The 56,911-nt window shown below is 71.1% G+C and carries 52 protein-coding genes and 1 riboswitch (1 of these 53 cut by a window edge); of the genes, 24 read left to right on the top strand and 28 right to left on the bottom strand.

The genetic code is table 11. From position 1 onward, the window contains the following. From ACFWBD_RS30225 to ACFWBD_RS30205, 5 genes are all read right to left on the bottom strand, one after another. Positions 1-748: the 5' portion of a hypothetical protein gene (locus ACFWBD_RS30225; RefSeq protein ID WP_385673546.1), read on the bottom strand. The gene continues 455 nt to the left of window position 1, outside the view; only the first 748 of its 1,203 coding nucleotides appear in the window; the start codon lies at positions 746-748; the stop codon falls past the left edge of the window. A 39-nt stretch (positions 749-787) separates the two neighbouring features. Then, positions 788-1,810 carry an NlpC/P60 family protein gene (locus tag ACFWBD_RS30220; RefSeq protein ID WP_385673543.1) on the bottom strand — a complete coding sequence of 341 codons (1,023 nt, stop codon included), beginning with the start codon at positions 1,808-1,810 and terminating at the stop codon, positions 788-790. Positions 1,811-2,009: 199 nt separating this feature from the next. Continuing rightward, complete coding sequence (locus tag ACFWBD_RS30215) at positions 2,010-3,044, bottom strand: NlpC/P60 family protein (RefSeq protein WP_385673540.1); 1,035 nt, start codon at positions 3,042-3,044, stop codon at positions 2,010-2,012. A gap of 211 nt (positions 3,045-3,255) precedes the next feature. Next, a complete protein-coding gene (locus tag ACFWBD_RS30210; RefSeq protein ID WP_385673538.1) occupies positions 3,256-4,599 on the bottom strand; it encodes an NYN domain-containing protein in 1,344 nt (447 codons plus the stop codon). 69 nt (positions 4,600-4,668) lie between these two features. After that, complete coding sequence (locus ACFWBD_RS30205) at positions 4,669-4,908, bottom strand: hypothetical protein (RefSeq protein WP_020129990.1); 240 nt, start codon at positions 4,906-4,908, stop codon at positions 4,669-4,671. Positions 4,909-5,081: 173 nt separating this feature from the next. Between ACFWBD_RS30205 and ACFWBD_RS30200 the strand changes: the two genes are divergently transcribed. Further along, a complete protein-coding gene (locus tag ACFWBD_RS30200; RefSeq protein ID WP_385673535.1) occupies positions 5,082-5,798 on the top strand; it encodes a rhomboid family intramembrane serine protease in 717 nt (238 codons plus the stop codon). An 84-nt stretch (positions 5,799-5,882) separates the two neighbouring features. On the opposite strand, the gene ACFWBD_RS30195 is transcribed toward ACFWBD_RS30200, so the two are convergent. Further along, positions 5,883-7,034: an acyl-CoA dehydrogenase family protein gene (locus tag ACFWBD_RS30195; RefSeq protein ID WP_385673533.1), complete on the bottom strand. Its 1,152-nt coding sequence runs from the start codon at positions 7,032-7,034 to the stop codon at positions 5,883-5,885. A gap of 238 nt (positions 7,035-7,272) precedes the next feature. On the opposite strand from ACFWBD_RS30195, the gene ACFWBD_RS30190 reads away from it, so the two are divergent. The 5 genes from ACFWBD_RS30190 to ACFWBD_RS30170 all read left to right on the top strand — a co-directional run bounded on the left by ACFWBD_RS30190 (position 7,273) and on the right by ACFWBD_RS30170 (position 13,390). Beyond that, positions 7,273-8,448 carry a cytochrome P450 gene (locus tag ACFWBD_RS30190; protein ID WP_385673530.1) on the top strand — a complete coding sequence of 392 codons (1,176 nt, stop codon included), beginning with the start codon at positions 7,273-7,275 and terminating at the stop codon, positions 8,446-8,448. 129 nt (positions 8,449-8,577) lie between these two features. Further along, entirely contained in the window at positions 8,578-9,645 is a 1,068-nt protein-coding gene (locus ACFWBD_RS30185) for a polyprenyl synthetase family protein (RefSeq protein ID WP_385673527.1), read from the top strand. Continuing rightward, positions 9,642-10,559, top strand: a complete 918-nt coding sequence (locus ACFWBD_RS30180) for a hypothetical protein (RefSeq protein WP_385673524.1) — start codon at positions 9,642-9,644, stop codon at positions 10,557-10,559. Before ACFWBD_RS30185 ends, ACFWBD_RS30180 begins: the two co-directional genes overlap by 4 nt. A gap of 9 nt (positions 10,560-10,568) precedes the next feature. Further along, a complete protein-coding gene (locus ACFWBD_RS30175) occupies positions 10,569-11,927 on the top strand; it encodes a cytochrome P450 (RefSeq protein WP_385673521.1) in 1,359 nt (452 codons plus the stop codon). Positions 11,928-12,031: 104 nt separating this feature from the next. Continuing rightward, the gene (locus ACFWBD_RS30170; protein ID WP_385673518.1) at positions 12,032-13,390 is read left to right on the top strand and encodes a cytochrome P450; all 1,359 of its coding nucleotides are present in this window, start codon (positions 12,032-12,034) and stop codon (positions 13,388-13,390) included. Here the strand turns inward: ACFWBD_RS30170 and ACFWBD_RS30165 are convergent. After that, positions 13,387-14,568 (bottom strand): cytochrome P450, encoded by a 1,182-nt coding sequence (locus ACFWBD_RS30165; protein WP_385673515.1) that lies wholly within the window; start codon positions 14,566-14,568, stop codon positions 13,387-13,389. The two genes, ACFWBD_RS30170 and ACFWBD_RS30165, sit on opposite strands and share 4 nt — an antisense overlap. A gap of 126 nt (positions 14,569-14,694) precedes the next feature. Here ACFWBD_RS30165 and ACFWBD_RS30160 point away from each other — a divergent pair, with 126 nt between their 5' ends. The 3 genes from ACFWBD_RS30160 to ACFWBD_RS30150 all read left to right on the top strand — a co-directional run bounded on the left by ACFWBD_RS30160 (position 14,695) and on the right by ACFWBD_RS30150 (position 17,066). Beyond that, the gene (locus ACFWBD_RS30160; protein WP_385673512.1) at positions 14,695-15,399 is read left to right on the top strand and encodes a TetR/AcrR family transcriptional regulator; all 705 of its coding nucleotides are present in this window, start codon (positions 14,695-14,697) and stop codon (positions 15,397-15,399) included. Continuing rightward, positions 15,396-16,679, top strand: coding sequence for a hypothetical protein (locus ACFWBD_RS30155; protein WP_385673509.1), 1,284 nt, complete (start codon positions 15,396-15,398; stop codon positions 16,677-16,679). The genes ACFWBD_RS30160 and ACFWBD_RS30155 overlap by 4 nt, the downstream gene beginning before the upstream one ends. Positions 16,680-16,784: 105 nt before the next feature. Continuing rightward, on the top strand, positions 16,785-17,066 hold the full coding sequence (locus ACFWBD_RS30150) for an Lrp/AsnC family transcriptional regulator (protein WP_020129992.1): 282 nt from the start codon (positions 16,785-16,787) through the stop codon (positions 17,064-17,066). A gap of 32 nt (positions 17,067-17,098) precedes the next feature. On the opposite strand, the gene ACFWBD_RS30145 is transcribed toward ACFWBD_RS30150, so the two are convergent. The 6 genes from ACFWBD_RS30145 to ACFWBD_RS30120 form a co-directional block, all read right to left on the bottom strand. After that, positions 17,099-18,460, bottom strand: a complete 1,362-nt coding sequence (locus ACFWBD_RS30145; RefSeq protein WP_385673506.1) for an aminotransferase class V-fold PLP-dependent enzyme — start codon at positions 18,458-18,460, stop codon at positions 17,099-17,101. Between the two features lie 179 nt (positions 18,461-18,639). Next, positions 18,640-18,756: riboswitch (SAM riboswitch) on the bottom strand. A 180-nt stretch (positions 18,757-18,936) separates the two neighbouring features. Continuing rightward, a complete protein-coding gene (gene trpD / locus ACFWBD_RS30140; protein ID WP_385673504.1) occupies positions 18,937-20,001 on the bottom strand; it encodes an anthranilate phosphoribosyltransferase in 1,065 nt (354 codons plus the stop codon). Between the two features lie 144 nt (positions 20,002-20,145). Then, positions 20,146-21,792: a cytochrome bc complex cytochrome b subunit gene (locus ACFWBD_RS30135; RefSeq protein WP_385673501.1), complete on the bottom strand. Its 1,647-nt coding sequence runs from the start codon at positions 21,790-21,792 to the stop codon at positions 20,146-20,148. Continuing rightward, the gene (locus tag ACFWBD_RS30130; protein WP_385673497.1) at positions 21,789-22,850 is read right to left on the bottom strand and encodes a Rieske 2Fe-2S domain-containing protein; all 1,062 of its coding nucleotides are present in this window, start codon (positions 22,848-22,850) and stop codon (positions 21,789-21,791) included. Before ACFWBD_RS30130 ends, ACFWBD_RS30135 begins: the two co-directional genes overlap by 4 nt. Further along, entirely contained in the window at positions 22,847-23,659 is an 813-nt protein-coding gene (locus tag ACFWBD_RS30125) for a c-type cytochrome (RefSeq protein ID WP_385673494.1), read from the bottom strand. Before ACFWBD_RS30125 ends, ACFWBD_RS30130 begins: the two co-directional genes overlap by 4 nt. Positions 23,660-23,724: 65 nt before the next feature. Then, positions 23,725-24,345 (bottom strand): heme-copper oxidase subunit III, encoded by a 621-nt coding sequence (locus ACFWBD_RS30120; RefSeq protein WP_020129998.1) that lies wholly within the window; start codon positions 24,343-24,345, stop codon positions 23,725-23,727. A gap of 178 nt (positions 24,346-24,523) precedes the next feature. On the opposite strand from ACFWBD_RS30120, the gene ACFWBD_RS30115 reads away from it, so the two are divergent. Beyond that, positions 24,524-24,928 (top strand): two-component system response regulator, encoded by a 405-nt coding sequence (locus ACFWBD_RS30115; RefSeq protein WP_385673491.1) that lies wholly within the window; start codon positions 24,524-24,526, stop codon positions 24,926-24,928. Positions 24,929-24,974: 46 nt separating this feature from the next. Here ACFWBD_RS30115 and ACFWBD_RS30110 read toward each other — a convergent pair whose 3' ends face one another. The 4 genes from ACFWBD_RS30110 to coxB all read right to left on the bottom strand — a co-directional run bounded on the left by ACFWBD_RS30110 (position 24,975) and on the right by coxB (position 29,447). Then, positions 24,975-26,228, bottom strand: a complete 1,254-nt coding sequence (locus ACFWBD_RS30110; protein WP_385673488.1) for an Ig-like domain-containing protein — start codon at positions 26,226-26,228, stop codon at positions 24,975-24,977. Positions 26,229-26,359: 131 nt separating this feature from the next. After that, positions 26,360-26,758: a cytochrome c oxidase subunit 4 gene (locus ACFWBD_RS30105; RefSeq protein ID WP_020130001.1), complete on the bottom strand. Its 399-nt coding sequence runs from the start codon at positions 26,756-26,758 to the stop codon at positions 26,360-26,362. Beyond that, complete coding sequence (gene ctaD / locus ACFWBD_RS30100; RefSeq protein ID WP_351752747.1) at positions 26,755-28,491, bottom strand: cytochrome c oxidase subunit I; 1,737 nt, start codon at positions 28,489-28,491, stop codon at positions 26,755-26,757. Before ctaD ends, ACFWBD_RS30105 begins: the two co-directional genes overlap by 4 nt. Continuing rightward, entirely contained in the window at positions 28,488-29,447 is a 960-nt protein-coding gene (gene coxB, locus ACFWBD_RS30095) for a cytochrome c oxidase subunit II (protein ID WP_171396787.1), read from the bottom strand. The genes ctaD and coxB overlap by 4 nt, the downstream gene beginning before the upstream one ends. Before the next feature lie 284 nt (positions 29,448-29,731). On the opposite strand from coxB, the gene ACFWBD_RS30090 reads away from it, so the two are divergent. After that, positions 29,732-31,114 carry a cysteine desulfurase/sulfurtransferase TusA family protein gene (locus tag ACFWBD_RS30090; protein WP_385673483.1) on the top strand — a complete coding sequence of 461 codons (1,383 nt, stop codon included), beginning with the start codon at positions 29,732-29,734 and terminating at the stop codon, positions 31,112-31,114. A 1-nt stretch (position 31,115) separates the two neighbouring features. Here ACFWBD_RS30090 and ACFWBD_RS30085 read toward each other — a convergent pair whose 3' ends face one another. Then, complete coding sequence (locus ACFWBD_RS30085; RefSeq protein WP_385566960.1) at positions 31,116-32,090, bottom strand: carbohydrate kinase family protein; 975 nt, start codon at positions 32,088-32,090, stop codon at positions 31,116-31,118. Between the two features lie 130 nt (positions 32,091-32,220). Between ACFWBD_RS30085 and ACFWBD_RS30080 the strand changes: the two genes are divergently transcribed. Continuing rightward, positions 32,221-32,430 carry a hypothetical protein gene (locus tag ACFWBD_RS30080; protein ID WP_385673480.1) on the top strand — a complete coding sequence of 70 codons (210 nt, stop codon included), beginning with the start codon at positions 32,221-32,223 and terminating at the stop codon, positions 32,428-32,430. Positions 32,431-32,559: 129 nt separating this feature from the next. Next, a complete protein-coding gene (locus ACFWBD_RS30075; RefSeq protein ID WP_385673477.1) occupies positions 32,560-34,395 on the top strand; it encodes a hypothetical protein in 1,836 nt (611 codons plus the stop codon). A 99-nt stretch (positions 34,396-34,494) separates the two neighbouring features. On the opposite strand, the gene erpA is transcribed toward ACFWBD_RS30075, so the two are convergent. Further along, positions 34,495-34,851: an iron-sulfur cluster insertion protein ErpA gene (erpA, locus tag ACFWBD_RS30070; protein ID WP_057599620.1), complete on the bottom strand. Its 357-nt coding sequence runs from the start codon at positions 34,849-34,851 to the stop codon at positions 34,495-34,497. A 277-nt stretch (positions 34,852-35,128) separates the two neighbouring features. On the opposite strand from erpA, the gene nadA reads away from it, so the two are divergent. Continuing rightward, positions 35,129-36,313 (top strand): quinolinate synthase NadA, encoded by a 1,185-nt coding sequence (gene nadA / locus ACFWBD_RS30065; protein ID WP_385673474.1) that lies wholly within the window; start codon positions 35,129-35,131, stop codon positions 36,311-36,313. A gap of 21 nt (positions 36,314-36,334) precedes the next feature. On the opposite strand, the gene ACFWBD_RS30060 is transcribed toward nadA, so the two are convergent. The 5 genes from ACFWBD_RS30060 to ACFWBD_RS30040 all read right to left on the bottom strand — a co-directional run bounded on the left by ACFWBD_RS30060 (position 36,335) and on the right by ACFWBD_RS30040 (position 41,882). Next, positions 36,335-38,575, bottom strand: coding sequence for a protein kinase (locus ACFWBD_RS30060; protein WP_385673471.1), 2,241 nt, complete (start codon positions 38,573-38,575; stop codon positions 36,335-36,337). 187 nt (positions 38,576-38,762) lie between these two features. Next, a complete protein-coding gene (locus ACFWBD_RS30055) occupies positions 38,763-39,446 on the bottom strand; it encodes a response regulator (protein ID WP_385673468.1) in 684 nt (227 codons plus the stop codon). Beyond that, positions 39,443-40,666 carry a sensor histidine kinase gene (locus ACFWBD_RS30050; RefSeq protein ID WP_385673465.1) on the bottom strand — a complete coding sequence of 408 codons (1,224 nt, stop codon included), beginning with the start codon at positions 40,664-40,666 and terminating at the stop codon, positions 39,443-39,445. Before ACFWBD_RS30050 ends, ACFWBD_RS30055 begins: the two co-directional genes overlap by 4 nt. 126 nt (positions 40,667-40,792) lie before the next feature. Continuing rightward, positions 40,793-41,071 carry a hypothetical protein gene (locus ACFWBD_RS30045; protein WP_385673462.1) on the bottom strand — a complete coding sequence of 93 codons (279 nt, stop codon included), beginning with the start codon at positions 41,069-41,071 and terminating at the stop codon, positions 40,793-40,795. A gap of 34 nt (positions 41,072-41,105) precedes the next feature. After that, the gene (locus ACFWBD_RS30040; RefSeq protein WP_385673602.1) at positions 41,106-41,882 is read right to left on the bottom strand and encodes a PspA/IM30 family protein; all 777 of its coding nucleotides are present in this window, start codon (positions 41,880-41,882) and stop codon (positions 41,106-41,108) included. Between the two features lie 318 nt (positions 41,883-42,200). Between ACFWBD_RS30040 and ACFWBD_RS30035 the strand changes: the two genes are divergently transcribed. Then, positions 42,201-42,797, top strand: coding sequence for a DUF3043 domain-containing protein (locus ACFWBD_RS30035; RefSeq protein WP_385673459.1), 597 nt, complete (start codon positions 42,201-42,203; stop codon positions 42,795-42,797). A gap of 83 nt (positions 42,798-42,880) precedes the next feature. After that, positions 42,881-43,591 carry a class I SAM-dependent methyltransferase gene (locus ACFWBD_RS30030; RefSeq protein WP_385673456.1) on the top strand — a complete coding sequence of 237 codons (711 nt, stop codon included), beginning with the start codon at positions 42,881-42,883 and terminating at the stop codon, positions 43,589-43,591. A gap of 75 nt (positions 43,592-43,666) precedes the next feature. Here the strand turns inward: ACFWBD_RS30030 and ACFWBD_RS30025 are convergent, their stop codons facing one another. Further along, the gene (locus ACFWBD_RS30025; protein WP_351752783.1) at positions 43,667-43,879 is read right to left on the bottom strand and encodes a hypothetical protein; all 213 of its coding nucleotides are present in this window, start codon (positions 43,877-43,879) and stop codon (positions 43,667-43,669) included. A 114-nt stretch (positions 43,880-43,993) separates the two neighbouring features. Here ACFWBD_RS30025 and ACFWBD_RS30020 point away from each other — a divergent pair, with 114 nt between their 5' ends. Beyond that, positions 43,994-45,217 (top strand): bifunctional adenosylcobinamide kinase/adenosylcobinamide-phosphate guanylyltransferase, encoded by a 1,224-nt coding sequence (locus tag ACFWBD_RS30020; protein WP_385673452.1) that lies wholly within the window; start codon positions 43,994-43,996, stop codon positions 45,215-45,217. 3 nt (positions 45,218-45,220) lie between these two features. Here the strand turns inward: ACFWBD_RS30020 and ACFWBD_RS30015 are convergent, their stop codons facing one another. Continuing rightward, positions 45,221-46,120, bottom strand: a complete 900-nt coding sequence (locus tag ACFWBD_RS30015; RefSeq protein WP_385673449.1) for a class I SAM-dependent methyltransferase — start codon at positions 46,118-46,120, stop codon at positions 45,221-45,223. 149 nt (positions 46,121-46,269) lie between these two features. Here ACFWBD_RS30015 and cobT point away from each other — a divergent pair, with 149 nt between their 5' ends. From cobT to ACFWBD_RS30000, 3 genes are all read left to right on the top strand, one after another. Beyond that, entirely contained in the window at positions 46,270-47,436 is a 1,167-nt protein-coding gene (cobT, locus tag ACFWBD_RS30010) for a nicotinate-nucleotide--dimethylbenzimidazole phosphoribosyltransferase (RefSeq protein ID WP_385673446.1), read from the top strand. A gap of 72 nt (positions 47,437-47,508) precedes the next feature. Then, positions 47,509-49,299, top strand: coding sequence for a phosphatidylglycerol lysyltransferase domain-containing protein (locus tag ACFWBD_RS30005; RefSeq protein WP_385673444.1), 1,791 nt, complete (start codon positions 47,509-47,511; stop codon positions 49,297-49,299). Further along, positions 49,296-50,132, top strand: coding sequence for a hypothetical protein (locus ACFWBD_RS30000; protein ID WP_385673441.1), 837 nt, complete (start codon positions 49,296-49,298; stop codon positions 50,130-50,132). The genes ACFWBD_RS30005 and ACFWBD_RS30000 overlap by 4 nt, the downstream gene beginning before the upstream one ends. Here the strand turns inward: ACFWBD_RS30000 and ACFWBD_RS29995 are convergent. Continuing rightward, positions 50,111-50,875, bottom strand: a complete 765-nt coding sequence (locus tag ACFWBD_RS29995; protein ID WP_385673438.1) for a hypothetical protein — start codon at positions 50,873-50,875, stop codon at positions 50,111-50,113. The two genes, ACFWBD_RS30000 and ACFWBD_RS29995, sit on opposite strands and share 22 nt — an antisense overlap. Before the next feature lie 67 nt (positions 50,876-50,942). On the opposite strand from ACFWBD_RS29995, the gene ACFWBD_RS29990 reads away from it, so the two are divergent. Continuing rightward, positions 50,943-51,788 carry an adenosylcobinamide-GDP ribazoletransferase gene (locus tag ACFWBD_RS29990; RefSeq protein WP_385673435.1) on the top strand — a complete coding sequence of 282 codons (846 nt, stop codon included), beginning with the start codon at positions 50,943-50,945 and terminating at the stop codon, positions 51,786-51,788. Positions 51,789-51,792: 4 nt separating this feature from the next. Here the strand turns inward: ACFWBD_RS29990 and ACFWBD_RS29985 are convergent, their stop codons facing one another. Then, complete coding sequence (locus tag ACFWBD_RS29985) at positions 51,793-52,611, bottom strand: endo alpha-1,4 polygalactosaminidase (RefSeq protein ID WP_385673432.1); 819 nt, start codon at positions 52,609-52,611, stop codon at positions 51,793-51,795. Between the two features lie 338 nt (positions 52,612-52,949). Between ACFWBD_RS29985 and ACFWBD_RS29980 the strand changes: the two genes are divergently transcribed. The 3 genes from ACFWBD_RS29980 to ACFWBD_RS29970 all read left to right on the top strand — a co-directional run. Then, positions 52,950-54,476: a leucyl aminopeptidase gene (locus tag ACFWBD_RS29980; RefSeq protein ID WP_385673428.1), complete on the top strand. Its 1,527-nt coding sequence runs from the start codon at positions 52,950-52,952 to the stop codon at positions 54,474-54,476. A gap of 304 nt (positions 54,477-54,780) precedes the next feature. Beyond that, positions 54,781-56,169 (top strand): dihydrolipoyl dehydrogenase, encoded by a 1,389-nt coding sequence (gene lpdA, locus ACFWBD_RS29975; protein ID WP_385673425.1) that lies wholly within the window; start codon positions 54,781-54,783, stop codon positions 56,167-56,169. 59 nt (positions 56,170-56,228) lie between these two features. After that, a partial coding sequence (locus tag ACFWBD_RS29970; RefSeq protein WP_385673422.1) for a biotin/lipoyl-containing protein occupies positions 56,229-56,911 on the top strand: 683 nt, incomplete at its 3' end.

Raw genomic sequence — 56,911 nt, 5'->3', positions numbered from 1 at the left:
GCATGCCGTACGAGTCCGGGTTGACGATGATCCGGTCCGCGGGCGTCCTGGCCCCGCCGCCGGTCTCACCCGTGGTGACCGCGGCGATCCCCCGGTAGGAGGAGGCGGGCGAGCCGAGCAGCCCCGCCATGCCCTCCAGCGACTTCGGTACGAGGACGACGAGGTGTCCCGCCCAGTCGGTGCCCCAGGCCGCCGAGACCTCGGGGACGGCGTCGTCGGCCAGCTCGGCGAAGGACCGCAGCCGCGCCTCGGACTGCCCGACCCCCAGCACGAGACTGTGCGCGCCCCGTACGACGCTCACCGCGCCCTGGTCCCACAGCTGCTCGCCGGCCTTCGTCGCGGGCTTGTCGGAGGTCACCGACCACCGGCCGGCCCCGTCACGGGTCAGGCCCAGGACGCGGGCCGTGGTCACCGGGGCCATGTCGTAGCCGTCGACGCGGTAGCTCAGTTCGGCGTCGGCGGTGGCGGTGTCCCCGCTGCGGTGGAGGGCCGTCACGCGGTAGGACCAGGCCGCCAGCGGAACGGCCCGCACCGCGGAGTACCCGGTGGCGGCGCCGGTGGCCGCGTAGGCGCCCTGGTCGTGACCGAGGACCGCGGCGGCCCGCCGGTCGAGGACCCGCTGCACATCGGCCTTCGCGTCGTCCGCCGTGGCCCGCCCGCCGCAGCCGACCAGCCAGCCCAGCAGTGCGACGAGCAGCAGACAGAGCCCCAGCACCCCGGGTCCGCGCGCCCGCCCTCGACCAGCCATCGTCCCGATCCTACGGCGGCGGCCCCGCGCGGGCTCCGCTCAAGGCCTGGTGACGGACGAGACCGGCATCATCCCGACCGGGTCGTAACGCACCGGCGCACCCGGATAGGGAGCGTGGACGACCTGTCCGTTGCCGACGTACATGCCGACATGGCTGGCGTCGGAGCGGTAGGTGACGATGTCACCGGGCTGGGCCTGGGAGAGCGGCACCCGCCGGCCCGCGTGCGCCTGGGCCTGCGAGGTCCGCGGCAGCGAGATCCCGGCCTGCGCGTACGACCACTGCACGAGGCCCGAACAGTCGAAGCCGGTGGGCCCGTTGGCGCCCCAGACGTACGGCTTGCCGAGCGCGGAGCGCACGGCGGCCACGGCGGCGCCCGCGCGGCCGGAGGCCGGCACGGCACCCGAGAGGCCGGTCATGGCGTCGCGGCCGGAGCGGGAGGCCCGGTCGAAGGCGGCGCGCTCGGCGGACGGCAGGGCGTTGAGCAGCTGCCGCGCCCTGGCGAGCTTCTCCTCCACGGTCCGCTTGTGCCGCATCACGGCCTTGCGGCTCTTCTCCAGCTCGGCGAGCTTGCCCGCGGCCTCGGCGCGCTCCTGGCTGAGTTCCCGCATGGCGCTCTGGAGCTCCCTCAGCTCACCTGCCTGGTGGGCGGTGATCCGGTCGAGGACGGACGCCTTGGCGAGGTAGTCCTCCGGGTCGTCGGAGAACAGCAGCGCCAGGGAGGGGTCGAGGCCGCCGGAGCGGTACTGGGCGCCGGCCAGCGAACCGAGCTGCCCGCGCAGCCCGTTGATGCGCTCCTGCTGCCGGGCCATGTGGTCCTGGGCCACGCCGACCTGCCCCCTCAGGGTGTCGGCGCGCTCGTCGGCCGTGTTGTAGGCCTCGGTGGCCTTCTCCGCCTCCGCGTAGAGACGGTCCACCTCGGCGCGGGTGTCGTCGTGCGGAGCGGCTGTGGCCGGCAGGGCGGACACGGCGCCGAGTGCGGCGGCCGCGACGGACAGCACGCTCAGGGCGCTGCCGGCGCCCCGGTCGAACCCGGACTGTGCAAGGCGGCGATGGGACCCCACGGGAAGCCGCGCTCCTTCCACTGGCGGACAGGGAAACGCGGCAGACAGTAGCCCCGTGACAGGGGGTCGGCCAAAGACCTCGGCGGCAACGCACAGTGACGCCCCGCCGCTGACGCAGGTCACCGGCGGGGCGTGGGGTCACTTTTCGTTGTCACGATTCGCCCGTTCGGGCGGCGTGGTGTCCCGATCTTGAGACGGATCAGATCCGGACGCCGAACTGGAACGGCATGTTGTTGATCGACTCGTAGCGCACGACGGTGCCGGTGCGCGGGGCGTGCAGCACCTGGCCGTTGCCCGCGTAGAAGCCGACGTGGTGCTGGTCGCCGTAGAAGATGACCAGGTCGCCGACCTTGAGGGCGCTCTGGGAGTAGATGCGCGTGCCGGCGTTGGCCTGGGCCTGCGAGGTGCGCGGGATGGAGACGCCGGCCTGGGCGTAGGCCCAGGAGGTCAGACCCGAGCAGTCGAAGGTGGCGGTGCCGGTGGCGCCGTACTGGTAGGGCTTGCCGAGCTGGCTCTGCGCGGCCTGGAAGGCGGCCATGGCCCGGCCGGAGCCGGTCGGCGAGTCACCCAGGTCCACGCGGTCGCCGGCGTCGCGGCTGGCGCGGGCGTCGGCGGAGGAGAGGGCCGCCTGCTCCTTGGCCGTCAGCGTGTTGAGGAGCTTGCGCGCCTCGGTGAGCTTGGCCTGGACTTCCTTCTTCTTCTTGCCCAGTTCGGTGCGGGTGGTGGCGAGGTCCTTGAGCTTGGTGGAGGCCTCGGTGCGCTCCTGGGCGAGCTCGCGCTGCTTCTCCTGGATCTTCTTCAGCGCCTCGACCTGCTGGGCGCTGAGCTGGTCGGCGGCGGACGCCTTGTCCAGGTAGTCGTCCGGGTTCGAGGAGAGCAGCAGCTGCAGGGAGGGGTCGATGGACCCGGTGCGGTACTGGGCCGCGGCCGCCAGACCCATGGAGTCGCGCAGCTCGTTGAGGTCGGCCTGACCGCGAGCGACGTTGTCCTGGATGGTGGAGATCTCCTTCTGGAGCTTCTCCTGCTTCTCCTTGGCGCCGTTGTACGTCTCGGTGGCCTGCTCCGCCTCTTCGTAGAGCTTGTCGACCTTGGTCTTGACCTCGTCCTTGGTGAGCTTCTCACTGGGCGCCGCGTTGGCGGCCTGCGAGCTCAGAACAACGGCAGCGGCGGCTGCGGTGGTCAGCACGGTCACGCGCGCGCGACTCGGCTGCTTCGGTCGACGGTGGGACGCCACGGAGACGGGCTCCTTCTTTTGAGTGATCACCCGTTTGGAGATACGAGCCCTGACCTTAGTGACCTCGCCGTGATCAGTTCAAATCCTCAGAAGAAAAAAACACATCACGCAACGCAGTTTTTTCGCACAACTCACGTGCAGTCACGCTCGATTGACGCTACGTTGCGTGACGAATCCGCCAATTCGGTCATTAAACCTGGAACTTCGACGTTCAGGACAGTCGCTTCAGAAGTACCGCGGAAGCCACCGGTCGGGCACCCGCCTTGGCGATCCCGTCGGCCACCTCACGGTCGGTCGAAGCAACGATGACCGGCCGGCCCGGCGGCTCGGCCCGCACCAGCTGGCGGATCACCTCGTCGGCCGTGACACCCGGCTTGGAGAACAGCACCCGCACCCCGCGCGGCGGCGCGAGCAGCACCGGAGCGGCCAGCTCGGCCCCGTCGAAGACACAGGTGACCTCGGCGCCGGTCTGCGCGGCGAGCTGCGAGAGCTGACCCAGGAGCCTGAGTCGCTGCTTCTCCAACGGCATCTGCGGATAGCCGGTCTTGGTGACGTTGTAGCCGTCGACCACGAGATGGGCCTGGGGCAGCGCGAGCAACTGGTCGAGAATGGCCGGATCGTTCTCCGACAGAGCGCGCGTGGCGATGTCCTTCGGCGTCATCCGCCCCGGTTCGACCGCGTCGACCGTCTCCGCCGGACGCACCGACACCGGCGGCAACGCCAGCTCCCGCCGCAGCCCTTGGGCCGCGTCGAGCACCGTGTCCAGCAGCAGCCGCACCCGCATGTCCTCGACGCTGCGACCCTCGCGCGCCGCCCGCCGGGTGGCCTCCAGCGCCGCCTCCACCTCGCCGAGCCGCCCCTTCAGACGCCGGGTCTCGCTCTCCGCGGCGGACACCTGGGCCTGCCCCTCGGCGCGCACGGTCTCCAGCTCGCCGCGCACCTTGCGCAGCGCGGCCTCGCCCCGCTTGACGTCACTGAGGGCCGAACGCAGCTTGCGGTGGAGCGACTCGACTTCCTTCCTCGCCGCGTCCAGTTCGGTGCGCAGCCCCTCGGTGCCCGCCCGGGTCTGCTCACGGGCCCGGTCGAGCTCTTCGCGCAGCCGCTCCAGTTCGGCCCGGCTCTCCTCACCGGCGCGCTCGGCGTCCGCCCGCTGGGCCTCCTCGCCGGCCGCGGTGACCAGCTTCACCCAGCCGGTGGGCCGCAGCACATAGGCCGCGGCCGCGACTTCGTGCGGGTCCGCGGCCGGGGTCGGCGAGCCGGAGTCGAGGGCGCCGGCGAGTTCCGGCTGGGCCTCTCTGAACTTCTCGGCGATGCGCTGCCGGAAGAGCGGATCGGTCTCCAGCGCGGCCGCCATCGCGTTGCCCGCGAACTTGGCCCGCCGGTTCGGTGCGAACCGGGCGTACTGCCGCAACTGGGCGGGCAGTTCACCGACGGTCAGCCCGCCGAAGCCGTCGGAGACGATCTGTACGACCCTGCGCCGCACGCCGTCCGGCAGCGGACGGTCGAGCATCTCGGCGGCGCCGTCGCCCGGCCCCCCGCCTGCGCTCTCCACCATCCGTCACACCCCAATACTGTGCGGGGCCTCCCCCACTCTCGGCTTCGCTCGAGCGGGGGACTCCCATCGTCAGGAACCGGCGCCCGGCCGATCCACGAGTTCCACCTGGTCCACGGCGTTGCACCAGCGGCACCGCACCGACTCGATGGTCTCACTGACCACCTCGCGCTCCTCGACCTTCGGCTCACCGGCGAGGTCGAGGTGCACGTACTCGACGACCTTCGACGAGCGCGTCACGTCGAACCGCGTGAGGTTGCCGCAGAGCGTGCAGCGCCACCGCGTCGCGGCGGTCGGCAGGGGAACCGTCATCGTGGCTTTCCGCTTCCTTCTAGTGTCGTGCTTCCGGTTGTCGGGGTCGGGCCGGAGGCTCCCCCGCGCGTATGGCTCGTAACCCTACGGCCTGGCGGGTACTCGCCGCCCACCCGTCCGCGGCGGCGAGGCGGTCCTGGCGAGTGCGTCCGGTTACGTCATGCTTTGTTCTCGTGATCGGCAACTGGAACGGGACGGTCGGCAGGGCGGTCCGCAACCGCCCGGCACCGGTGACCTACGCACTGATCGCCCTGTGCTGCCTGATCTTCCTGATCGGGCCCGCCTCGGGCTTCAATCCGGCGTACGGCTCCGGTGACGAGCTGCTGGCCGCGCAGCGCGCCTACTTCCGGCGCTGGGGCGTGGTGCCCGGCGAGCTCTTCGAGGGCGCGCCACGGGCCGCCCTCACTCCCGCCACGGCCCTCTTCGTCCACGGCAGCTGGGTGCACCTGCTGGGCAACATGCTCTTCCTCTACGTCTTCGGGACGATGGCCGAGGACCGGATGGGCCGTGTCGAGTTCACGCTCTTCTACCTCGGCTGCGGCTACCTGGCCCTGCTGGGCTACGCCGCCGCCAACGCCGAGTCGTCGCAGTCCCTGGTGGGCGCCTCCGGGGCGATCTCCGCGGTCCTCGGCGCGTTTCTGTGCCTGTTCCCCCGAGCGCGGGTGACCAGCCTCCTGCCGTTTCTGTTCTTTCTGCCGCTGCGCTTCCCCGCGTGGGTCGTGCTGCCCTTCTGGGCGGCCCTGCAGTGGGTGGCGGCCGGTCGGGCCGCCCAGGGGCCCGGGGTGGCGTATCTGGCCCATCTGGTGGGCTTCGGCCTGGGACTCCTCTACGCGTGGGCCCGTTTCGGACGCAGGACGACCGGGATGGTGCCCGACTCCGGCGCGGGATGAGACGGGTGCGCGAAGAGGGGAGCGTCGCCGCTCCCCTCTTCCGTCTCCTACGCCATCTGCTCCTGGCGGCCGTCGCCGACGGTGTCAGAGCCCCATGGACTTGGCGACGATGGTGCGCATGATCTCGCTGGTGCCGCCGAAGATCCGGCTCGCCCTGTTGTCGGCGTACAGGCGGGTGATCGGGTTGTCCATCGTGAAGCCGAGACCGCCGTGCAGCTGAAGGCACTTGTCGAGCACCCCGGTCGCCGCCTCCGTGCAGTACAGCTTGGTCGCGGCCGCCTCCTCGGCGGTCAGTTCCCCGGCGTCGAACGCCTCCAGGGCCTGGTCGACGACCGCCTGCAGGGCGTTCACCGTGACCTTGCAGTCGGCGAGCACGAACTTGGTGTTCTGGAAGGCGGCGACGGGCTTGCCGAAGGCGGTGCGCTCACGGACGAAAGCGGTGGCGAGGCGGACCGCCGCGGCGGCGTGAGCGTATGCGCCGACGGCGATGCCCAGCCGCTCCTGCGGGAAGATGCCGGCCAGACAGGCGAAGGCGTCACCCGGACCGCCCACCACGTCGCCTACGGGGACCCGTACGTCCGTGAAGGTCATCCCGACGATGTCGGACGAGCGCAGGCCGAGCGTGGCCGGCTCCGAGTCGACCGCCACACCCGGGGCCCGGGTGTCCACGGCCAGCAGGGACATACCGCCGCGCCGGTCGGTCCCGTCGGTGGAGGTACGGCAGGCGACGAGCACCAGATCGGCCTGGGCGCCCCCCGATACGTACGCCTTGCTGCCGTTGAGGACGTAGTGCGTGCCGTCCTCGGACAGCTCGGCCGCCGACCGGATGCCAGCCACGTCGGAGCCGGCCTCCGGCTCCGTGATCGCGATGGCCGTCATCAGCTCACCCGTGACGAACCCCGGCAGCCAGCGCCGCTTCTGCTCGTCGGTGGTGTGGTCCACCAGGGTGGCCGGAAGCGCCAGGTGCGCGCTGGCGCCGCCGAAGGTCACGCCGGCTCTCGCGCACTCCTCGGCGATGACGGCGTTGAACTTGAAGCTCCTGGGACCGGCCCCGCCGAACTCCTCCGGGACACCGAACCCGAAGATGCCGAGTTTGCCCAGTTTGCGATAGAAATCACGTGGCACACGGCCGGTGGTTTCCCATTCCGAATAGACGGGCACGACCTCCGCCCCGATTAACTCGCGCAGCTGCGTGCGGAAGGCTTCGTGCTCGTCCTGGAAAACAGTGCGTCGCACCGCTCATCCCCCTACTGCTCTGATCGGTGGCCTCGCCAACGACTCGAACGTAATACGGAGTTGAGGGCGGTGTCCAGACGGGCAGCCCTTGTCACCCACGGCCGCCGTGTGCCTAGTATTCGACCACCGGGATCTCGGCCGCTTCGACGGGCCGGCGGTCCGGCCTGCCGATTTCATGGGGGAGACTGGCATGGAACCACCGGGCAACGAACCTCTATTCAATGCACGCGATCCGCGATTGCGCACCGATCCGTATCCGCTCTACAAGCGCCTCCGCGACGCGGAGCCGGTCCACCGGACGCCGTACGGGCACTGGGTGGTCTCCGGATACGACGAGGTCGCCGCGCTCCTGCGAAATCCCGAGTTATCGAGCGAATATCCGCAAGACCCCAAATGGGCCGCACAACGGGGCGGACAGGACAGCCCGATCGTCCAGGCCACCCGCAGCTGGATGCTGATGCGGGACGGCGACACGCATCGCCGGCTGCGCGGCCTGGCCAACCCCGTGTTCACCGCCCGAGCCATCCGCGAGACGGCTCCCCGCATCGCCGGCATCGTCCACCAGATCATGGACGAGATGGACGAGAGGGGCGACGGCCGGGACGTCGATCTCATCGGGTCCCTGGCGGCCCTCGTGCCCGTGACCGTCTTCTGCGGCCTGGGCGGTCTGCCGGTCGAGGACCGTGACCTGTGCCGGAAGTGGACCGACGCGCTGGGCCACGTCATCGACCCGGCCACCGACGAGACCACCCGCCGGGCCATGAACGACGCGGCGCGGGAGTTCGGCGCGTACATCGCCGAGCATGTGGCGAAACGCCGCGCGGACCCGCACGACGACATCATCTCCCGCCTGCTGCTGGCGGACTTCGACGGCGGGAAGCTCTCCGACGACGAGATCATCGCCAACGTCATGATGTTCTTCATGGGCGGTCACGAGACGACCGTCAACCTCATCGGCAACGGCATGCTCGCCCTGCTGCGCCACCCCGACGAGCTGCGCGCCCTGCGCGAGGAGCCCGGCCTCGTCGACAACGCCCTCGACGAACTGCTCCGGTACGACGCGCCCATCCAGCTGGTGGCCCGCATCACGACCGCCGACATCGAGGTCGGGGGCACCACGATCCCGGCCGGCGCCAAGGTGATGATCCTGCTCGGCGCCGCCAACCGGGACCCGCGGCGCTACGCCGAGCCCGACCGCCTCGACCTGCGGCGCCCTGACGTCCGCCCGCTGTCTTTCGGGGGCGGTCCGCACTACTGCATCGGCGCGCTCCTGGCGAAGGCCGAGGCCCGCCTGGTCTTCACCGAGCTGCTGCGCCGTCACCCCGACATCAGACCGGCCCGCCAGGACGTCGTCTGGCGCGCCCAGGTCAACATCCGCGGGCTCAGGGAACTCCGCGTCGATCTGGCCCCCTGACGCCGGCCGACCGCCCCCTTTGCCCGCCCATCATCCGGCCCGCCTCCGGTATTTCCGCCCTGACGCCGTTCCGTCCTGTGCGCGGAACCGATTTCGCGAGCCCTACGAGTGGGGATGTAGCGCAGAAACATGAGCATCCATACCATTTCTCCCGACATACTGGACCCGGTTGCCACGAGGGCCGCCGTGGACACCGTCCTCTTTGATTTCCTGGAGAATCACCGAAAGAATTTCGGGCAACGACAGTTGACCCGCCTTGTGAAATTACTTGAAGAATTCTTGGTGGGCGGCAAACGAATACGTCCGATTCTCGCCGTACTGGGGTGGCAGGCGACCGGCGGGAAAAATGACTTGACGGCCGTGATACGAGTGGCCGCCTCACTCGAGATGTTTCACGCGTTCGCTCTCATCCATGACGACATCATGGACGACAGCGATACCCGGCGCGGCCGTCCGACCATCCACCGGATACTCGCCGGAAAACGCGGCGACGACCGCACCGAGCGGTCCGGAATCGGCGGCGCCGTACTGCTGGGCGACCTGGCCTTCGCGTGGTCGGACCACCTGCTGCACACGGCCGGCCTCACCCCCGCACAATCGGCGGCGGTGTATCCGATCCTCACCGAGATGCGCACCGAGGTCATGCTCGGCCAGTACCTGGACCTGCGGGCGACCGGCGAGCTCACCGACGACGTCGAAGCCACGCTGACCGTCAACCGCTACAAGACCGCCAAGTACACGGTCGAACGGCCACTGCACATCGGCGCCGCCCTCGCAGGAGCCGACGCGCGGGCCCTGGCCGCCTGTACGGCGTACGCGCTGCCCCTGGGAGAGGCCTTCCAGCTCCGCGACGATCTGCTGGGCGTGTACGGCGACATCCGTGACACCGGCAAGTCGCGTCTGGACGACCTGCGGGCCGGCAAGAACACCACCCTGGTCGCGCTGGCGCTGCGCGCGGGCGACGCGGCACAGCGTTCCCGGCTGCGCACGCTGATCGGCGATCCCGGTCTGGACGAGACCGGCGCCGAGGAGGTCCGCGCGATCTTCGCGGCCACCGGCGCCCGGGACGCCGTCGAACGCATGATCGACGACCGCTACCGGCGGGCGCTGGGCGTGCTGGACTCCGCCCCCTTCACCACCGACGCGGTCACCGCCCTCAAGCACCTCTCCGCCACGGCCACCAGGAGGAACTCATGACCACGGATCTGACCGCACCGACCGCACCGGCCCCGGCGGGGACGGCCCGCCGCTGGCAGGAGTGCACCGACCGGTTCGCCGCCCTGTTCGACCGGCACATCGGCCACGAGGCCCGGAAGGTGCCGATGACGGACGCCGAGCTGCGCGAGGTCATCGACGCCTGCAACCGCGCCGTCGCTCCACTCGGCAAGAGCGTCTCGGACAAGCGCTGGATCTCCTACATGGACGTCGTGCGCTGGTCGCAGAGCGCCCGCCACATCAAGGACATGGAAGCGTTCAAGGCCGTCTGCGTACTGAACTGCGTGACCTTCGTGTGGGACGACATGGACCCCGGCCTGCACGACTTCGACCTCTTCCTGCCCCAGCTGCGCGCGGTGTGCGAGCGCTACTACGCCCCACAGGACGCGGAGTTCGCGTACGAGGGCGCCCGCGCCTTCGTCACCAGCGACCACATGTTCCGTGACTCGGCGCTCAAGACCGTGCTCTGCAGCACCTCGCCCGAGCAGTACTTCCGCTTCCGCGTCACCGACGTCGGCGTGGACTTCTGGATGCGGATGTCCTACCCGATCTACCGCCACCCCGAGCTGACCGAGCACTCCAAGACGGGGCTGGCCGCCCGGATGACCGCCCGCGGTCTGGCCATCGTCAACGACTTCTACTCCTACGAACGCGAGCACGCCCTCGGGCAGATCACCAACTGCTTCCGCCTGTGCGACATGGCCGACGAGGCCGACTTCCAGGCGTTCTTCCAGGCCCGCCTCGACGACATGGCCGAGGACATGGAATGCATCAAGGCCTTCGACCCCCTCACCCGGGACGTGCTGCTCGACCTCGTCCAGGGCAACTTCGTGTGGACCACCCGGGACCGGCGCTACCAGGCCGCGGTCAACGACGTCAACTCACGGATCCAGTAGGGGCCCCGGATGCGCACCCCGAAGTCACCCCCGGTGGAACGGTCCTGGCGGATCGGCACCGCGCCCGGTGCCGTGCCGCTGCTCGGGCACGTCCCCGCGCTGTGGCGCCGCCCCCTGGAGTTCCTCGCCTCGCTCCCCGCACACGGCGACCTGGTCGAACTCCGGCTCGGCCCCTCCCGCGCCTATCTCGCGGCCCACCCCGAACTGGTCCGGCACGTCCTGCTCAACCCGCGCGTCTTCGACAAGGGCGGCGTCTTCGACAAGGCACGGCAGCTCCTCGGCAACAGCCTGTCGGTCTCCCGCGGCGAGGAGCACCGCTTCCAGCGCCGGCTCATCCAGCCCGCCTTCCACACCACGAAGATCGCCGCCTACACGACGGCGGTGGCCGCGGACACCCGCACCGTCACCGACACCTGGCGGGCCGGCGAGACCCGGGACATCGGCGACGCCATGCACGCCCTGCTGATGCGGGTCGCCGCCCGCACCCTTTTCTCCACCGGGCTCGACCAGGACACCATCGAGGAGGCCCGGCAGTGCCTGCGGACGGTCTCGCACGGCATCTACCGGCGGACCGTCGCCCCGCTGGGCGTCCTGGAGAGGCTGCCCACTCCGGGAAACCGCGCCTACGACCACGCCAACACACGGCTGCGGCAGATCGTCGCGGACATGATCGGGCTGCGGCGCAGGTCCGACGCGGACCACGGTGACCTGCTGTCCACCCTGCTGCGGGCGGAGCATCCCGACACCGGGGAGAAGCTGGACGACGGCCAGATCCTGGACCAGGTCGTCACCTTCCTGGTCGCCGGCAGCGAGACCACCGCCTCCACCCTGGCCTTCGTCTTCCATCTGATGGGCACGCTGCCCGAGGTGGAGCGGCGCGTGCACGCCGAGGTGGACACGGCTCTGCAGGGACGCACACCGGTCTACGAAGACCTGCCAGCGCTGCCGTACACCCGCAACGTCATCACCGAGGCGCTGCGGCTCTACCCGCCGTCCTGGATGGCGATGCGGGTCGCGGCCGAGGACGTCGAGCTCGGCGGCCGGACGATCCCCGCCGGAACGATGATCCTGTACAGCGCCTACGCCCTGCATCACAATCCCGAGCTCTTCCCGGACCCCGAGACCTTCGACCCGGGGCGCTGGGAGGGCGAGCGGGCGGCCCAGGTGCCGCGCGGGGCCCTGCTGCCGTTCGGCGCGGGCAGCCACAAGTGCATCGGCGACGTCCTCGCGCTCACCGAGACCGCGCTGATCGTGGCGACCGTCGCCGCCCGCTGGCGGCTGCTCCCGGCCGCCGGGAGCCGGTTGCGCCCGGAGCCGAAGGCCACCCTGGAGGCGGGCCCGCTGCCCATGGTCCTGGAACGCCGCTGACCTCTCTGCTCCCTTGCCTTCTCCCTTCTCCTTCTCCTCCCTCCCTCACGTCCGTCCGTCTTCCCTTCTCGTTCATCCGTACCGCTTCAGGGGGCGCATCCGGCATGAAAACCGATTCCGACCTGGCCAGGCGCAGTTGGCGGATCACCAAGGCTCCGGGCCGGCTTCCGCTGGTGGGCCATGCGCTGCAGCTGGCGCGCCGCCCGCTGGAGTACCTCTCCTCGCTGGCCGACCTGGGCGACCTGGTCGAGCTGCGGCTGGGCAGCCGGCTCACCTATCTGCCCTGCCATCCGGAACTGGTGCAGGACGTGCTGCTGAACGCGCGGGTCTACGACACCGGAGGCCCGGTGAAGGAGAAGGCCCGTCCCATCCTCGGCAACGGACTGATCACGTCCGACTGGGCCGACCACCGCAGGCAGCGGCGGATGGTCCAGCCGGCCTTCCACACCGCGCGCATCGCGACGTACGCCGAGGTGATGCGGGAGGAGTGCGCGGCACACGCGGAGACCTGGCGGGCGGGCCGGCCGGTCGACGTCGGTGACGCGATGCAGGCGCTGACCGCGCGGGTGACGGCGCGCGCGCTGTTCTCGACGGCGATGGCGCCGCACTCGGTCGCGGAGATCCAGCGCAGCCTGCCCGTCATGGTGCGCGGCGCGTTCCGCCGGGCGCTCGATCCCACCGGCCTGATCGCCAGGCTGCCGCTGGCCGCCAACCGTGAGTTCGACGCCGCGCTCGACCGGCTGCACACCCTCATCGACGGCATCGTCGGGGACTACCGGCGCTCCGGCGAGGACCGCGGCGACCTGCTGTCCGCACTGCTGGCGGCACGGGACGACGAGGACGGCGGCGCGCTGACCGACCAGGAGGTCCACGACCAGGTCATGACCCTGCTGCTGGCCGGTGTGGAGACCACCGCGAGCGCGCTGACCTGGACCTGGCACCTGCTGGCGGCCCATCCCGAGGCGGAGGCGCGGCTGCACGCGGAGGTCGACGAGGTGCTGGGCGGCCGGACACCGACGTACGCCGACGTGCCGAAGCTCGCCCACACCCAGCGGATCTTCACCGAGACCCTGCGCCTGTACCCGCCGGCCTGGATGTTCACCCGGATGACCACCCAGCCCACCGAGCTGGCCGGCCACCCGCTGCCGGCCGGGGCGGACATACTCGTCAGCCCCTACGTCATCCACCGCATCCCGGAGTTCTTCCCGCGCCCGGAGGTCTTCGACCCGGACCGATGGCTGCCCGAACGTGCCAAGGACGTCACCCGTGGCTCGTATCTGCCCTTCGGGGCGGGCAGCCGCAAGTGCATCGGCGATGTCTTCGGGATGACGGAGGCGACGCTGGCGCTGGCCGCCCTCGCCTCCCGCTGGCGGCTGCGGCCCGTACCGGGCACCACCGTCTCGCCCCGGGCCGAGATGAGCCTGACGGCCGGAGCGCTGCCGATGGTGCCCGAACCGCGTTAGCCGAAGGTGACGGGCAGCGCGTGCAGACCGCGCAGCATCAGGCTGGGGCGCCACCGCAGGTCGCCGGGGTCGGTGTCCAGGGCCAGGCCGGGGCACCGTTCCAGCAGGGTCCGGAAGGCGATGGCGCCCTGCATCCGGGCCAGCGGCGCGCCCAGGCAGTGGTGGATGCCGTAGCCGAAGGCCGTGTGTCCGCGGGTGTCGCGCCGGATGTCGAAACGGTCGGGCTCGGCGAACCGCCGCGGATCGCGGGACGCGGCGGCCAGGACGACGGCCACGGACTCCCCCGCGTCGATCACCGTGCCGCCGATCTCCACGGGCTCCTTGGTGTAGCGGAACGCCGTGGTCTCCACCGGCCCTTCGTAGCGGAGCATCTCCTCCACGGCGTTCCCCAGCAGCGACCAGTCGCGGCGCAGCAACGCCAGCTGATCCGGGTGGCGCAGCAGGGCGAGCGTTCCGCTGGACAGCAGGTTGGCCGCCGTCTCGTAGCCGGCCACCAGCAGCACGAACGCCATGCCGAGCATCTCCTCGGGCGTGAGCCCGTCCTCCTCGCCCAGGCGGCCGGCCAGCGCGCTCAGCAGGTCCTCGCCCGGCTCGCGCCGCTTGGCCGCGAGGAGTTCTGCGAGGTACCCCGTCATGGCCTGGGCCGCGGCGGCGGCGACCTCGGGCCGGGTGAAGTCGGTGCTCTCCAGGTACCAGTCGTGGAAGGTCTTGCGGTCGCTCGCCGGCACACCGAGCAGTTCGCAGATCACGGCCAGCGGCAACGGCAACGCGAACGACTCGACCAGGTCCGCGCGGCCCAGCGGCAGCATGGCGTCCACCAGGTCGTCCGTGATCCGCTGGATCGTCGGGCGCAGCGCCTCGATGCGCCGGGTCGTGAACTCCTTCGCCACGAGCCCCCGGAGCCGGGTGTGCTGGGGCGGATCCGTCTGCACCATGTTCAGGCCGATCGAGTTGCCCCCGTCGTCCTGCCACCCGGCCGAGTGCCTGATGTCGTTGGACAGCCGTGCGTCGGCCAGTGCGGCACGCGCCTCCGCATGTCCCACGACGAGCCAGAACTCGCCCGAAGCGGCGGTCCGGGCTCGGTGCACGGGCCCTTGCTCGCGCATCCGCTCGTACACCGGATACGGATTGTCGACGAACGGCGTGCCAAGTGCTGACAGATCTGCAGATCCCGTCACGGACAACGGTGTTCCTCGCTTCGAACTCGCTGGTGCGGGTGAGCGGGGAGTACTCCCCCAGTGGACGGCGCGACCCTAGCAACGAAACGGGGAGCTGTCCCCGGTTTTGGTGTTAGTGTGCCGCCCATGGCCGTCGGAGACGAGCGACGCACACCCCGGCGCAGCGACGCGCGCCGCAACCGCGAGACACTGATCGCCGCCGCCCGGGAGATCTACGCCGAACGCGGGGTGGACGCGCCGCTGGACGACATCGCCCGCCGGGCCGGAGTCGGCAACGCCACGCTCTACCGCCACTTCACCGACCGGGCCGAACTGATCGAGACCGTCTTCAGGGACGCGCTGGCCCCGATCCTGGACGCGGCCCGGGAGACCCGGAACCGGGCGGACGCCTGGAGCGGCCTCACCGCCTATCTGGACATGGTCTTCACCCTGCTTGCCGCCGACCGGGGCGCCGGCGACCTGATGACCACCGGCATCCGGGGCGTTCCCACGCTCGACACCCTGCGCGAGGAGAACCGGCGCACGCTCGAGACGCTCCTGCTGCGCGGCCAGGAACAGCGCACGATCCGCGCCGACCTCACCGTCGAGGACCTGCTGTTCCTCCTGACCGCGCTGGGCCTGGCCACGCCCGCCGCCCCCGGGTCCTGGCGGCGCCATCTGGCCCTGGTGCTGGACGGTCTGCGCCCGCAGGCAACCCACCCGCTGCCCGAGCCGCCGCTCGGTCCGGAGCAGTTCGAGGCCGCACTGCACCGCCTCGGCTCCGCTCCCCGGACGGCGGCCCGGCAGGAAGATTCCCTTCGCCCACCGAGATCGGAGACCTCCGCACCATGACGCGTCAACGCCCCGTATCGCCCTTCGAGAGCGTCTACTTCCTGGACCTGGGAGCGGCGGGCCTCCCCCTGTACGACATGCCGGCGTTCGTGGAGTCCCTGGTACGCGGCCGGCTGGACCCGGAGCTGATACGGCGGGCTCTCGGCCTGCTGACCGAGCACCATCCGATCCTGCGCTCCGAGGTGACGGCCGGCGACGCGGGGCTCCTGCTGCGCGTCCGCGACCGGTGCCGGCCACCGCTCACCCTGCTCGACGGCATCGAGGACACCTACGCCGAGCTGATCAACACGCGGCCCGACTGGACCGAGAGCCTGCTGCACGCCTGGCTGCTCACCGACGGCGAGCGCAGCCAGGTGGTGCTCGGCGTCCATCACGGGGTGGCCGACGGCCGCTCGGCCTTCGCCGTGCTGGACGAGTTCTGGCGGTACTACACCGCCCTCGCGGCCGGCGGGAGCCCGTCCGCCGAGCGGCGCGAGGAGCTGCCCGAGGCCGTCGACACCCGGCTGGCCGGCGCCCTGCCGGACGCGGAGGTCGACGCCCTGGTCGACGCGATCGCGCAGGGCGGGCCGGCCGACGCCAAGCCCGCGACCCTGCCCACCGAGGGGGTGGGGCGCCCGGACCGGCCGGCTGCGACGCGCCGCTTCGTGGTCGACCGGCTGGAGTTCCCCGCGGAGACCACCGACGTCGTGGTGGCCGCCGCCCGGACCCGCGGGGTGACCGTCAACAGCCTTGTCACAGGGCTGGTTCTGACCGCCGTACGCGCACAACTCGCGCCTGAGCAGGGCCCGTTGACGATGACTTGCGGTCACGGCGTCGACCTGCGCACCCGACTGAGCCCCGAACTGCCCCTGAGCACCGTGCTCAACTGCATCACCGGCCTGCAGACCACGCTGGCCGTCCGCCACGACGACCGGCCGGAGACGGTGGGCCGGGAGGTCGCCGACCAGGTGGCCGGCGCGCTGGCGCGGCGCGACCCCGAGCGGTTCCTGCTGGCCGCGCTGCGGGCCGGTGCCCGGGGCATCGCGGTGCCCGTCCCGGTCGTCAGTTACGGGATCTCCAACGTCGGGCGGATCCCCGCGCACCCCGTCCCCGGGGATGTGGAGCTGCTCCGCTTCGGCGGTACGGCCAACGCGCCGGGCATGCCGCCCAAGATCGGGGTCGCCAGCTTCGGCGGCCGGCTGCTCGTCCAGAACGAGTACGACAGCTGGACGTACGCCCCCGAGCAGATGCGGCGCCTGCGTGAGACGCTGCGCGGTTCCCTGACGGATCTGGTCCGCTGACCGCGGCTGTGCGGCGCTGCCCGCCACCGTCCCTTTGGTGAGCCACCGCTCACGTCATAGAGTGAAGCCCGCCCAGCTCCGGCCCCCCGAGGGAGAGAACCAGCCGTGATCACCGCGATCGTCCTCATCAAGACCAGCGTGGACCGGATTCCCGAGATCGCGGAGCGGATCGCTTCGCTGGACTCCGTCAGCGAGGTCTTCTCCGTCACCGGGACGTACGACCTGATCGCCATGGTGCGGGTGAAGGAGCACGAGGACCTGGCGGAGGTCATCCCGGGCAGCATCAGCAAGATCCCCGGCGTGGAGGGCACGGACACGCACGTCGCCTTCCGTACCTACTCGCAGCACGACCTCGAGGCGGCGTTCGCGATCGGGCTGGACTCCTGACCGCCTGAACACCGCCTCCGGCGGACCGTCGCTCACACCTCGGGCACGCAGCGGCCGTCTTCCGTCCGGTACTGCCACTGCGCGCCCTCGCTGACCAGCTCGCGCACCGCGTTCACGAAGCGGTCCACGTGCTCGTCCGGGGTGCCCGCGCCGAAGCTCACCCGGATCGCGTTGAGGGACTTCTCGCCGGGCGCCGCCTCGGGGGCCCCGCACTCGCCCTGGGTCTGGGGGTCGCTGCCCAGCAGCGTGCGGACCAGGGGGTGGGCGCAGAAGAGACCGTCGCGGACCCCGATGCCGTACTCGGCGGAGAGGGCGGCGGCGAAGTGGGAGCTGTTCCAGCCCTCGACGACGAAGGAGATCACTCCGACCCGCGGGGCGTCGTCGCCGAACAGGGAGAGCACCTTCACCTGCGGGACCTCGGCCAGGCCGTCCCGCACCTTCGCGATCAGGTACTCCTCCCGCGCGACCAGGCTGTCGAAGCCCGCCTCGGTGAGGGCCTTGCACGCCGAGGCGATGGAGTAGGCGCCGATCACGTTCGGGGAGCCGGCCTCGTGGCGGGCGGCGTTCTCGTGCCACTCCACGTCCACTCCCCCGTCCTCGCGCCGCGTGACCTTGCGGCTGGCGCCGCCGCCCGCGAGGTAGGGGTCGGCCTCGGCCAGCCAGTCGGCACGGCCGGCCAGGACGCCGGCGCCGAAGGGCGCGTACAGCTTGTGGCCGGAGAAGGCCACCCAGTCGACGTCGAGCTCCTGCACGGAGACCGGGTGGTGCGGGGCCAGCTGGGCGGCGTCCAGGACGATCCGGGCGCCGTGCGCGTGCGCGGCGGCCGCCAGCTCGCGCACCGGCCACAGCTCGCCGGTGACGTTCGAGGCGCCGGTGACGCAGACCAGGGCCGGGCCGTAGGGGTCACGCCCGGCGAGGGCCCGCTCCAGCGTCTCGACGGCCTGGCGCGGGGTGCGCGGGGCGTTGAGGTAGGTGACCCGGGCGTCCTTCCAGGGCAGCAGCGAGGCGTGGTGCTCGGTCTCGAAGACGAAGACCTGGCAGTCGGCGGGCAGGGCCCGGGCCAGCAGGTTGAGGGAGTCCGTCGTCGAGCGGGTGAAGACCAGCTGGTCGTCGGGCCGGCAGTCCAGGAACTCGGTCACCGTCCTGCGGGCGTTCTCGAAGAGGTCCGTGGACAGCTGCGAGAGGTAGCCGGCGCCCCGGTGCACGCTGCCGTAGTACGGGGCGTAGGCCGCCACGTCGTCCCAGACGCGCTGGAGGGCGGGGGCGCTGGCCGCGTAGTCGAGCGCCGCGTAACTGACCTCGCCGCCCGTCACGAGCGGGACCGTGACATCCCGTCCCAGAACGGGCAGCTGTGCACAAACGGTACGGGCGGCGGCAGCGGTGGAGACAGACATGGCGAACTCCCGTGAGAGGCAAGGGGGAACCGCCGTGCGAGCGGACATGGCTCGAGCACGGAGGAAGGTGAAAGGGGTGTGCGGAGGCGGGGCTCTACGCCCTATCGCATTCGCTTGCTCACGGAAGGCTCCCTCGACGACCAGGACCCCTGGTGGCGCTCACTCGGAAGAGTGCGAGGGGTCCGCGCTTGCCGTAGACCTCGCTGCCTACGGCCTGGTCTTCACCCGGGGCACCCCGCCACGGACGGAGGGTTGCCGGACAGTCGGCCGGGGCCTCATGACTGTCACTCATGACCTGGTACAGGAACGTACGTGAAGTGATCGCCGCCCCGCAACCCGTGTCCGGATCGCGGGACGGCCCGGGGCAGAGCCCCGAAGGAGCGCGGGGCTCATGTGCGGCTCCGCCGCGTGGGCGCGACCGGCCACGACGGCGCCGCGGACGACCCACGGCCCTCGCGGCACCGCAGGCGGAGCGCCTACGCGTTGCTGGCGGCCACCCAGCGCTCCAGGGCCCGCTTGGCCGCTCCCGAGTCGATCGACTCCGCCGCCCTGTCCATCCCGGCCCGCAGCTGCTCCGCCAGCGTCCCGGTGCCCGGCTCGAGCGCCACGAGCGCCGCCGCCGAGTTGAGCAGCACGGCCTCGCGCACCGGGCCCGTCTCGCCCTCCAGGAGGCGGCGGGCGACCTCCGCGTTGTACGACGGGTCCCCGCCCCGCAGGGCCTCGACCGGGACCAGCTCCAGGCCGACGTCACGCGGGTCGAAGGACTCCTCGGTGACCTTGCCGTCGCGGACGACCCACACATGGGACGTGGCCGTCGTGGTCAGCTCGTCGAGACCGTCGTCGCCCCGGAAGACCAGGGACGAGTTGCCGCGCTCGGCGAAGACGCCCGCGACGACCGGCGCCATGCGCGGGTCGGCGACCCCGACCGCCTGGGCCCGCACCTTGGCGGGGTTGGTCAGCGGGCCGAGCACGTTGAACACCGTGCGGATGCCCAACTGGCCGCGCGCGGCGCCCACATGACGCAGCGCCGGGTGGAACTTGATCGCGAAGCAGAAGGTGATCCCGGCCTCCTGGGCCACCTCGGCCACCCGCCGCGGGGTCAGCTCCAGATTGACGCCGAGCTTCTCCAGGACGTCCGAGGCGCCGGACGCGGAGGACGCGGCCCGGTTGCCGTGCTTGACGACCGTGGCGCCCGCGCCGGCCACGACGATCGCCGACATCGTGGAGATGTTGACCGTCTTCGCGCCGTCGCCGCCCGTGCCGACGATGTCGACGGTCGGGCCGGGCACCTCGATCAGGTTGGCGTGCTCGTACATCGCCCGGACCAGCCCGTTGATCTCCGCGACGGTCTCGCCCTTGGCCCGCAGCGCCACCACGAACCCGGCGATCTGCGCGTCGGTCGCCTCGCCGCGCATGATCCGGTCGAGCGCCCAGAACGTGGCGTCGGCGTCCTGGTCGCGGCCGTACAGCAGGCCGTTCAGCACCTCGGGCCAGGAACGGCCCGCCGCGGTGTCGCCTCCAGCGGGGGTCACAGCGCTCATAGCCGCTCCTGCGTGTGTCGTCGTGTGCGTCGTGCGCCTCGTGACAAGGTGCCACCCCACCCTATCCAGCCGGTGGGCACGGCAAAGGGCCCCGTCCGAAGACCGGACGGGGCCCTTTCCTGTGGCGTGGCGACGCCTCAGCGATCAGTGGTGGCCGTGGCCGCTCGTGATCTCCTTGTACTCCTCCACGGTGGGCTTCGGAATCTGCTGGTCCTCACCGAAGTACGCCCCGCTGATCTTGGCGCGGAGCTTCTCCTTGCTCTTCACCTTGCGCTCGACACCGTTCTCGTCGACAGCGGCGCCGATCGCGGCCGGCTCGTACTGCTCGTGCGACGTGAGGGTGTGCAGCTGCTCCTGGCTGAGCGGCTCGTGGATCTCGATGAACTCACCGTGCGGCAGGCGCTTGATGGTGCCGGTCTCACGACCGTGCAGCACCTTGTCCCGGTCCCGGCGCTGGAGGCCGAGGCAGATCCGCTTGGTGAAGACATACGCGATGACCGGTCCGACGAAGAAGAAGATCCGGACGAACCAGGTGATCGAGTTGATCGACAGGTGGAGGTGCGTGGCCCACAGGTCGTTACCGCCGCCGACCAACGTGATCATGTACATCGTGACCCAGGCGACGCCCAGGGCCGTACGGGTGGGCGCGTTGCGCGGACGGTCCAGGATGTGGTGCTCGCGCTTGTCGCCGGTGACCCAGGCCTCGATGAAGGGGTACAGGGCCAGCGCCGCGAGGACGACACCGAAGAGGACCAGCGGGATGAACACGCCCAGGACGAGCGTGTGACCCCAGTAGTTGATCTCCCAGCCCGGCATGAAGCGGATCAGGCCCTCGGCGAAGCCCATGTACCAGTCGGGCTGGGCGCCGGTGGACACCTGGTCCGGACGGTAGGGGCCCATGGCCCAGATCGGGTTGATCTGCGCGATGCCCGCGATGACCGCGATCACGCCGAAGACCAGGAAGAAGAAGCCTCCGGCCTTGGCCATGTACACCGGCAGCAGCGGCATGCCGACGACGTTCTTGTTGCTCTTTCCGGGGCCCGCGAACTGCGTGTGCTTGTGGTAGAAGACCAGGATCAGGTGGCCGACCACCAGGCCGAGCATGATGCCCGGCAGCAGCAGGATGTGGATCGAGTAGAACCGCGCCACGAAGTCGTGGCCCGGGAACTCGCCGCCGAAGAGGAAGAACGAGATGTACGTGCCGACGATCGGCATCGACAGGATCGCGCCCTGGGTGAAGCGGACACCGGTGCCGGACAGCAGGTCGTCCGGGAGCGAGTAACCGGTGAAACCGGTGAACATGCCCAGGACGAACAGCAGGAAGCCGAACAGCCAGTTGACCTCACGGGGCTTGCGGAACGCGCCCGTGAAGAACACCCGCATCATGTGCACGAACATGCCGGCGAGGAAGATCAGCGCCGCCCAGTGGTGGATCTGCCGGATGAGCAGACCGCCGCGCACGTCGAAGGAGATGTGCAGGGTCGAGCTGAACGCCTCCGACATCAGCTGTCCCTGGAGCGGGACGTAGGTGCCGTGGTACTCCACCTCGTTCATCGACGGGTGGAAGAACAGCGTCAGGTACACACCCGTGAGGATGATGATGATGAAGCTGTAGAGGCAGATCTCACCCAGCATGAACGACCAGTGGTCGGGGAAGATCTTGCGCATGTTGGCCTTGGCGAGGGAGTAGATCCCCAGCCGGCCGTCGGCCCAGTCGGCGATACGCTCGCCGGCCGGAGCCTTCCCGCGGTCACGGGACTCGTTGCTCTCGGTGTACTCGTTCGTGCTCATCCGCGCTCCCAGAAAGCAGGACCGACGGGCTCTTCGAAGTCGCCGAGCGCCTCGAGATAGCCCTCGTCGTTCACACCGATGCGCAGCTGCGGCAGGGCGTGGCCGGCGGGGCCGAAGATCACTCGGGCACCGTCGGAGAGGTCGAAGGTGGACTGGTGGCAGGGGCACAGCACGTGGTGCGTCTGCTGCTCGTACAGCGAGATCGGGCAACCGACGTGGGTGCAGATCTTCGAGTACGCCACGATGCCCTGGTAGGACCAGTCGAGTTCCTGCTTGTCCTTGATGTTGTCCGGCTGGAGCCGGACGATCATCAGGGCCGCCTTGGCGATCTCGTTCTGGAACTCCTCGTCGTGCTCCTCCAGGCCCTCGGGCTTGGCGAAGGTGAGCGAACCGACGGCGACGTCCGAGGGACGCAGCGGCTCGTTCGTGTTCATGTTGACGAGCAGCTTGCCCTTGGCCCACAGCGTGTGACGCAGCTTGTCCTCGGGCAGCGGGCCGAGGTCGCGCAGCAGCACGACACCCGACAGCGGCACCAGGGCGAGCGCGCCGAACATCGTGTTGCGGATCAGCTTGCGACGGCCGAGCGCGGACTCCTGGGCACCCTGCTTGAAGTCCGCGTGGACCTTCGCACGGACCTCGGGGGGCGCGGCGATCGCGTGCCGGTCGTCGGCGACCTCCACGTCGGACATCAGGGTGCGGGCCCAGTGGACCGCGCCGGCGCCGATGGTGAACAGCGCCGTGCCCAGCGTCAGACCCAGCGCGAAGTTCAGCGCGCTGAGGTGGCCGATCGGGAACACGAAGATCGACCTGTCGGCGGGGATCGCCACGTACGCGGCGATGAAACCGACCGTGGCGAGCATCGACAGCGTGAACAGGAAGGCGACCGCACGTTCGGACCGCTTGGCGGCCCGCTCGTCGATGTCCTGGATGCGGTGTTCGTGGGGCGGCAGCCCCGGGTCCGCGAACGGGTTCTGCTCGTCCGCGACGCCTACGGCGCTGCCGTGTGCGTGGCCCTGCTCAGCGGGCAGGTTCTCTTCTGGAGTGTCTTGGCTACTCATGACTTCTTGGCCTTTGCGGTCCGAGCGGCGACCCAGACGGCGACCGCGATCAGGGCACCGAGACCGAAGATCCAGGCGAAAAGTCCCTCACTGACCGGCCCGAGGCCGCCCAGTTCCAGACCACCGGGGTTGTTCGTATCGTCGCTGTTGACCGCGTGCAGGTACGCGATGATGTCCTTCTTGTTCTGCTCCGACAGGGTGGTGTCGGGGAAGGAAGGCATGTTCTGCGGGCCGGTCTGCATGGCCTCGTAGATGTGCTTCGGGTCCACGTCCTCGAGGGTCGGAGCGTACTTGCCCTTGGTGAGGGCGCCGCCCTTGCCGGTGAAGTTGTGGCACTGCGCGCAGTTGGTGCGGAACAACTCGCCACCCTTGGCGATGTCCGCGCCTTCCGGGCCGTACTCGGCGTCGGTCGGGACGGACGGGCCGGCGCCCAGGGAGGAGATGAACGCGGCGAGCTGGTCGATCTCGGCCTGCGTGTAGATGACCTTCTTCGCGGGCACCTGGGGGCCCTGGGAGGTCGCCGCGGGCATACGCCCGGTGCCGACCTGGAAGTCGACGGCGGCGGCGCCCACGCCGACCAGGCTCGGACCGTCGGAGGTCCCCTGACCGCCGGTGCCATGGCAGCTGGCGCAGCCGACGGCGTAGAGCTTCTTGCCCTCGTCGATGGCGAGGGACTGGGCGGTGTCGTCTGCCTGCGCCTTGCCCGCGGGCGCGAACGCGGCGTACAGCCCCCCGGTAGCCGCCAGCGCGAGGAGTAGGACGACGAGCGCCGCCAGCGGATGGCGTCGTCGTGCGGAGAGCTTTTTCACGGATTACCCCGGTGTCAGGATCTTCTGCGTCGATGCGTGGGATGTGCGGGAGCGAGCGTGCCCGGCTACTTGATCATGTAGATCGTGGCGAAGAGGCCGATCCAGACGACGTCGACGAAGTGCCAGTAATAGGACACGACGATGGCCGCGGTCGCCTGCTCGTGGGTGAACCTCTTGGCCGCGTAGGTGCGCCCGAGGACGAACAGGAAGGCGATGAGGCCGCCCGTCACGTGCATGCCGTGGAAACCGGTGGTCAGGTAGAACACCGAGCCGTACGGATCCGAGGAGAGCGAGAGCCCGTCCTTCTTCACCAGCTCCGTGTACTCGAAGATCTGACCGCCGATGAAGATCGCACCCATGATGAAGGTGACGATGAACCACATCCTCAGCTTCTTCACATCACCGCGCTCGGCGGCGAAGACGCCGAGCTGGCAGGTGAGGGAGGAGAGCACCAAAATCGTGGTGTTGGTGGCCGAGAACGGGAAGTTCAGGGCCTCGGCCATTTCCTTCCAGTGATCAGGACCCGTCACTGATCGCAGGGTGAAGTACATCGCGAAGAGGGCCGCGAAGAACATCAGCTCGGAGCTCAGCCAGATGATGGTTCCGACGCTGGTGAGGTTCGGCCGATTGACCGACGGGTGCGCGTGCCCGGTTTCTACTGTCGTTGCTGTCGCCACGACCGACATTATGTCGGTCCCTTATCCCGCCCTCACTCCGGGGGGTGCCGTTCGGAGTGTTCGCACCGTGTGTACTGCCCGGATGGCCCATCGAAGTGGTGTTCCAAGCGGTGTTGACGACGAGTCCGAGGGAGTAGCATCCGCGACATCGGTTCTGTCCGTACGACGCTGATGTCACGGAGGAAGCATGCAGGCGACCGCCACGGTGCTGGTCTACAGCGACGACTCCAACAACCGCGAGCAGGTCCGGCTCGCGACCGGGCGCAGGCCCGCGCCGGACGTCCCCGTGGTGGAGTTCCTGGAGTGCGCGACGCCTGCGGCGGTGCTGCGGGAGCTGGACAGGGGCGGCGTCGACGTCGTCGTCCTGGACGGCGAGGCCGCGCCCATGGGCGGCATGGGGCTGTGCCGGCAGATCAAGGACGAGGTCTTCCGGTGCCCGCCGGTGCTCCTGCTCATCGGGCGGCCCCAGGACGCCTGGCTCGCCACCTGGAGCCGCGCTGACGCGGCTGTGACGCTGCCTGTGGAGCCCGTGGAGTTCGCTTCGGCCCTGGCGTCCCTGCTGCGGCGCAAGAGCCTTCAGCAGAGCGCCTAGCGGGGGCGGAGGGGCGCGTGGGGTTCCCCCGCGCCCCCGGTAGCGCCTAGACCGCCGCAGGCCGCAGTCTCGACGTGTCCTGCTCCGCCTTCTGCCTGCCGCCCGTCAGCGCGCTGCCCTTGCTCCACTTCTTCCAGTCCAGGTTCCAGTCGCCGAAGCCGTTGCCGAAGGTCTCCATCGTGTCGCCGTAGCTGTTCACGACCTGGACGACGTCGCCCTGGCGGATGTGGTCGAAGAACCACTCGGCGTTGGACGTGCTCATGCCGGTACAGCCGTGGCTGACGTTCGCGTACCCCTGCGAGCCCACGGACCAGGGGGCCGCGTGGACGTACTCGCCGCTCCAGGTGACGCGGGTGGCGTAGTACACGGGCAGGTCGTAGGAGTCCGAGGAGCCTTCCGCGATGCCGACGGTGGTGCCGCGCATCCGTACGAAGTACTCCTTGCCCAGGACGACCTTGACGCCGTTGCGGGTCTCGAAGCCGGGTTTGCCGGTGGTGACGGGGATCTGGTTGATCTCCTCGTTGTTCTTGAAGACCGTCATGGAGTGCGACGACGCGTCCGTGACGGCGATGACCCGGTCGCCGATCGTGAGCTTGAGGTCCTTCGTGGGGCCGCCCCACAGCCGGTCACTGATCTTGATGCCGTCCAGGTTGCTGTGCACCCGCAGGGTGGCGTGGGCGGGCCAGTACTCCTGGGGCCGGTAGTGGAGCTCCTTGTCGTCCACCCAGTGCCAGCCGCCCTGCACGGACGGTGTGGAGTCGACCTTGAGGGCGCGTTCGACGACGGCCCGCTGGGCGGGGTCCTTGACGGGCTGGTCCAGCTTGGCGGTGACGGGCTGGCCGACGCCGTACTCGCCGGCGTCGGGGCCGAACTCGACCGTCAGGCGCTTCTTCGAGGCGGGCTTGCCGGTGTCGAAGGTGAGCACCCGGCGGCCGGGGGCGCCGTCGTCGTCCTCGGTGCTCACGCGGACCGTGTAGTGGGCGTTCGCGGCCAGCGGCTCGGTGCTGTGCCAGCGGCTGCCGTCGGCGGCGAGTTCGCCCGCCACGTAGCGGCCTGCGCCGTCCACGGCGGTGACGTCCGTGATGCGGTCGTCGTCCTGCGCGGTGACCTCAAGGGGTTTGTCCGGGTCGGTCTTCTTCCCGTCGCCGGCGAGGTTGTTGAAGGAGATCTGGTCCGTCGCGTCGTAGGGGCGCGCGGAGAGCGGGTTGCCGTCCGAGCCGCAGGCGCTTGCGACCGCGCCCAGGGCGATCACCAGCAGGGTGCAGCCGACGACGGTGCGAGGGCGGGGTTCGTGGCTCATGGCTTCACGCTAGGGAGCCGCGTCAACGGCGGCGCGCTGAGTGACACGGACGGAGGAGCATCATTGCGGCAAAAGCGTGAGCCCGGACCCTCCTGACGGAGTGTCCGGGCTCAGCCTGCGTCCGGCACGTGCTACTGGGTGCGGCTCTCACCGCGGTAGTACTCGAAGACCCAGCCCCAGAGACCGATGAGGATCAGCGGCAGGGAGAAGTACAGCAGCCACCAGCCGACAGCGACCCCCAGGAAGGCCAGGGCGCCGCCGATGCCCAGCGACAGCGGCTGCCAGCTGTGCGGGCTGAAGAAGCCCAGCTCGCCGGCGTCGTCCGCGACGTCCGCCTCCTTGTTGTCCTGCGCGCCCGCGTCGACCCGCCGGGCGGTGAAGCCCAGGTAGAAGCCGATCATGATGCACAGGCCGAAGGCCAGGAAGAGGGCCGTGGTACCGGCCGGCTCCTTCGACCACACGCCATAGACGATCGCCATGACGAGGACGAAGACGCTCAGCCAGACGAACATCTTGCCCTGGATCTTCACTTGCCGGCCTCCTTGCTGCCCGAGATGGCGCTGGCACCGTGGCCGGCGTGCTCCAGCTGCTCGAGCGCGGCGATCTCGGGGTGGTGCAGGTCGAACGCCGGGGATTCACTGCGGATCCGCGGCAGGGTGAGGAAGTTGTGGCGCGGCGGCGGGCAGGAGGTCGCCCACTCCAGGGAGCGGCCGTAGCCCCACGGGTCGTCGACGCCGACCGGCTTGCCGTACTTGGCGGTCTTCCACACGTTGTAGAGGAACGGCAGGACGGACAGACCGAGGACGAACGAGCTGATCGTCGAGATCGTGTTCAGGGCGGTGAAGCCGTCGGCCGCCAGATAGTCGGCGTACCGGCGGGGCATGCCCTCGGCGCCCAGCCAGTGCTGGACCAGGAAGGTGCCGTGGAAGCCGACGAACAGCGTCCAGAAGGTGATCTTGCCGAGGCGCTCGTCGAGCATCTTGCCGGTGAACTTCGGCCACCAGAAGTGGAAGCCGGAGAACATCGCGAAGACGACGGTGCCGAAGACGACGTAGTGGAAGTGCGCCACCACGAAGTACGAGTCGGACACATGGAAGTCCATCGGCGGCGAGGCCAGGATGACGCCGGTCAGACCACCGAAGGTGAAGGTGATGAGGAAGCCCGTCGCCCACAGCATCGGCGTCTCGAAGGACAGTGAGCCCTTCCACATCGTTCCGATCCAGTTGAAGAACTTCACGCCCGTCGGCACGGCGATGAGGAACGTCATGAAGGAGAAGAACGGCAGCAGTACGCCACCCGTGACGTACATGTGGTGCGCCCACACCGTCACGGAGAGACCGGCGATCGAGATGGTGGCCGCGATCAGGCCCATGTAGCCGAACATCGGCTTGCGGGAGAACACCGGGATCACTTCGGAGATGATCCCGAAGAACGGCAACGCGATGATGTACACCTCTGGATGGCCGAAGAACCAGAAGAGGTGTTGCCACAGCAACGCGCCGCCGTTGGCCGCGTCGAAGACATGGGCGCCGAACTTGCGGTCCGCCTCCAGGGCGAACAGCGCGGCCGCGAGGACCGGGAAGGCCAGCAGGACCAGGACACCGGTCAGCAGGACGTTCCACGTGAAGATCGGCATCCGGAACATCGTCATGCCGGGCGCGCGCATGCAGATGATCGTGGTGATGAAGTTGACCGAGCCGAGGATGGTGCCGAAGCCGGAGAAGGCCAGACCCATGATCCACATGTCGGCGCCGATGCCCGGGCTGCGGACCGCGTCCGACAGCGGGGCGTAGGCGAACCAGCCGAAGTCGGCGGCACCCTGCGGGGTGAGGAAGCCGGCGACGGCGATGAGCGAGCCGAACAGGTAGAGCCAGTAGGCGAACATGTTCAGCCGCGGGAAGGCGACGTCCGGCGCGCCGATCTGGAGCGGCATGATCCAGTTCGTGAAGCCGGCGAACAGCGGCGTCGCGAACATCAGCAGCATGATCGTGCCGTGCATCGTGAACGCCTGGTTGAACTGCTCGTTCGACATGATCTGCAGGCCCGGCCGAGCGAGCTCGGCGCGCATGAGGAGCGCCATCACGCCACCGATGCAGAAGAACGCGAACGACGTGACCAGGTACAACGTACCGATGGTCTTGTGGTCGGTGGTCGTCAGCCACTTCACCACGACGTTGCCGGGTTGCTTGCGCCTGACCGGCAGCTCGTTCTCGTACGAGTCCTCAGCTGCGGCGGCACCCTGGGGTTCGTTGAGGATGCTCACAGGTTGTTCGTCTCCCGGTTCTTCTCGTGGCTCGTCTGCTCGATGCCCGCGGGAACGTAACCGGTCTGCCCCTTCTTCACGAGGTCCTTGAGGTGCTGCTCGTAGCGCTCCTGGGAGACGACCTTCACGTTGAAGAGCATCCGCGAGTGGTCTACGCCGCAGAGCTCGGCGCACTTGCCCAGGTAGGTGCCCTCCTTGTTGGGGGTCACCTGGAAGGAGTTGGTGTGGCCCGGGATGACGTCCTGCTTCATCAGGAACGGCACCACCCAGAAGGAGTGGATGACGTCACGCGAGGTGAGGACGAAGCGGACCGTCTTGCCCTCGGGGAGCCAGAGGGTCGGGCCGGGGTTGTTGGTCTGCGGGTTCCGCTCACCGGGAGTACCGCAGGTGTAGACGCCGCCGGCGTTGTCGGGGAAGTCCGTCTTGAACCGGTCCGGGATCGCGGCCAGGTTCTTGTCGGTCTTCGCGTCCCCGTCGGAACCGTCGACGCTCTCGATGTAGTTGAAGCACCAGCTCCACTGGAAGCCGACCACGTTCACCGTGACATCGGGCTTCTTGTCGAGGCTGAGCAGCTTCGACTCGTCACGGGCCGTGAAGTAGAACAGCACCGAGACGATGATGATCGGAACCACCGTGTACAGCGCCTCGATGGGCATGTTGTACCGGGTCTGCGGAGGAACTTCGACCTTGGTGCGGCTGCGCCGGTGGAAGAAAGCACTCCACAGGATCAGGCCCCACACCAGCACGCCGGTGGCCAGCGCGGCTGCCCAGGAGCCCTGCCACAGGGAGAGGATCCGCGGAGCCTCTTCTGTGACCGGGGTGGGCATACCAAGGCGGGGGAAGTCCTTGTATGTGCAACCGGTGGCGGTCGCCAGGACCAGGCCCGCGGTCATTGCCTGGAGCAGCTTCCGCCGCATCGGGCGCCGCGGCGAGCGGTCGGAGCCGTTGGGACTCACGTAGCGCCTTCCCGAGAGTCTCGCCCGCGCGGTTGGCTGCGGCCTGCCTTCTCGCGGGTCGGTCGCCGCCCTGCGTCGGGCAGGGGTTTGGATGTTTATGCGGACCAAACCCTAGCCGACGCCCTCCGGGGGTTCGCGGGGAGGGTGGCATACGCGCGAGGGGTCACCCGAAAGCGCCCAGTAGCTCGGGGATTCAGGTGCTTTGGCGTGTGCGGGCCTCGTCGTGGCTGGTCGCGCAGTTCCCCGCGCCCCCGTTTGACCCGCCCTCGTTCTAACGTTGCCGTGTGGGCTACTTCGACGCTGCTTCCGCCGCTCCCCTTCATCCCGTTGCCCGGCAGGCCCTGTTGGCCTCACTCGACGACGGATGGGCCGACCCCGCACGCCTCTACCGGGAGGGGCGGCGGGCCCGGATCCTGCTCGACGCGGCCCGGGAGGCCATGGCGGAGGCCGTGGGCTGCCGGCCGGACGAGACGGTGTTCACCTCCTCCGGCACGCGGGCCGTCCACACCGGGATCGCCGGTGTGTCGGCCGGACGCCGGCGGGTCGGACGTCACCTGATCGTGTCTGCCGTCGAACACTCCTCGGTACTCCATTCGGCCGAGACGTTCGAGGCGGAGGGCGGGACGGTGACCCGGGTGCCGGTGCTCCGCACCGGTGCGGTCGCCGTCGAGTCGTACGCCGACGCCCTGCGCCCCGACACCGCGCTCGCCTGTCTCCAGTCGGCCAACCACGAGGTGGGGACCGAACAGCCGGTGGCGGCCGTGGCCGAACTGTGCCGGGAGGCGGGGGTGCCGCTGCTGGTGGACGCGGCCCAGTCGCTCGGCTGGGGGCCGGTGGAGGGTCCCTGGTCGGTGCTGACGGCGAGCGCGCACAAGTGGGGCGGGCCCTCCGGGGTGGGGGTGCTCGCGGTGCGCAAGGGGGTGCGGTTCGCCGTCCAGGGGCCGGTGGACGAGCGGGAGTCGGGGCGCGCGGCCGGGTTCGAGAACCTTCCGGCGATCGTGGCCGCGGCGGCCTCTCTGCGGGCGGTGCGGGCGGAGGCGGCGGCCGAGGCGGTACGGCTGCGGGCGCTGACGGCGCGGATCCGGGCGCGGGTGGGAGCCGTCGTACCGGATGTGGAGGTCGTCGGGGATCCACTGCGGCGGCTGCCGGGGATCGTCACCTTCTCCTGCCTGTACGTCGACGGGGAGGCGCTGCTGCACGAGTTGGACCGGGAGGGGTTCTCCGTCTCCTCCGGGTCGTCGTGCACCAGCAGCACGCTGACGCCCAGCCATGTGCTGAAGGCGATGGGGGTGCTGAGTGAGGGGAACGTGCGGGTTTCGTTGCCGATGGGAGTCGCCGAGGAGGACGTCGAGCGGTTCCTCGCCGTGCTGCCGGGGGCGGTGGCCGGGGTGCGGGAGAAGCTCGGGGCGCCCGTCGCGGTGGCCGATGCCGCTGTGCGCGGCGACGCGCTCGTCGTGGACGCGCTGGGCAAGCGGTGTCCGATTCCCGTCATCGAGCTGGCGAAGGTCATCGGGGAGGTGCCGGTCGGGGGCACGGTGCGGGTGCTGTCCGACGACGAGGCGGCCCGCCTGGACATCCCCGCGTGGTGCGAGATGCGGGAGCAGGAGTACGTGGGTGAGGAGCCGGCGGACCGAGGCTCGGCCTTTGTGGTCCGCCGGCTGTCCTGAGTCACGCCAGGTGCTTGCGGACCTCGGTGGCGGCCTCGTCGCCGTAGGCCTTGGTGAAGCGGTCCATGAAGTGGGCGCGGCGCAGCTGGTACTCCTGGGTGCCGACCGTCTCGATCACGAGGGTGGCGAGCATGCAGCCGATCTGCGCGGCGCGCTCGTGGGAGACGCCCCAGGCCAGGCCGGAGAGGAAGCCGGCACGGAAGGCGTCACCGACGCCCGTCGGCTCGACCTTGGCCTCCTCCTCCGGGCAGCCGACCTCGATCGGGTCCTCGCCGGCCCGCTCGATACGGACGCCGCGCGAGCCGAGGGTGGTGACGCGGTGGCCGACCTTGGAGAGGATCTCGGCGTCCGTCCAGCCCGTCTTGGACTCGATGAGGCCCTTCTCGTACTCGTTGGAGAACAGGTACGTCGCGCCCTCCAGCAGTATCCGGATCTCGTCGCCGTTCATACGGGCGATCTGCTGGGAGAAGTCGGCCGCGAAGGAGATCGAGCGGGAACGGCACTCCTCCGTGTGGCGGAGCATCGCCTCCGGGTCGTCGGCGCCGATCAGGACCAGGTCCAGGCCGCCCACCCGGTCGGCGACGGTCTTCAGCTCGATGAGGCGGGCCTCGCTCATCGCGCCGGTGTAGAAGGAGCCGATCTGGTTGTGGTCGGCGTCGGTGGTGCACACGAAGCGGGCCGTGTGCAGGGTCTCGGAGATGCGGACCGACCCGGTGTCGACGCCGTGCCGGTCCAGCCAGGCCCGGTACTCGTCGAAGTCCGCGCCCGCGGCGCCGACCAGGATCGGGTCGGTACCCAGCTGTCCCATGCCGAAGGCGATGTTCGCGCCCACGCCGCCCCGGCGTACGTCCAGGTTGTCGACCAGGAAGGAGAGCGAGACCGTGTGCAGCTGGTCCGCGACGAGCTGGTCGGCGAAGCGGCCGGGGAACGTCATGAGGTGGTCGGTGGCGATGGAGCCGGTGACTGCGATGCGCACGGCGTGGACTCTCCTGTGGGGAGGGGGATTGACAGTTCACGCTACCCGGTCGACCCGCGCCACTGAAGCAGTGGAAACTACCCGATAGTAGATCTTTCTTCGCCGGCTCAGGCGTGCATACGGTTCGGCTATGACGAACCTCAAGGTCCACACCCCCTCTCCGGCCGACCTCGACGGCGACCTGGCGTCACTGCGTGGTGACGGCGCCCGGATGGCGCGGCACTGGGCCGCCCCGGAGAAGATCACTTCCCGCCCGGTCTCCCCGTCACTCATCCTCGGCGTGACCGTTCCGGCGACGTCGGCGCGACTGCTGGAGGCGATGCCGGACTACGGCAACTAGGGGTAATCCCTCGATTTCCTTCGGAACGGCGCTCGGGAGGGAACCGTGCGCTCCCCCGTCGCGTCCCATCGCCGTCCCCCGTAAAGGGGACGTGAGGTACGCCAGCAGGGCAGCCGAAGGAGCGATGCGGTGAACACCGAGCGACCCGAGAACGACGACGCCGCGCGCGAGCCGGAGGAGACGGGTTCGGAGACGGCCGAGGTCCGGGAGGCCGAGGTCCGGGAGGCCGAGGTCCGGGAGGCGCGGACCGAGGACGCGCGGGTCGAGGACGCGCCGGCCGACGAGACCGGCGTCCCGGAGAACGAGGCCGGCCTTCCCGGCACTCCCGTCGGCTCCGATGCCGGGGCTCCCGTCGGCTCCGATGCCGGGGCTCCCGCTGTTTCGGAGACCGACACCACCGCCGACGCCGGTCCGCGGGTCGCCGCCTCCGAGGCCGACGCCACCGTCGACGCCGACGCGGCGCCCACCGGTCCCGGCTCCGGTCCCGGCTCCGGTACGGACGAGCATGTCGTCGGGCCGGTGGCCGAGCACGCGCCCCCGGCCGGCCCGCGGCGCCGCTCCCCCGTGCTCATCGCCTCCGTCGCGGCCGCCGTGCTGCTGGTGGGCGGGGGCGGGGCCTATCTGACCTCCAGTGCGGTCGGCGGCTCCGGTGGGGGTGCAGGCTCCGGGGCGCCGTCCGGGGACGGCACGCCCGCGGCGCTCCCGCTGGACGACTACTCCGGGGGTACGGGTGCCCCCGAGGGCGGCACGAGCGGCATCGCGCCCGGTGAGCCGAACCCCTACGGGGTGACCTACAAGGCCGACGGCGCCCTTCCCGACGGTCCCGGCTCCGCGCCCGTCTACTGGGCGAAGGGCGAGGTCACGAAGGACGAGGTGGCCCGGCTGGCGAAGGCGCTGGGGGCCGAGGGGACGCCGGTCGTCGACGGGGAGGCCTGGAAGGTCGGCGCGGGGAACGACGGCTCGGGCCCGGTGCTGCGGGTGAACCGGCAGGCGCCGGGGATGTGGACGTTCACCCGGTACGCGCCCGGCACCGACAACTGCACGGGCGGCACCGACAAGTGCGCCGTGGATCCCGCGACCCCGGCCGCCGGCCCGGTGAGCGAGGCGGCCGCGAAGAAGGCGGCGGCACCGGTCCTGAAGGCCGTCGGACAGGACGGCGCCGAGGTGGACGCGAGCCAGGTCATGGGCAGCCAGCGGATGGTGAACGCCGAACCGGTGTTCGGTGATCTGCCCACCTACGGCTGGACGACCGGGATCGGCGTGAGCGCCCAGGGCGAGGTCGTCGCCGGGAACGGGCAGCTGGAAACGCCGGTGAAGGGCGACACGTACCCCCTGCTGAGCGCGCAGGAGGCGCTGGACGCGTTGAACGCGGGGCCGGGGACGGACCACCGGATGGGCATCGGCGGCTGTGCCAGTCCGGTGCCGCTGAAGGACCGGCTGGAGAGTCCCTGCGGCGCCTCCACGGCCGCTCCCCAGGCGCAGACGGCGACGGTCGAGGACGCGGTGCTCGGGCTCGCCCCGCACACCTCGGGCGGACGACAGGTGCTCGTACCGTCCTGGCTGTTCGACGTGAAGGCCGCAGGGGTCGCGGGCGGCTACACGGTGACACAGCCGGCCGTCGAGCCGGCGTATCTGCAGTCGGCCACGACGCCGACGCCGACCGCCTCCTCGGGGACGCGTGACGTGAAGGTGGACGGCTACGCCGTCGAGGGCGAGGAGCTGACCGTGAGCTTCACCGGCGGGGTGTGCGGCGACTACAAGGCCACGGCGGCGGAGAGCGGCGACGAGGTGAAGGTCACCGTGACCGAGACGCCCTGGCCGGACAAGATCTGCATCCTGATCGCCAAGGAGTACCACCAGACCGTGCACCTGGACGAGTCGCTGGGCAGCCGGAAGGTGGTCGGGTCGGACGGCGGCGCGATCCCGCTGGAGAAGCCGGGGGCTCGGCTGCCGCAGACCCGGTAACGCCCGGCGGCAGCGGTTCGCGCGACGCGAACGCGAAGGCGGCGGCCCCGTTGGAGGGGGCCGCCGCCTTCGTGTCGTTCAGCGGTGCGAACGGGCGACCTAGCTGAAGGAGTCGCCGCAGGCGCAGGAGCCCGTCGCGTTCGGGTTGTCGATCGTGAAGCCCTGCTTCTCGATGGTGTCGACGAAGTCGATGGAGGCGCCGCCCAGGTACGGGGCGCTCATGCGGTCGGTGACGACCTTGACGCCGTCGAAGTCCTTCACCACGTCACCGTCGAGCGCACGCTCGTCGAAGAAGAGCTGGTAGCGCAGGCCGGAGCAGCCGCCGGGCTGAACGGCGACGCGCAGTGCCAGGTCCTCGCGGCCTTCCTGGTCGAGCAGGGCCTTGACCTTCGCCGCGGCAGCGTCGGACAGGAGGATGCCGTCGCTGACAGTGGTCTTCTCGTCCGATACGGACATCTACATCTCTCCCGGGTTGTACGGAGACTGCTTGCCGACGTTTCCAACCGTCGGGGCCGCGGATTCATTCCGCGCCGAGGAGTCGTGTTTCCACTTCTTTCCTCTTCTTGCCTTTCATGCTCGCACACGCGCGATGCGGCGGACAGCGGCCTTCGGAGCGGCGCCGGCCGGGGCGGGGGATTCACGTCACATCGACGCGATGACCATCGTCAAAGTGACGTGAAGCGGGTTATGATAGATAACGTCAGATCGACGAAAAGTAGAAAAGGTGCGTGCCGTGACCACCGCCCAGACCACGGAGCTCGACGTACAGCCGACTCCGCTCGCCCTGTTGCTGCTCGGCCGTGAGGCCGACCCGAAGAGCGAGCGGGGCGTCGAGTGCCCCGGCGACCTGCCCTCGCCCTCGGACCCGGACCTGGTCGAGCGGGCCCGCGCCGCCAAGGAGAAGCTCGGCGACAAGGTCTTCGTGCTCGGCCACCACTACCAGCGCGACGAGGTCATCCAGTTCGCCGACGTCACGGGCGACTCCTTCAAGCTGGCCAAGGACGCGGCCGCCCGCCCGGAGGCCGAGTACATCGTGTTCTGCGGTGTGCACTTCATGGCCGAGTCCGCGGACATCCTGACGTCCGACGACCAGAAGGTGGTCCTCCCCGACCTCGCCGCCGGGTGCTCGATGGCCGACATGGCCACCGCCGAGCAGGTCGCCGAGTGCTGGGACGTGCTGACCGAGGCCGGCATAGCCGAGCGGGTCGTGCCCGTCTCGTACATGAACTCGTCCGCGGACATCAAGGCGTTCACGGGCAAGCACGGCGGCACGATCTGCACCTCCTCCAACGCCCAGCGGGCCCTGGAGTGGGCCTTCGAGCAGGGCGAGAAGATCCTGTTCCTGCCCGACCAGCACCTCGGCCGCAACACCGCCGTCCGGGACATGGGCCTGTCCCTGGAGGACTGCGTCCTGTACAACCCGCACAAACCGAACGGCGGGCTGACCGCCGAGCAGCTGCGCGACGCGAAGATGATCCTGTGGCGGGGCCACTGCTCGGTGCACGGCCGCTTCAGCCTGGAGTCGGTCGAGGACGTCCGCGCCCGGATCCCCGGCGTGAACGTGCTCGTCCACCCCGAGTGCCGGCACGAGGTCGTGGCCGCGGCGGACTACGTCGGCTCGACCGAGTACATCATCAAGGCGCTGGAGGCGGCCCCGGCCGGCTCCAAGTGGGCCATCGGCACCGAGCTGAACCTGGTACGCCGGCTGGCGAACCGTTTCGCGCCGGAGGGCAAGGAGATCGTCTTCCTCGACAAGACGGTCTGCTTCTGCTCGACGATGAACCGGATCGACCTCCCCCACCTGGTCTGGACCCTGGAGTCCCTCGCCGAGGGCAAACTGGTCAACCGGATCCAGGTCGACCAGGAGACCGAGGCGTTCGCGAAGCTGGCGCTGGAGCGGATGCTGGCGCTGCCGTAGCCGGACCCAGCGGGCCCCGGATCACCCCGGCAGCGGTTCCTGGTCGGGGTGGCCCGGGTCCAGCGTGAACACGGTCCCGTCGGGGCTGAGCACCACCAGCGCGCCTTCGTCGAGGAACACCTGTGCCGTGGCGTAGCCGGCCCCGACGACCTGCTCGGCCCGCGCGGGTGACTCCCACAGCAGGCCGCCCGTCCCGATGTCGAGGGCGGCGACCCGTCCGGAGGCGCTGGCCGCGAACACCGCCTGCCCCTGCCCGTCGGCGACGGGTGTGCCGGGCTGCTGAAGGGTCGTCGAGGTCTGCCACAGCTGCTCGCCCGTCCCGGGTGAGTGGGCGGCCAGCTGCCCCGCGGAGGAGGCGAAGCAGAGCACTCCGCCCACCAGCGCCGCCTCGCCGCGCGGGTCGCCCGCCAGCTTGCTCCTGCGTACGGCGCCGGTGCCCGGGTCGATCAGCAGGATCTCGCCGGACGCCGACTCCTCGGGGCTCTGGAGATCCCGCGGGACGTGCATCACGAAGGCCAGGTCGCCGTCGACGGCCCCGACGTACACGGCGTCGCCGTCCGGCACGCTCACCTTCCGGGTCGAGCCGTCGGCGGGGTCGACGGCGTAGAACACGGTGCGCGACGGCGTACCCGCGTCGGTGCAGCCGGCGTACGGGACGCTGTCGACGTCGTGCAGCACACAGGAGTAGGTGGGCCCGACGGGCACGGTGGCCGTCCAGCGCGCGGTGCCGTCGCGCAGTTCGCGGGCTGTCACCCGGTAGCCGTCCGAGGTCATCAGCAGATCGCCCACGACCGCCGAGGCGACAGAGCCCGTCCGGTTCGACGTGCGCGACCAGAGCCGCTTCCCGGTGGCGGAGTCGAGGGCCACGGCGGTGCTGGTCTGGTCGTCGCCCGCGCTGTTCAGGACCGACTGGGAGACCAGCAGCACCCCGTCGTGCACCCCGAGGACCGTGCTGTCGTACCGCTCCCGTGCCAGGCCCGAGGGCTGGGAGTCCGCCCGCCAGGCGAGCCGGCCCGTCGTCCCGTCGACACGGACCGGAAGGACGCCGTCGCCCCCGCAGTAGAGGGCGCCCTCGCCCATCGCGCAGGACAGGGAGGTGCCGAAGGAGGACCCGGCGCCCTCCAGTGGCTTCGTCACCCCGCTCGCGGCGGTCCCGAACACCGTGGTCCGCCAGGGCTGCCAGCCGGTGGGCAGGGGATCCCGGCCGGGCGACCCGGAGCCGGTGACGTCCGACTCGGCCGCCCTGTCGTCTCCGTCTGACCTGAAGGGGTCGACAAGCAGATAGCCGGTGAGCGTCACGGCCAGGAGGCCCGCCACGCCGGCCAGGACCGGCCACCGGCGCAGCCGGGAGCCGCGGCCCGTGCGGGACGGAGCGACGGCCGGCCCCGGCTCCTCGCTCGCCGCGGGCTCGGACGGCAGACGCAGGGTCACCGTCTCCAGGTCGCCCGCCGCGGGTTCGGGCAGCGCCTCCGCGAACTCCCCGGCCAGTTCCTCGAGTCCGGGCCGGTCGGCGGCGTCCTTGGCCAGGCAGCGGGTCAGGACCGCGCGCAGCGGCTCGGCGACCGCGTCCACCGTCGGTTCCTCGTGCATCACCCGCCACGCCGTCAGATAGGGGCTGTCGGCGTCGAAGGGGCCGCGGCCGGTCGCGGCGAACACCAGCAGCGCGCCCAGGGAGAAGACGTCCGAGGCGGGGCCGACCGACCGGGCGTCCTTGAACTGCTCCGGGGACATGAACGGCGGGGTGCCGATCGCGTGGCCGGTCTCGGTGAGGGTCGGGTTCTCGGTGGCGCGGGAGATGCCGAAGTCGATGACCCGGGGGCCGTCCTCGGCCATCAGCACGTTGGCGGGCTTCAGGTCGCGGTGGACGACCCCGGCCCGGTGGATGTCCCGCAGCGCCTCCACCAGGCCCAGGGCCAGCCGGCGCAGCTCCGCCCCCTTCAGCGGGCCGGCGCCCCGGATCCGGGCGGAGAGCGCCGGTCCCGGTACGTACTGGGTGGCCATCCAGGGCCGTACGGCCTCCGGGTCGGCGTCCACGACCGGGGCGGTGAAAGCGCCGCTCACCTTGCGGACGGCGTCGATCTCCTGCCGGAAGCGGGCCCGGAAGACCTTGTCCTCCGCGTACTGGGCGTGCACCACCTTGACGGCGACCTCACGCCCCGAACGGGACCGGCCCAGATAGACGACGCCCATGCCACCGGATCCGATCCGGTCGACGATGCGGTATCCGCCGAGCGCCTTCGGGTCGTCCTTGTGCAGCGGCAACGCCCGGTTCCCTTCCCCCGTCGAGCACTTCGAGCACACAGGATATGAAACCCGTACGGGGGAACGGGCACCGGCGCGGCGGCGTCAGACTCCGGCCGGTTCCGGGGTCTTCTCGGGCTGCGCCGGCTGCCGCTTCGCGGCACGCTTCTCCCGCGCATACTCCGGGCGCCGTACGGCAGGGCCGGGCTCACTCCGCTCTCGGACGTACCAGCCCCGACTCGTACGCGATCACCACGAGCTGCGCCCGGTCGCGGGCGCCCAGCTTGGCCATGGCCCGGTTGACGTGCGTCTTCACGGTGAGCGGGCTGACCTCGAGGCGTTCGGCGATCTCGTCGTTGGAGTGGCCGCCGGCGACCTGCACGAGGACCTCGCGCTCGCGCACGGTGAGCGCGTCCAGCCGGGCCGAGCGGGCCGGGTCGTGGTCGTCGTCCAGCGCGCCGCCCTGGGCCAGGAAGCGGGCGATCAGGCCCTTGGTGGCGGTCGGCGAGAGCAGTGCCTCCCCGCCGGCGGCGACCCGTATCGCGCTCAGCAGCTCCTCCGGCTCACTGCCCTTGCCGAGGAAGCCGGAGGCGCCTGCCCGCAGCGACCGCACCACGTAGTCGTCGACCTCGAAGGTCGTCAGGATGACCACCCTGACATGCGCCAGGGAGGGATCCGCGCTGATCAGCCGGGTCGCGGCGAGGCCGTCCGTGCCGGGCATGCGGATGTCCATCAGGACGACGTCGGCGCGCTCCTCCCTGGCCAGCCGGACCGCCTCGGCGCCGTCGGACGCCTCGCCGACCACCTCCATGTCGGACTCCGAGTCGACGAGCACGCGGAACGCGCTGCGCAGCAGCGCCTGGTCGTCGGCGAGCAGGACACGGATGGTCATGCGTTCTCCCCCGTGGTGGCCGTGCGGGTCTTGACCGGCAGGATCGCATGAACGCGGAAGCCGCCCCCGTAGCGGGGACCGGTGGTGAGGGTGCCGCGCAGGGCGGTGACGCGCTCGCGCATGCCGAGCAGGCCGTGGCCGCCGCCGGCCGCCGGGGGCCCGTCGTCCGTGGGATGCCCGTTGTCGAGGACCGTGACCTCGATGTTCGGTCCTACGCGCACGACGCTGACCTCTGCCTTCGCCTCGGATCCCGCGTGCTTTTGGACGTTGGTGAGCGCTTCCTGGATGACCCGGTAGGCGGCCAGGTCGACGGCGGCCGGGAGCTTGGTCCCGTGGTCGGTGCGGGCCACCTCGACCTGGAGGCCGGCGCTGCGGAAGGTACCGGCCAGTTCGTCGAGCCGGTCCAGGCCGGGTGCGGGTTCGGTGGGCGCCTCGGGGTCGCCGGACTGACGCAGCAGGCCGACCGTGGCCCGCAGTTCGTTGAGCGCGGAGCGGCTGGCCTCGCGGACGTGCGCGAGGGCCTCCTTGGCCTGGTCCGGCCTCTTGTCCATGACGTGCGCGGCGACCCCGGCCTGGACGTTGACCAGGGCGATGTGGTGGGCGACGACGTCGTGCAGGTCGCGGGCGATGCGCAGGCGCTCCTCGGCGACCCGGCGGCGGGCCTCCTCCTCGCGGGTGCGTTCCGCGCGCTCGGCGCGGTCCCGGATGGCCTGGACGACGGCCCGGCGGCTGCGGACCGCGTCGCCGGCGGTGGCGCCGATGCCGGTCCAGGCGAGGATCCCCAGGTTCTCCTGGGCGTACCAGGGCAGCGGTCCGGCGAGCATGGCCGCGCCGGTGAGGACCGTCATGGTGAGCAGGCCGGCGCGCAGGGTGGTGGGGCGGTCGGTGCCGGCGGCGACGGTGAAGAGGGCGATCACGGCGGACATGGCTACGGGGGCCCGGGGATCGCCGGTGACGGACTCGATCACGGAGGCGGCGCCGGTGAGGGCGAGGACCGTCATGGGGGCGCTGCGGCGGAAGACGAGGGCGACGGCGGAGAGGGTCATCAGCAGCAGGCTGAGCGGGTCCGGGCTGCGGATGCTCCAGCTGACGCTGTGCTCTCCGTGCGGATCGACGAAGGAGCCGGCCAGCATGCAGAGGAGTACGCCTGCGGCGAGCGCGGCGTCCAGAGCCAGGGGGTGGGCCTGGAGCCTGCACTCGGCCCGGGAAAGGAGGGTCACTTCGTAGTTACCGTCGCTTTCCTGCCGTAGCCGGGGGCTGCGCCCCCAGATCCCCGCCGTCGGCCCTGAACGGGCCTCGTCCTCGATCGCCGGACGCTGAGATTGCCGTGCACCTGCGCTGAAGAGTCAGCCCGGGATCAGCCCGTCGTCGCTCAGCATCTCCCGGACCTCCTCCAGGCCCGCGTCCGGGGCCGGGAGGATCAGTTCCGAGGGTTCCAGGGCGTCGTCCGGCAGGGGCTCGCCGAGGCGGCGGACAGCCTCCAGGAGGGCGCCGAGGGTTCGGTGGAAGCCGTCCTCGTCGCCGCTCTCCATCTCCGCGAGCAGTTCGTCGTCCAGCGTGTTCAGTTCGACGAGATGGGAGTCGGCCAGCGTCCACTGGCCCTCCCCCATGATCCGAACGATCATGTCGCCCTCCTCGGCTCCGGTCCCCGGCGCCGGGCTACTGCTTGTCGAAGCGCGGGGTGTCCTGCGGCTGCTGCTGGGACTGCGACTGGTTCGCGCCGCCTTCGATGGCCTGCTGCCCGGCCGAGCTGCCTCCGGCGAGCTCGGCCTTCATGCGCTGCAGTTCCAGCTCTACATCCGTACCACCGGAGAGCCGGTCCAGCTCGGCCTGGAGGTCGTCCTTCGCGATGCCCGTCGGGTCGTCCAGGGCGCCGGACGCCATGAGCTCGTCGAGGGCGCCCGCGCGGGCCTGGAGCTGGGCGGTCTTGTCCTCGGCGCGCTGGATGGCCAGGCCGACGTCGCCCATCTCCTCGGAGATGCCGGAGAAGGCCTCGCCGATGCGGGTCTGGGCCTGGGCGGCGGTGTAGGTGGCCTTGATGGTCTCCTTCTTCGTACGGAAGGCGTCCACCTTGGCCTGGAGGCGCTGGGCCGCGAGGGTGAGCTTCTCCTCCTCGCCCTGGAGCGTGGAGTGCTGCGTCTCGAGGTCGGTGACCTGCTGCTGGAGGGCCGCACGGCGGGAGAGCGCCTCGCGGGCGAGGTCCTCACGGCCGAGCGCGAGTGCCTTGCGGCCCTGGTCCTCCAGCTTGGAGGACTGCGACTGCAACTGGTTCAGCTGGAGTTCCAGGCGCTTGCGCGAGGTCGCGACGTCGGCGACGCCGCGGCGGACCTTCTGGAGGAGCTCCAGCTGCTTCTGATACGAGTAGTCGAGGGTTTCGCGCGGGTCCTCGGCCCGGTCAAGGGCCTTGTTCGCCTTCGCGCGGAAGATCATCCCCATACGCTTCATGACACCGCTCATGGGCTTCGCGCGCCCCCTTCTGACGTCCAGCTCCAGCTCTGCGACAGAACCCACAGTACGGGCCCTGCATCCATTGACGCACTGTTCGGGGACGGATGCGCTCATCCCCAAGGACGACTGACCAAGACCTTGCTCCGGCGTAGGGAGTAGGTGACCTTCAGGGTGAGCGATAGGTCACCCTGCGCCCCCTCTTTCCTGCTCCTGTCCCGGTCTGTCCCCTGTACAGACGACCGGTGTTGCCGGATCGTTCCCGTCCGGGCTGGGGTCCGTGCCCGCGAGCGCTTACCCTTGGGTTTTGTGTTCCGTAGCCGTGCCAAGGAAGAGAAGGCCCCCGCCGACAAGGCCGTGGTGACCGACTCCATGCAGCCCCGTGACCCGCAGGCCAAGAAGGGCAGGCCCACGCCCAAGCGCAGTGAGGCCCAGTCCCAGCGCCGCAGCGTCGCCAACACCTCGACGTCCCGCAAGGACGCCGCCAAGCGTCAGCGCAGTGAGCGCCGTGCCCAGATGGACAGGCAGCGCCAGGCGCTGGCCGGCGGGGACGAGCGGTATCTGCCGGTCCGCGACAAGGGCCCCGTGCGCAAGTTCGCGCGCGAGTTCATCGACTCCCGGTTCAACGTGGCGGAGTTCTTCCTGCCGATGGCCGTGGTCATCCTCGTGCTGAGCATGGTGCGGGTGGGCTCGCTCCAGACCATCGCGCTGCTGCTGTGGCTGGTCGTGATCGTGCTGATCGTGCTGGACTCGGTCGTCACGAGCTTCCGGCTGCGCAAGCAGCTCGCCGAGCGCTTCCCCGACCAGAACCGGCGGGGCGCGGTGGCCTACGCGCTGATGCGCTCCCTCCAGATGCGTCGGCTCCGGCTGCCCAAGCCGCAGGTCAAGCGCGGAGCGCGGCCCTGAGCACTGCGGCTTTCTCCGGGGGAGCGGCCGAGGCCTGGCTGAACAGGCTGGGTGGGCTGCGTGACGTCGTACGACAAGAGCTGGTGGCCCGGCAGCTCGACGAGCAGATAACGGGGCGCTACCCGGTCGGGCAGCGGCTGCGGGTGCTGGACGTGGGGATGGGCCAGGGCACGCAGGCGCTGCGGCTGGCCCGGCTCGGCCATCAGGTCACCGGGCTGGAGCGGGACGCGACCATGATCGCCGCGGCCCGTGACGCCCTGTGCGGCGAGCCCGAGGGCATCCGGGAGCGGATGCGGATCATCGAGGGCGACGGCCGGGACACCGGTGTGCACTTCCTGCCCGGCAGTTTCGACGTGGTGCTGTGCCACGGCGTGCTCATGTACGTCGAGGAGCCGGACGCGCTGCTCGCGGGGCTCGCGCGGATGCTGGCTCCGGGCGGGCTGCTGTCGCTGCTGGTGCGCAACGCGGACGCGCTGGCCATGCGGCCGGGCCTGTCCGGCGACTGGGCGGGCGCGCTCGGCGCCTTCGACACCGTCGCGTACCGCAACCGGCTGGGGCTGGACGTACGGGCGGACCGGCTGGTGACGCTGACCGGCGCGCTGGCCGGGATCGGCGCGCCGCTGCAGGCCTGGTACGGCGTGCGGGTCTTCACGGACACGGCGGCGGACGGGACGGAGATCCCGCAGGACCCGCAGCAGCGCGAGAGCCTGCTGTCCGCCGAGGAGCGGGCCGGGCGGACCGATCCCTACCGGCAGGTGGCGGCGCTGCTGCACCTGTGCGGGGTGCGTGGCTGAGCCGGACCGGCGTTCTTCACTCGTCCGGGTGAGCGGTGGCCGGGGTGGCCGTACGGCGACCACCCCGACGGAGGGCTACGCCTCGTTCGCCTGCAGGCTCATCGGGCCGTAGATCTCGGTGGAGTCCTCGAAGAGCCGCACCTGGTCCGCGCCGCCTTCGAGGAGGTCCTTCCACACTTCCCCGATCCAGGACTCGGCGTCCCCCTGCGTGGTGAACTCCTCGGGCTCTACCGCTGGTTGGACCTCCGTCCCGTCGGCCTTCTCGAACCGCCACGTCCATGCCGCCATGTACGCCTCCCAGCTGTGACCACGTGCAGAGCAGAAGCCGGATCTTGGTCCGGCTTCTGCTGTGCAGCCTAGTCGGATGCGCAAGACCTGGTCAGACACGCGAAAATCAGCTCCGTGGAAGTCACTCTGCTCGGTACCGGTGCCCCCGCGGGACTGCCCCGCCCCGACTGCTCCTGCGCCGTGTGCGCGACCTCGCTCGGGGCTGATGCGCGGGCGGCGACCGCGCTGCTCGTCGACGGGGTCCTGTTGCTCGATCTGACGCCGGGTGCGGCGTTCGCGGCCGCGCGGGCCGGCCATTCGCTGGGCGGGGTGCGGCAGGTGCTGCTGACGCATCCGCACGACGGGCCCCCGGTGGAGGTGCCGGCCGGGCTGCCGCGGCCCGGCCGGGCGCCGGACGGTCGGGAGTCGACGCTGCTGACGGGGCATCGGGTACGGGCGGTGGCCATGGACGCGCCCGGCACCGGGTACGCGGTGGCCGGCCCGGACGGGCAGCGGCTGCTGTATCTGCCGCCCGGGGGCGCGCCGGCCGGCCTGGAGGAGGGGTCGGGGCCCGCCGAGCGGTACGACATGGTCCTGGCGGATCTGGTGCGGCGCCCGGACGCGCTGGCGAAGCTGCGGGCGGTGGGTGCGGTGGGGCCGACGACCGATGTGGTCGCCGTCCACCTGGACCATGACGTGCCACCGGGCGCGGAGTTGCGCCGACGGCTCGCGGCGGCGGGCGCGCGGGCGGTGCCGGACGGTTCGACCCTGGTCGTGGGGGTGTACGAGGACGTGCCGGACGTGCCGCGGCGGACGCTGGTGCTGGGCGGGGCCCGGTCGGGGAAGTCGGTGGAGGCGGAACGCCGGCTGGAGTCCTTCCCCGACGTGCTGTACGTCGCGACCGGCGGGACCCGGGGTGGTGACACCGAGTGGGCGTCCCGGGTCGCGGCGCACCGCGTAAGGCGGCCGGGGTCGTGGCGGACCGTGGAGACCTGCGACCTGGTGCCGCTGGCGGCGCGGGACGGCGCCCCGTTGCTGATCGACTGTCTGTCGCTGTGGCTGACGGACGTCATGGACTCCGTCGGGGCGTGGGACGACGCGCGGTGGGCGGACGGCGGCGAACGGGCGCTGCGCGCGCGGGTGGTGGAACTGGCGGAGGCGGTGCGCTCGGCCCGGCGGACCGTCGTCCTGGTCTCCAACGAGGTGGGCTCGGGGATCGTGCCGGCCACGGCGTCGGGCCGGCGGTACCGGGACGAGCTGGGACGGCTGAACGCGGCCGTCGCCGCCGAGTGCGAGGAAGTGGTCCTGGTGGTGGCGGGCCAGGCGCTGGTGCTGCGGGGACCGGTGGCCGGCGCCTGACGGTCAGTTCCTGCGCGCGATGACCTGGTACGCGTTCGAGAAGCGCGTGCGGCGCAGGGCGGGGGCCAGCAGGTGGTCGAGTACGGCGGCCAGGGCGGTCAGGGGCGCGGCCGTCCGGCGCGGCCGGGTCCTGTTCAGGTAGAGCGAGACGGCCGTCGCCAGGTCGTGCGGGCTGTGCGGGGTCCGGCGGTCCGTCACGACGATCTCGCAGCCCTGGGCCTCGAGTTCGGCCCGGAGGTTGGCCAACGGGATCAGGTGGAGGTGGCGGGGCTGGTCGTAGGAGTGCCACCACTTGCCCAGCACGGCCGCGGACGCGCTGGCGGGGTCCGGGAGCTGTACGAGGAGGTGGCCGCCCGGCCGCAGGGCCGTGAGCGCCGCCGCGAGTTCCCGCTTCGGGTCCCGGGTGTGTTCCAGGTGGTGGAGCATGCTGACCACGTCGTAGCGGCCGCGCAGGCGGGACAGGACCTCCGGTGCCGTCAGCGGGCCCAGGTGGGCCTCGTCGAGCCGGCCCGCCGCTCGCGCGCGCTGCACCCTCGGGGTCGGGTCCACCCCGTCGAACGCCGTGTAGGTGAACACCTCCCTCGCCGCCTCGGGGAAGGACGCGTCCCCCGTGCCCACGTCCAGCCAGCTCTCCGGCTCGGGGAAGGGCAGCATCGCCCGGGCCGTCGCCCTGAGGTGCCCGCGGTCGGACCGTTCCTCGCCCTCGGCGCCGTACAGCGCCAGACCCTCGGCGGTCAGGCGGGGGTTCTGGAAGGCGTGCGCGCAGTCCCGGCACTCGTCGACCACGAAGGTGCCCGGCCTGCGGTGGCGCAGGTCCGGTGCGCGCAGCCGGGTGCGCAGGCGCTTCGAGCCGCACCAGGGGCAGTCGTCTCGGCGCGGCTCGTGGACGGGCCTGGGGGGCATGAGCGGCTCCGGGGATGGCATCGAGAGCGAACGACAATTAGCTGCAAAACGGAACGTATGGGATCCCGATCTTGGGCGCAATGACGTCACGCGGGTGGGGTGGCGATGTGGCGCGGAACTGTTCGATCGGTGCCGGTACTGTTCGGCGAATGAGCTCGCTTAATCTCGACGACTTCACCGATCTGATCGAGCGCCCCGACGGTGGGGTGCGCCGCGACGCGGAGGCGCGCCGGGAACGTCAGATCGTGCCGCCCGGATCGCTGGGGCGCCTGGACGACCTGGGTGAGTGGCTGGCGGCGGCGCAGGGCTCGGCGCCCGTCCGGCCGGTCGAGCGGCCGCGGGTGGTGCTGTTCGCCGGCGACCACGGCATCGCCGAGCTCGGCGTATCCGCCCGACCGGCGGGCAGCGCCTCGGAGTTGGTGCGTGAGGTCATCGAGGGCGGCCGTCCGGTCTCCGTGCTCGCCCGCCGCCTCGGCGTGCCCGTGCGCGTCGTGGACATGGCACTGGACTGCGATCCGGACATGTTCCCCGAGGACGTCGTACGCCACCGGGTACGGCGCGGCAGCGGCCGTATCGACATAGAGGACGCGCTGACGCTCGAGGAGGCCGAGGCGGCCTTCCGGGCGGGCGTGGCCGTCGCGGACGAGGAGGCCGACTCCGGCACGGACCTGGTCGTGCTCGGCGACATCAGCGTCGGCGGGACGACGGCCGCGGGTGTGCTGGTGGCCGCGCTGTGCGGGACCGACGCGTCCGTGGTGACCGGGCGGGGCGGCGAGGCGATCGACGACCTGGCGTGGATGCGCAAGTGCGCGGCCGTCCGGGACGCGCTCAGGCGGGCGCGGCCGGTGCTCGGGGAGCAGTTGCAACTGCTGGCGACGGTGGGCGGGGCCGATCTCGCCGCCATGACGGGCTTTCTGCTCCAGTGCGCGGTACGGAAGTTGCCCGTCGTGCTGGACGGCGTCGTGGCCGCAGCCTGCGCGCTCGTCGGGCAGCGGGTCGCGTTCCGGGCGCCGGACTGGTGGCTGGCCGCGCACAAGAGCGGTGAACCGGGACAGGCGAAGGCGCTCGACCGGATGGCCCTGGAACCGCTGCTGGACCAGGGCGTGAAGGTCGGAGAGGGCGCCGGGGCGCTGCTCGCGCTCCCCCTGGTGCAGGCCGCCGCAGCACTGGCGGCGGAACTCCCCGAGAAGCCCGAGAAGCCGGAAGAGCCCGAGGAGCCGGCGGCGTCCGAGGCATCCGGCGCTGCGGAAGCCGGCGAAGCCGCCGACGTTTCCGACGTTTCCGACGTTTCCGACGAGAAGCGGGAAACGGAGTAACCGAGCGGCTCAAAGGGACAGGCGGCACCAAAAGAGCGGATTCCCCCAAGTGCACCCATATGATCACCACTCATGGGCAACACCCGGGGCGCCGCCGCCTTCGCCGTCTGGTACCTGCGTGCCGTCGCGTTCGTCAACTTCCTCAGTGCGGTGTGGGTCTCCCTGGGGCAGGACGTCCGGCGGCACAACCAGGAGAACCTCTTCACGCCGTACCTGCTGACGGCCGGCTTCGCCTCCGGGGTCTTCACCGCGTTCCTGGCCGTCACGATGCGGCGGCGCAAACGGGCCGCGTGGATCCTGAACCTCGGTCTGAGCGGGGCGTTCCTGGCGCTGTTCACGCTGGCCATGGCGTTCCCGGAGATCCGGCGGCACCCGCAGAACTGGGTCTCGCTCGCGCTGACCGCCGTCTTCGTCGTGGCGCTGCTCGCCGGCCGGCGGGAGTTCTACGCGAAGGGCGACCGGTCCAATCCGAGGCTCGCCGCGGCCGTCGGCGCCGGCGGGCTGCTGGGCGCCTCGCTGCTGGCCGCGCTGCTGGTGACCGTCACCAACCGGGCGTCCGCCCCCTCCACCTTCCTCGAACGCTGGCGCTACGGCACGCTGCGGCTGGTCTCCGTGGCCGCCGACGAGTACCGCCTGCCCGGGATCGCCCCGCCCACCTGGGTCGACGTCGCCGTCAACGTGCTGAGCACGGCGCTCGTCCTCGTCGTCCTGTACGCCGCCTTCCGCTCCCGGCGGGCCGTCGACCCGCTCACCGAGGACGACGAGAAACGGCTGCGGGAGCTCCTCGACCGGCACGGTGAGCGGGACTCGCTCGGCTACTTCGCGCTGCGGCGGGAGAAGAGCGTGTGCTGGTCGCCCACGGGCAAGGCGGCCGTCGCCTACCGCGTCGTCGGCGGGGTGTCGCTGGCCTCCGGGGACCCGCTCGGGGATCCGGAGGCCTGGCCGGGGGCGATCGTGCCGTGGCTCGCCGAGGCGCGGGCGCACGGGTGGATCCCGGCGGTGATGGGCGCGAGCGAGGAGGCCGGGACCGTCTACGCCCGGCACGGACTGGACGCGCTGGAGCTCGGGGACGAGGCCCTGGTCGAGGTCGCCGAGTTCACCCTCGAGGGGCGGGCCATGCGGACCGTCCGGCAGGCCTACAACCGGGTCCGGCGGGCCGGGTACACGGTGCGGGTACGACGGCACGAGGACATCCCGGCCGGCGAGATGGCATCGCTGCTCCGACGCGCCGACGACTGGCGCGACGGGGCCACCGAGCGCGGGTTCAGCATGGCGCTGGGGCGGCTCGGGGACCCGGAGGACGGGCGCTGCGTGATGCTGGAGTGCGCCGACGCCCGCGGTGAACTGCGGGGCCTGCTCTCCTTCGTGCCCTGGGGACCGCACGGGCTGTCCCTCGACCTGATGCGCCGGGACCGCGACTGCGACAACGGGCTGACGGAGTTCATGGTCATCGAACTGCTCCGGCGCGCCCGGGAGGAGCGGGAGGGCCGGGGAAGCCGGGGACACGGGGAAGACGGCGCAGACCGGGGAGACGGGGGAGACCCGGCGGTCCTGATCACGCAGGTCTCGCTGAACTTCGCCGTGTTCCGCTCGGTCTTCGAACGGGGCGCGCGCCTCGGCGCCGGACCGGTGCTGAGGCTGTGGCGGTCGCTGCTCTGCTTCTTCTCCCGGTGGTGGCAGATCGAGTCGCTGTACCGCGCCAACGCCAAGTACCGGCCCATCTGGGAACCCCGTTTCCTGCTCTTCGAGAAGAGCGCGGACCTGCCCCGCATCGGTGTCGCGTCGGCGCGGGCGGAGGGATTCCTGGAGGCGCCGGGGCTGCCCGGGTGGCTGCGCCGGGGGCGCCTGGAGACCCACCGGTGAACGCGGTCGCCCGCCGGGCCCGCGCCGAATGGGGGCCGCTGTACGAGGCCGTACGCGCCCCCCTGGTGCGGCGGCGGTGGCGGGCGGTCCCGATGACCCTCGGGGCGGTGTGTCTGACGTCGGTGACCCAGGTCGTGCAGAACCGGCCGTGGGGCTACGGGCCGGTCCAGGCGGTCGGAGCGGTACGGGCCGAGGACCCCCTGGGGCTCGCCCTGCTGCGCACCCCCCTGTCCCTGTTCGTGCCCGCGCTGGACCTGCCGGTCTGGGGCGCCCTCGCGCAGATCCTGCTGGTGTTCGGGATCGCGGAGCTCTGCCTGGGCTGGTGGCGGACCCTTGTCATCGCCTACGCCGCCACGCTCGCCGGCACCCTGTACGCGCGCGTGGGCATCGCCCTCGGCCCCGGCAGCCCGCTCGGCCTGCCCGCCGCCGACGCCCGGATCGTGGACACCGGCCCGTCGGCGGCCGTGGTCGGCCTCGCGGTGTTCCTGGGCTGGCGCTACCGCGCCTATGTGACGGCGGGGGTGGTGATCGTCGCGATGGTGGTGGAGGTCCTGCTGAAGGACAACCTGGCGGGCAAGGAGCATCTGGCGGCGATCGCCGCGGTGCTGGTGCTGTGCGCGGCGGCGGAGACACGCGGGCGCACCCGGGGGCCAGGGCGGCCCGCCCGGGGGCCGCGGGGCGGCACCGGTGCACGGCTCCGCCGGGGGAAGCGGGGCGGCGGTACCGGTTCGCGGCCGCGCCACGGGGCGCGACCGGCCACGAAGCCCCGCAGCCGCCGTACCGCCCACACGTCCGTTCCGGACCGGGTCACTCAGTTCCGCTCCTCGGACTGAGCGAGCTCCGCGGTCGTCTTCCCGCCCAGCCAGTCCCCCACCATCCGGCGCGGCCCCGCCCAGCGGCGGTCGTGGCGGTAGGCCCGCAGCACCGCCTTCGCCCGGGCCCGCGGCCGCCGCCGGTAGAGCCGGCGGGCCCACGGCGAGCCGGGCCTGGCCACCCGTACCAGGCCCACCAGCCCCAGGAACGGGATGAAGACACTGAACACGGCCATCTTGGCCTTGCCCTTGCTCAGCACCGCCAGGGAGAACAGGAAGTTGAGCACGACGGTCGAGACGACGCTGCCCCGGTCCTGGAGCTCGTCCTGGGTCATGTCGTTGACACCGAACGGCGAGAAGCCCACCAGCAGCAGTCCGCCCAGCGCCGCCGTGAGGACCACGGCCTCCACGCTCTTGCGGCCCGCCTCGGTCCAGTACACGTCGTCGAGATGCAGGATCAGCGCGAACTCGTCGAGGACCAGGCCCGTGCCGATACCGAAGACCACCGCGAAGGCGACCGCCCCGAAGCCGTACCGGCCGCTCGCGACCGCGCCGAAACCGCCCGCGACGGTCAGGACGACGCCGGGGACCACATGGTGGATGTGCACCCCGCCGGAGCTGATGTTGCCGAAGGGGCCCTTGCCCGCCCGGATGAGGCGCGTGATGACCCGGGTGATCAGAAAGGTGAGGACGAACGCGGTCAGCGCGACGAGCAGCGGGACCTTGCCCGGTTCGACGATGTTGCGCTGCACCCACTGGCCCATGTCACCAGTCTCCCGGGGCGGGGGGCGGGCTGCCTCGCGGGCGGGGCGTCCGGGCTAGTCTGCCGCCGTGTCCACGACCTCGCCCTTCGACGGCCTCCGCTTCGCCTTCGGCACCCTCACCGTGCTCCCGGTCAGGGTGACCCGCTGGGACCGGGAGGCCGCGCGCGGGGGCATGCTCAACGCCCCGGTGGTGGGGCTGGTCGTCGGCGGCTGCGCGGCCGGGCTCGGCCTGCTGCTGCTGTACCTGGGCGCGAGCCCGCTGCTCGCCGCCGTCGCCTCCGCCGCCGTGCCCGCCGTCCTCACCCGCGGTCTGCACCTCGACGGGCTGGCCGACACCGCGGACGGGCTCGGCAGCGGCAAGCCCGCCGAGGACGCGCTGCGGATCATGAAGCAGTCCGACATCGGCCCGTTCGGCGTGCTCACGCTGCTCCTCGTGCTGCTCGCCCAGGTGGCCGCGCTGACGCAGCTCTACGACACCTCGTGGGCGCTGGGCGCGGTGGCCGCCGTCGTCTCGGCGGCCACCGCCCGGCTGGCGCTGACCCTGGCGGCCCGCGCCGGGGTGCCGGCCGCGAGGCCGGAGGGGCTGGGGGCGGCGGTCGCCGGTGTGGTCCCGGTGCGGGGCGCGGTGCTCACCGCGGTCGCCGTCACGCTCGCGGCGGCGGTCGCGGGAGCGTGGTGCGGACCGTACGAGGGCGGCGTCGTCGTCCTGATCGGACACGTCGAGCCCGGCGCCCTCTTCGAGCCGTACGACGCCGTCCAGCCGGCGCTCGCGGTCCTCGCCGCCCTCGCCGTCGCCGAACTGCTGCTGCGCCACTGCGACCGGCGCTTCGGCGGGGTCACCGGCGACGTCTTCGGCGGCTTGGCGGAGACGGCGGCGACCACCGCGCTCGTGGTGTTCTGCCTGGGGCGCTAGAGAGCTAGCACGCCTCCCGCCACACCCCCAGCTCGTACTTCTTCAGCAGTGAACTCAGGCGCAGCCGACGGGAGTCGGCGCAGAACTCGCTCGTGGGGAGTTCGTACTCGACGTGGAAGACGGCCTTGCCCGCCTCGATGAAGGGGGTCAGGTCCGCGCACTCGTCGTACTGGGCGCACTGTTCGTTGACCGCGAAGTCGAAGTCGTCGACGAGTTCGGGGATCTGGTCGAGGTCGTTCTTCAGGCCGGCCGACATGCCCCGGTCGTGGGCGAGTTCGGCGATGAGGCGGTTGTAGCGGAGCTGGTCGGCGGCGGTGACCGGGAAGCCCGTGGTGTTCTTGTAGCCGTCCATGTTGTCCGGCTCGACCGCGTCGAAGCCCTTCTCGCGGCACATGTCGAGGCGGGCCGCCATCAACGGCTCTAGGACGTCCAAAGCGCGGATGTCGAGCCAGCGTTCGCCCTCCCAGCCGTTGCCCTTGCCGATCACGGACGCGGGGAACTTCGCCGCGTCCGGGCGCCAGTCCTCCCAGGCGCCGGTGGAGAGGTAGCAGATGACCTTGCGGCCGTCGTCGTGCAGGCCGGCGACCGTGGCCGCGGTGTGGTCGAAGCCGTCGATGTCGTAGACCGGCACGTCCACGGCGGTGTCCAGACGGCCACTCAGCTGCCACTGCCAGCCGATGCCGGGCGCCGGCTGCCAGAGCTCGCCGTCCGCCGTCCCTGCGCCCGCCTCGTCCGGCCGGTCGTCCCGCCCGCCGTCCGGCGCCGTGGCGCAGCCCGCCAACAGCAGGGCGAGCAGGGGCGACAACAGGGTCGGGCGTCTCACCGGGCGGGCTCCAGGTCGTTCGGCGGCTTACCCGACGATGATCGCCCATGTCCGCCGCCCGCCGTCTCCCCACCCGAGGGGTGTGACCCGGCTCATGGAATGCGAGGATCGAGAAGTGGCTACGACGCCACCGACAGGTGAACACGCGCGTGCGTGAGCGACCGCGCACGCACGCGTACGCTCATTCCGGGATTCGCCACGCCGGTTCGCCGCGCCGGTGAGGCGCACCCCCGGATACGACCGCACCCATGACCCGGATCTAGGGTCGGCTGTCGGGCCCGGTCGACCCACACATTCCGGCCACCGCAACTCCACATCGGAAGCGAGATTTCACCACCGTGACTGCTCTCACTCTCAGCACCGCCGCGGCGCCCGGCCTCCGGGCCGACGCGATCGTGATCGGTGTCGCCAAGGGCGCGAAAGGCCCGATCGTTGCCCCAGGCGCCGAAGCCCTCGACAAGGCCTACGACGGCAGGCTCGCCGGCATCCTGGAAACCCTCGGTGCCTCCGGGGCCGAGGGCGAGGTGACCAAACTGCCCGCCCCGGCCGGTTTCAAGGCACCGCTCGTGCTCGCGGTGGGGCTCGGCCAGGAACCCGAGACGGACGCCGGCTTCGACCCCGAGGTGCTGCGCAAGGCGGCCGGCGCGGCCGCCCGCACCCTCACCGGCGCCAAGAAGGCGGCCTTCGCCCTGCCGGTGACCGACGCCGCGGACATCGGCGCGATCGGCGAGGGCGTGGTGCTCGGCGCGTACTCCTTCGACACGTACAAGCAGAGCGGCAACGATGCCAAGGCCAAGAACGGCAAGGCACCGCTCGCCGAGGCCGCCCTGCTCGGCGGGAAGCCGCGCGACGCCGCCCACAAGGCCGCGCTGCTGCGTGCCGCCGCCGTCGGCGAGGAGCTCAACCGCGCCCGCGACCTGATCAACATGCCGCCGAACGACCTCGACCCCGAGGCGTTCGCCGCTCTCGCCCAGCAGGCGGCCAAGGAGCACGGCATCAAGGTGACGGTGCTCGACGAGAAGGCCCTCGCCAAGGGCGGCTACGGCGGCATCCTCGGCGTCGGCTCCGGCTCGGCCTCGGCCCCGCGTCTGGTGAAGCTCTCCTACACCTCCTCCAAGGCCAAGAAGAACCTCGCCTTCGTCGGCAAGGGCATCACCTACGACTCGGGCGGCATCTCGCTGAAGCCGGCCGGGCACAACGAGACGATGAAGTGCGACATGAGCGGTGCGGCGGCGGTCTTCGCCGCGGTCGTCGCCGCCGCGCGGCTCGGGCTCGAGGTGAACGTCACCGGATGGCTGGCGCTGGCCGAGAACATGCCGTCCGGCTCCGCCACCCGCCCGGGTGACGTGCTGCGCATGTACAGCGGCAAGACCGTCGAGGTCCTCAACACGGACGCCGAGGGCCGCCTGGTCCTCGCGGACGCGCTGTGGGCGGCCTCCGCGGAGAAGCCGGACGCCATCGTCGACGTCGCGACCCTGACCGGCGCGATGATGCTGGCGCTGGGCAGCCGGACCTTCGGGATCATGGCGAACGACGACGCGTTCCGCTCCGTGCTGCACGAGGCCGCCGAGGAGGTCGGTGAGCCGGCGTGGCCGATGCCGCTGCCGGAGCACCTGCGCAAGGGCATGGACTCCAGCGTCGCGGACATCGCGAACATGGGTGAGCGGATGGGCGGCGGGCTGGTGGCCGGTCTCTTCCTGCGCGAGTTCGTGGGCGAGGGGATCACCTGGGCGCACCTGGACATCGCCGGACCGGCGTTCAACGAGGGCGGGCCCTTCGGGTACACGCCGAAGGGCGGCACCGGTACCGCTGTGCGGACGCTGGTGCGACTGGCCGAGCTGACCGCCTCCGGCGACCTGGGCTAGTCCCTCCGGGAGAAGGGGACTGTGCGCCTGATCACTCCGGTCCGTCCGTCATGTGGCGGGTGCGGGCCGAATGTGGCCGGTCGCGCAGTCCCCGGACCCCCGGGCGGGGCCGGTCCCCCATGTCACAAGTGAGCGTGGGGTGTCTCACACCCCGGCCCCGCGTCTCGTTCGCCTCCCGCAAGTGCGAAGATGGGCCTCGGCAGGACAGGGCCCCCACCACAGGGCCGGAGAAAGAGCGGCCGGACACCAGCCGCCGGCGGTCAGCGACGACCGGCGCACGGCACACATGCATGGAGGACGTGACGTGGCGAACGACGCCAGCACCGTTTTCGACCTAGTGATCCTCGGCGGTGGTAGTGGCGGTTACGCCGCGGCCCTGCGCGGGGCGCAGCTGGGCCTGGACGTCGCCCTGATCGAGAAGGACAAGGTCGGCGGCACCTGCCTGCACCGGGGTTGCATCCCCACCAAGGCCCTGCTGCACGCGGGCGAGATCGCCGACCAGGCCCGCGAGAGCGAGCAGTTCGGCGTCAAGGCCACCTTCGAGGGCATCGACGTCCCCGCCGTCCACAAGTACAAGGACGGTGTCGTCTCCGGTCTGTACAAGGGCCTTCAGGGGCTGATCGCGTCCCGCAAGGTGACGTACATCGAGGGTGAGGGCCGTCTGTCCTCCCCGACCTCCGTCGACGTGGGCGGACAGCGCGTCCAGGGCCGCCATGTGCTGCTCGCGACCGGCTCCGTGCCGAAGTCGCTGCCGGGCCTGGAGATCGACGGCGACCGGATCATCTCCTCGGACCACGCCCTCGTGCTGGACCGCGTGCCGAAGTCCGCGATCATCCTGGGCGGCGGCGTCATCGGCGTCGAGTTCGCCTCGGCGTGGAAGTCCTTCGGCTCCGACATCACGATCATCGAGGGCCTCAAGCACCTCGCTCCTCTCGAGGACGAGAACTCCTCCAAGCTTCTTGAGCGCGCGTTCCGCAAGCGCGGCATCAAGTTCAACCTGGGCACCTTCTTCTCCAAGGCCGAGTACACCGCCGACGGCGTCAAGGTCACGCTGGCCGACGGCAAGGAGTTCGAGGCCGAGCTCCTGCTGGTCGCGGTGGGCCGCGGGCCCGTCTCCGCCGGTCTCGGCTACGAGGAGCAGGGCGTCGCCACGGACCGCGGCTACGTCCTGGTCGACGAGTACATGCGTACCAACGTCCCGACCATCTCCGCCGTCGGCGACCTGGTCCCGACCCTCCAGCTCGCGCACGTCGGCTTCGCCGAGGGCATGCTGGTCGCGGAGCGTCTGGCCGGTCAGAAGGTCGTCCCGATCGACTACGACGGTGTCCCCCGGGTGACGTACTGCCACCCCGAGGTGGCCTCCGTGGGCATCACCGAGGCCAAGGCCAAGGAGATCTACGGTGCGGACAAGGTCGTCGCTCTGAAGTACAACCTCGCGGGCAACGGCAAGAGCAAGATCCTCAACACCGCGGGCGAGATCAAGCTCGTCCAGGTGAAGGACGGTGCCGTGGTCGGCGTCCACATGGTCGGCGACCGCATGGGCGAGCAGGTCGGCGAAGCCCAGCTGATCTACAACTGGGAGGCGCTGCCCGCCGAGGTCGCGCAGCTCATCCACGCCCACCCGACGCAGAACGAGGCGCTCGGAGAGGCCCACCTGGCCCTGGCGGGCAAGCCGCTGCACTCGCACGACTGACCCTCGGTCGACTAAGCGACGACTCAGACTTCCGCAATTCGTAAGGAGCAACCGAAACCATGGCGGTTTCCGTAACCCTTCCGGCGCTCGGCGAGAGCGTCACCGAGGGCACTGTCACCCGCTGGCTGAAGGCCGAGGGTGAGCGCGTCGAGGCCGACGAGCCCCTGCTCGAGGTCTCGACCGACAAGGTCGACACCGAGATCCCCTCCCCCGCCGCCGGCATCCTGGCCTCCATCAAGGTCGCCGAGGACGAGACGGTCGAGGTCGGCGCCGAGCTGGCCGTCATCGACGACGGCACCGGCGCCCCGGCCGCCGCCCCGGCTCCGGCCGCCGAGGAGGTCGCGCCTCCGGCTCCCGAGCCGGCCCCGGCCGCCCAGCCCTCCACCGAGCAGGCGGCCCCGGCCCCGGCTCCCACCGCCGAGGCCGCCACCGGCGGCGGCTCCGCCGAGGGCACGGACGTCGTCCTGCCCGCCCTCGGCGAGTCCGTCACCGAGGGCACCGTCACCCGCTGGCTGAAGCAGGTCGGCGAGGAGGTCACGGAGGACGAGCCGCTGCTCGAGGTCTCGACCGACAAGGTCGACACCGAGATCCCGGCGCCCGTCTCCGGTGTGCTGCTCGAGATCACGGTCGGCGAGGACGAGACCGCCGAGGTCGGCGCCAAGCTCGCCGTCATCGGCGCCCCGGGCGCGGCTCCGGCCGCCGCCCCGGCCCCGGCTCCCGCCGCTCCGGCCCCGGCCCCCGC

This window comes from Streptomyces sp. NPDC060002 (assembly GCF_042737245.1).
GTDB lineage: Bacteria > Actinomycetota > Actinomycetes > Streptomycetales > Streptomycetaceae > Streptomyces.
This window is presented reverse-complemented; position numbering and strand designations above follow the sequence as displayed.

Coding starts and splice junctions, on each gene's coding strand:
- ACFWBD_RS30210 (WP_385673538.1), bottom strand. CDS start 4,599: ATGGTGGAGAGCGCAGGCGGGGGGCCGGGCGACGGCGCCGCCGAGATG.
- ACFWBD_RS30205 (WP_020129990.1), bottom strand. CDS start 4,908: ATGACGGTTCCCCTGCCGACCGCCGCGACGCGGTGGCGCTGCACGCTC.
- ACFWBD_RS30185 (WP_385673527.1), top strand. CDS start 8,578: ATGAGCATCCATACCATTTCTCCCGACATACTGGACCCGGTTGCCACG.
- ACFWBD_RS30180 (WP_385673524.1), top strand. CDS start 9,642: ATGACCACGGATCTGACCGCACCGACCGCACCGGCCCCGGCGGGGACG.
- ACFWBD_RS30175 (WP_385673521.1), top strand. CDS start 10,569: ATGCGCACCCCGAAGTCACCCCCGGTGGAACGGTCCTGGCGGATCGGC.
- ACFWBD_RS30170 (WP_385673518.1), top strand. CDS start 12,032: ATGAAAACCGATTCCGACCTGGCCAGGCGCAGTTGGCGGATCACCAAG.
- ACFWBD_RS30160 (WP_385673512.1), top strand. CDS start 14,695: ATGGCCGTCGGAGACGAGCGACGCACACCCCGGCGCAGCGACGCGCGC.
- ACFWBD_RS30155 (WP_385673509.1), top strand. CDS start 15,396: ATGACGCGTCAACGCCCCGTATCGCCCTTCGAGAGCGTCTACTTCCTG.
- ACFWBD_RS30145 (WP_385673506.1), bottom strand. CDS start 18,460: ATGTCTGTCTCCACCGCTGCCGCCGCCCGTACCGTTTGTGCACAGCTG.
- trpD (WP_385673504.1), bottom strand. CDS start 20,001: ATGAGCGCTGTGACCCCCGCTGGAGGCGACACCGCGGCGGGCCGTTCC.
- ACFWBD_RS30135 (WP_385673501.1), bottom strand. CDS start 21,792: ATGAGCACGAACGAGTACACCGAGAGCAACGAGTCCCGTGACCGCGGG.
- ACFWBD_RS30130 (WP_385673497.1), bottom strand. CDS start 22,850: ATGAGTAGCCAAGACACTCCAGAAGAGAACCTGCCCGCTGAGCAGGGC.
- ACFWBD_RS30120 (WP_020129998.1), bottom strand. CDS start 24,345: ATGTCGGTCGTGGCGACAGCAACGACAGTAGAAACCGGGCACGCGCAC.
- ACFWBD_RS30115 (WP_385673491.1), top strand. CDS start 24,524: ATGCAGGCGACCGCCACGGTGCTGGTCTACAGCGACGACTCCAACAAC.
- ACFWBD_RS30110 (WP_385673488.1), bottom strand. CDS start 26,228: ATGAGCCACGAACCCCGCCCTCGCACCGTCGTCGGCTGCACCCTGCTG.
- ACFWBD_RS30080 (WP_385673480.1), top strand. CDS start 32,221: ATGACGAACCTCAAGGTCCACACCCCCTCTCCGGCCGACCTCGACGGC.
- erpA (WP_057599620.1), bottom strand. CDS start 34,851: ATGTCCGTATCGGACGAGAAGACCACTGTCAGCGACGGCATCCTCCTG.
- ACFWBD_RS30055 (WP_385673468.1), bottom strand. CDS start 39,446: ATGACCATCCGTGTCCTGCTCGCCGACGACCAGGCGCTGCTGCGCAGC.
- ACFWBD_RS30045 (WP_385673462.1), bottom strand. CDS start 41,071: ATGATCGTTCGGATCATGGGGGAGGGCCAGTGGACGCTGGCCGACTCC.
- ACFWBD_RS30040 (WP_385673602.1), bottom strand. CDS start 41,882: ATGGGGATGATCTTCCGCGCGAAGGCGAACAAGGCCCTTGACCGGGCC.
- ACFWBD_RS30025 (WP_351752783.1), bottom strand. CDS start 43,879: ATGGCGGCATGGACGTGGCGGTTCGAGAAGGCCGACGGGACGGAGGTC.
- ACFWBD_RS30015 (WP_385673449.1), bottom strand. CDS start 46,120: ATGCCCCCCAGGCCCGTCCACGAGCCGCGCCGAGACGACTGCCCCTGG.
- cobT (WP_385673446.1), top strand. CDS start 46,270: ATGAGCTCGCTTAATCTCGACGACTTCACCGATCTGATCGAGCGCCCC.
- ACFWBD_RS30005 (WP_385673444.1), top strand. CDS start 47,509: ATGGGCAACACCCGGGGCGCCGCCGCCTTCGCCGTCTGGTACCTGCGT.
- ACFWBD_RS29995 (WP_385673438.1), bottom strand. CDS start 50,875: ATGGGCCAGTGGGTGCAGCGCAACATCGTCGAACCGGGCAAGGTCCCG.